This is a genomic window from Kaistia sp. MMO-174 (genome assembly GCF_037147815.1).
GTDB lineage: Bacteria > Pseudomonadota > Alphaproteobacteria > Rhizobiales > Kaistiaceae > Kaistia > Kaistia nematophila.
The window spans coordinates 334,479-392,149 of record NZ_JBBCUO010000004.1 but is presented as its reverse complement, the minus strand read 5'-3'; the positions used below and the strand labels follow the sequence as shown (position 1 = coordinate 392,149).

48 protein-coding genes (2 of these 48 cut by a window edge) are annotated in these 57,671 nt (G+C 67.7%); 17 read left to right on the top strand and 31 right to left on the bottom strand.

From position 1 onward, the window contains the following. Positions 1–50: the start of an ectoine/hydroxyectoine ABC transporter permease subunit EhuC gene (ehuC, locus tag WFK98_RS16855; RefSeq protein WP_336801042.1), read on the bottom strand. 613 nt of this gene lie to the left of the window's left edge; only the first 50 of its 663 coding nucleotides appear in the window; it begins with the start codon at positions 48–50; the stop codon falls past the left edge of the window. A 68-nt stretch (positions 51–118) separates the two neighbouring features. After that, positions 119–985 carry an ectoine/hydroxyectoine ABC transporter substrate-binding protein EhuB gene (gene ehuB / locus WFK98_RS16850; RefSeq protein ID WP_266338927.1) on the bottom strand — a complete coding sequence of 289 codons (867 nt, stop codon included), beginning with the start codon at positions 983–985 and terminating at the stop codon, positions 119–121. A gap of 151 nt (positions 986–1,136) precedes the next feature. Here ehuB and WFK98_RS16845 point away from each other — a divergent pair, with 151 nt between their 5' ends. Both WFK98_RS16845 and WFK98_RS16840 read left to right on the top strand, forming a co-directional pair. Continuing rightward, positions 1,137–1,844, top strand: coding sequence for a GntR family transcriptional regulator (locus WFK98_RS16845; protein ID WP_266338926.1), 708 nt, complete (start codon positions 1,137–1,139; stop codon positions 1,842–1,844). A gap of 108 nt (positions 1,845–1,952) precedes the next feature. Continuing rightward, positions 1,953–3,305, top strand: a complete 1,353-nt coding sequence (locus WFK98_RS16840) for a ferredoxin reductase family protein (RefSeq protein WP_336801041.1) — start codon at positions 1,953–1,955, stop codon at positions 3,303–3,305. 90 nt (positions 3,306–3,395) lie between these two features. Here the strand turns inward: WFK98_RS16840 and WFK98_RS16835 are convergent, their stop codons facing one another. The 3 genes from WFK98_RS16835 to WFK98_RS16825 are packed head-to-tail and all read right to left on the bottom strand — an operon-like array spanning position 3,396 to position 6,785. Then, a complete protein-coding gene (locus WFK98_RS16835) occupies positions 3,396–4,310 on the bottom strand; it encodes an N-carbamoyl-D-amino-acid hydrolase (RefSeq protein ID WP_336801040.1) in 915 nt (304 codons plus the stop codon). A 16-nt stretch (positions 4,311–4,326) separates the two neighbouring features. Next, the gene (locus WFK98_RS16830; protein WP_336801039.1) at positions 4,327–5,571 is read right to left on the bottom strand and encodes a Zn-dependent hydrolase; all 1,245 of its coding nucleotides are present in this window, start codon (positions 5,569–5,571) and stop codon (positions 4,327–4,329) included. After that, on the bottom strand, positions 5,568–6,785 hold the full coding sequence (locus tag WFK98_RS16825; RefSeq protein WP_336801038.1) for a diaminopropionate ammonia-lyase: 1,218 nt from the start codon (positions 6,783–6,785) through the stop codon (positions 5,568–5,570). The genes WFK98_RS16830 and WFK98_RS16825 overlap by 4 nt, the downstream gene beginning before the upstream one ends. A gap of 117 nt (positions 6,786–6,902) precedes the next feature. Between WFK98_RS16825 and WFK98_RS16820 the strand changes: the two genes are divergently transcribed. The 6 genes from WFK98_RS16820 (at position 6,903) to hydA (WFK98_RS16795) (ending at position 13,193) form a co-directional block, all read left to right on the top strand. After that, positions 6,903–7,802, top strand: a complete 900-nt coding sequence (locus WFK98_RS16820; protein ID WP_266338921.1) for a MurR/RpiR family transcriptional regulator — start codon at positions 6,903–6,905, stop codon at positions 7,800–7,802. Positions 7,803–7,906: 104 nt separating this feature from the next. Next, positions 7,907–8,986, top strand: coding sequence for an extracellular solute-binding protein (locus WFK98_RS16815; protein ID WP_266338920.1), 1,080 nt, complete (start codon positions 7,907–7,909; stop codon positions 8,984–8,986). A 26-nt stretch (positions 8,987–9,012) separates the two neighbouring features. After that, positions 9,013–10,107: an ABC transporter ATP-binding protein gene (locus WFK98_RS16810; RefSeq protein WP_336801037.1), complete on the top strand. Its 1,095-nt coding sequence runs from the start codon at positions 9,013–9,015 to the stop codon at positions 10,105–10,107. Between the two features lie 2 nt (positions 10,108–10,109). Then, positions 10,110–10,976 carry an ABC transporter permease gene (locus tag WFK98_RS16805; protein ID WP_266338918.1) on the top strand — a complete coding sequence of 289 codons (867 nt, stop codon included), beginning with the start codon at positions 10,110–10,112 and terminating at the stop codon, positions 10,974–10,976. Positions 10,977–10,978: 2 nt separating this feature from the next. Then, complete coding sequence (locus WFK98_RS16800) at positions 10,979–11,755, top strand: ABC transporter permease (RefSeq protein WP_336801036.1); 777 nt, start codon at positions 10,979–10,981, stop codon at positions 11,753–11,755. Between the two features lie 10 nt (positions 11,756–11,765). Beyond that, positions 11,766–13,193 (top strand): dihydropyrimidinase, encoded by a 1,428-nt coding sequence (gene hydA / locus WFK98_RS16795; RefSeq protein ID WP_336801035.1) that lies wholly within the window; start codon positions 11,766–11,768, stop codon positions 13,191–13,193. A 69-nt stretch (positions 13,194–13,262) separates the two neighbouring features. Here hydA (WFK98_RS16795) and WFK98_RS16790 read toward each other — a convergent pair whose 3' ends face one another. The 9 genes from WFK98_RS16790 to WFK98_RS16750 all read right to left on the bottom strand — a co-directional run bounded on the left by WFK98_RS16790 (position 13,263) and on the right by WFK98_RS16750 (position 24,509). Beyond that, positions 13,263–14,498 (bottom strand): metal-dependent hydrolase family protein, encoded by a 1,236-nt coding sequence (locus tag WFK98_RS16790; RefSeq protein WP_336801034.1) that lies wholly within the window; start codon positions 14,496–14,498, stop codon positions 13,263–13,265. A gap of 10 nt (positions 14,499–14,508) precedes the next feature. After that, a complete protein-coding gene (locus WFK98_RS16785) occupies positions 14,509–16,224 on the bottom strand; it encodes a hydantoinase B/oxoprolinase family protein (RefSeq protein ID WP_336801033.1) in 1,716 nt (571 codons plus the stop codon). Position 16,225: 1 nt separating this feature from the next. Continuing rightward, positions 16,226–18,262, bottom strand: a complete 2,037-nt coding sequence (locus WFK98_RS16780; protein WP_266338913.1) for a hydantoinase/oxoprolinase family protein — start codon at positions 18,260–18,262, stop codon at positions 16,226–16,228. Positions 18,263–18,273: 11 nt separating this feature from the next. After that, the gene (locus tag WFK98_RS16775) at positions 18,274–19,053 is read right to left on the bottom strand and encodes an ABC transporter ATP-binding protein (protein WP_266338912.1); all 780 of its coding nucleotides are present in this window, start codon (positions 19,051–19,053) and stop codon (positions 18,274–18,276) included. 3 nt (positions 19,054–19,056) lie between these two features. Beyond that, positions 19,057–20,028, bottom strand: a complete 972-nt coding sequence (locus tag WFK98_RS16770) for an ABC transporter ATP-binding protein (protein ID WP_266338911.1) — start codon at positions 20,026–20,028, stop codon at positions 19,057–19,059. Between the two features lie 29 nt (positions 20,029–20,057). Then, the gene (locus tag WFK98_RS16765) at positions 20,058–20,894 is read right to left on the bottom strand and encodes an ABC transporter permease (protein WP_266338910.1); all 837 of its coding nucleotides are present in this window, start codon (positions 20,892–20,894) and stop codon (positions 20,058–20,060) included. A 3-nt stretch (positions 20,895–20,897) separates the two neighbouring features. Further along, positions 20,898–21,905: an ABC transporter permease gene (locus tag WFK98_RS16760; RefSeq protein WP_266338909.1), complete on the bottom strand. Its 1,008-nt coding sequence runs from the start codon at positions 21,903–21,905 to the stop codon at positions 20,898–20,900. Positions 21,906–21,992: 87 nt separating this feature from the next. Further along, positions 21,993–23,549 (bottom strand): ABC transporter substrate-binding protein, encoded by a 1,557-nt coding sequence (locus WFK98_RS16755; protein ID WP_266338908.1) that lies wholly within the window; start codon positions 23,547–23,549, stop codon positions 21,993–21,995. A gap of 297 nt (positions 23,550–23,846) precedes the next feature. After that, a complete protein-coding gene (locus tag WFK98_RS16750; protein ID WP_266338907.1) occupies positions 23,847–24,509 on the bottom strand; it encodes a GntR family transcriptional regulator in 663 nt (220 codons plus the stop codon). A gap of 153 nt (positions 24,510–24,662) precedes the next feature. Here WFK98_RS16750 and WFK98_RS16745 point away from each other — a divergent pair, with 153 nt between their 5' ends. The 6 genes from WFK98_RS16745 (at position 24,663) to WFK98_RS16720 (ending at position 33,631) form a co-directional block, all read left to right on the top strand. Then, positions 24,663–25,310, top strand: a complete 648-nt coding sequence (locus WFK98_RS16745; RefSeq protein ID WP_266338906.1) for a GntR family transcriptional regulator — start codon at positions 24,663–24,665, stop codon at positions 25,308–25,310. Positions 25,311–25,474: 164 nt separating this feature from the next. Continuing rightward, complete coding sequence (locus WFK98_RS16740; RefSeq protein WP_266338905.1) at positions 25,475–26,362, top strand: dihydrodipicolinate synthase family protein; 888 nt, start codon at positions 25,475–25,477, stop codon at positions 26,360–26,362. Positions 26,363–26,388: 26 nt separating this feature from the next. Beyond that, positions 26,389–29,292, top strand: a complete 2,904-nt coding sequence (locus tag WFK98_RS16735; protein ID WP_336801032.1) for an FAD-dependent oxidoreductase — start codon at positions 26,389–26,391, stop codon at positions 29,290–29,292. Positions 29,293–29,523: 231 nt separating this feature from the next. After that, on the top strand, positions 29,524–30,537 hold the full coding sequence (locus WFK98_RS16730; RefSeq protein WP_336801031.1) for a hypothetical protein: 1,014 nt from the start codon (positions 29,524–29,526) through the stop codon (positions 30,535–30,537). A 188-nt stretch (positions 30,538–30,725) separates the two neighbouring features. After that, complete coding sequence (locus tag WFK98_RS16725; protein WP_336801030.1) at positions 30,726–32,471, top strand: SulP family inorganic anion transporter; 1,746 nt, start codon at positions 30,726–30,728, stop codon at positions 32,469–32,471. Positions 32,472–32,647: 176 nt separating this feature from the next. After that, complete coding sequence (locus WFK98_RS16720) at positions 32,648–33,631, top strand: zinc-dependent alcohol dehydrogenase family protein (RefSeq protein ID WP_336801029.1); 984 nt, start codon at positions 32,648–32,650, stop codon at positions 33,629–33,631. A 15-nt stretch (positions 33,632–33,646) separates the two neighbouring features. On the opposite strand, the gene WFK98_RS16715 is transcribed toward WFK98_RS16720, so the two are convergent. Then, the gene (locus tag WFK98_RS16715) at positions 33,647–34,684 is read right to left on the bottom strand and encodes an MBL fold metallo-hydrolase (RefSeq protein WP_336801028.1); all 1,038 of its coding nucleotides are present in this window, start codon (positions 34,682–34,684) and stop codon (positions 33,647–33,649) included. 139 nt (positions 34,685–34,823) lie between these two features. Beyond that, a complete protein-coding gene (locus WFK98_RS16710; RefSeq protein ID WP_266338899.1) occupies positions 34,824–35,489 on the bottom strand; it encodes a peroxiredoxin in 666 nt (221 codons plus the stop codon). A gap of 135 nt (positions 35,490–35,624) precedes the next feature. On the opposite strand from WFK98_RS16710, the gene WFK98_RS16705 reads away from it, so the two are divergent. Further along, positions 35,625–37,343 carry a BTAD domain-containing putative transcriptional regulator gene (locus tag WFK98_RS16705; RefSeq protein WP_336801027.1) on the top strand — a complete coding sequence of 573 codons (1,719 nt, stop codon included), beginning with the start codon at positions 35,625–35,627 and terminating at the stop codon, positions 37,341–37,343. 25 nt (positions 37,344–37,368) lie between these two features. On the opposite strand, the gene mgtA is transcribed toward WFK98_RS16705, so the two are convergent. The 14 genes from mgtA to WFK98_RS16635 form a co-directional block, all read right to left on the bottom strand. Continuing rightward, complete coding sequence (gene mgtA, locus WFK98_RS16700; RefSeq protein ID WP_336801026.1) at positions 37,369–39,978, bottom strand: magnesium-translocating P-type ATPase; 2,610 nt, start codon at positions 39,976–39,978, stop codon at positions 37,369–37,371. Continuing rightward, complete coding sequence (locus tag WFK98_RS16695) at positions 39,963–40,175, bottom strand: ChaB family protein (protein WP_266338896.1); 213 nt, start codon at positions 40,173–40,175, stop codon at positions 39,963–39,965. Before WFK98_RS16695 ends, mgtA begins: the two co-directional genes overlap by 16 nt. A gap of 125 nt (positions 40,176–40,300) precedes the next feature. Then, positions 40,301–41,290, bottom strand: coding sequence for a quinone oxidoreductase family protein (locus WFK98_RS16690; RefSeq protein WP_336801025.1), 990 nt, complete (start codon positions 41,288–41,290; stop codon positions 40,301–40,303). Between the two features lie 14 nt (positions 41,291–41,304). Further along, on the bottom strand, positions 41,305–43,098 hold the full coding sequence (locus tag WFK98_RS16685; RefSeq protein WP_336801024.1) for a hydantoinase B/oxoprolinase family protein: 1,794 nt from the start codon (positions 43,096–43,098) through the stop codon (positions 41,305–41,307). Beyond that, on the bottom strand, positions 43,095–45,173 hold the full coding sequence (locus WFK98_RS16680) for a hydantoinase/oxoprolinase family protein (protein ID WP_336801023.1): 2,079 nt from the start codon (positions 45,171–45,173) through the stop codon (positions 43,095–43,097). The genes WFK98_RS16685 and WFK98_RS16680 overlap by 4 nt, the downstream gene beginning before the upstream one ends. A 10-nt stretch (positions 45,174–45,183) precedes the next feature. Further along, complete coding sequence (locus WFK98_RS16675) at positions 45,184–45,921, bottom strand: aspartate/glutamate racemase family protein (protein ID WP_266338892.1); 738 nt, start codon at positions 45,919–45,921, stop codon at positions 45,184–45,186. Between the two features lie 15 nt (positions 45,922–45,936). Continuing rightward, positions 45,937–47,256: a D-amino acid dehydrogenase gene (locus tag WFK98_RS16670; protein WP_336801180.1), complete on the bottom strand. Its 1,320-nt coding sequence runs from the start codon at positions 47,254–47,256 to the stop codon at positions 45,937–45,939. Further along, the gene (locus tag WFK98_RS16665; protein WP_336801022.1) at positions 47,216–48,130 is read right to left on the bottom strand and encodes an N-carbamoyl-D-amino-acid hydrolase; all 915 of its coding nucleotides are present in this window, start codon (positions 48,128–48,130) and stop codon (positions 47,216–47,218) included. The genes WFK98_RS16670 and WFK98_RS16665 overlap by 41 nt, the downstream gene beginning before the upstream one ends. Positions 48,131–48,167: 37 nt before the next feature. Next, entirely contained in the window at positions 48,168–48,881 is a 714-nt protein-coding gene (locus WFK98_RS16660) for an ABC transporter ATP-binding protein (RefSeq protein WP_336801021.1), read from the bottom strand. Positions 48,882–48,898: 17 nt separating this feature from the next. Beyond that, positions 48,899–49,675, bottom strand: a complete 777-nt coding sequence (locus WFK98_RS16655; RefSeq protein WP_336801020.1) for an ABC transporter ATP-binding protein — start codon at positions 49,673–49,675, stop codon at positions 48,899–48,901. After that, positions 49,672–50,652, bottom strand: coding sequence for a branched-chain amino acid ABC transporter permease (locus tag WFK98_RS16650; protein ID WP_266339081.1), 981 nt, complete (start codon positions 50,650–50,652; stop codon positions 49,672–49,674). The genes WFK98_RS16655 and WFK98_RS16650 overlap by 4 nt, the downstream gene beginning before the upstream one ends. Positions 50,653–50,686: 34 nt before the next feature. Beyond that, complete coding sequence (locus WFK98_RS16645) at positions 50,687–51,547, bottom strand: branched-chain amino acid ABC transporter permease (RefSeq protein WP_266338887.1); 861 nt, start codon at positions 51,545–51,547, stop codon at positions 50,687–50,689. Positions 51,548–51,621: 74 nt separating this feature from the next. Beyond that, positions 51,622–52,824, bottom strand: coding sequence for an ABC transporter substrate-binding protein (locus WFK98_RS16640; RefSeq protein WP_266338886.1), 1,203 nt, complete (start codon positions 52,822–52,824; stop codon positions 51,622–51,624). 380 nt (positions 52,825–53,204) lie between these two features. Beyond that, complete coding sequence (locus WFK98_RS16635) at positions 53,205–54,122, bottom strand: IclR family transcriptional regulator (protein WP_336801019.1); 918 nt, start codon at positions 54,120–54,122, stop codon at positions 53,205–53,207. Between the two features lie 288 nt (positions 54,123–54,410). Here WFK98_RS16635 and WFK98_RS16630 point away from each other — a divergent pair, with 288 nt between their 5' ends. Next, positions 54,411–55,655, top strand: coding sequence for a Zn-dependent hydrolase (locus WFK98_RS16630; RefSeq protein WP_336801018.1), 1,245 nt, complete (start codon positions 54,411–54,413; stop codon positions 55,653–55,655). Continuing rightward, positions 55,645–57,087 (top strand): dihydropyrimidinase, encoded by a 1,443-nt coding sequence (gene hydA / locus WFK98_RS16625; protein WP_336801017.1) that lies wholly within the window; start codon positions 55,645–55,647, stop codon positions 57,085–57,087. Before WFK98_RS16630 ends, hydA (WFK98_RS16625) begins: the two co-directional genes overlap by 11 nt. A 91-nt stretch (positions 57,088–57,178) precedes the next feature. Here hydA (WFK98_RS16625) and WFK98_RS16620 read toward each other — a convergent pair whose 3' ends face one another. Continuing rightward, positions 57,179–57,671, bottom strand: the final stretch of a protein-coding gene (locus WFK98_RS16620) for a xylulokinase (RefSeq protein ID WP_336801016.1). It continues 1,016 nt past the right edge of the window; 493 of the gene's 1,509 nt are visible here — the last part of the coding sequence; the start codon falls outside the window, past its right edge — the gene reads right to left on this strand; its stop codon occupies positions 57,179–57,181.

Genomic DNA, 57,671 nt, shown 5'->3' with positions numbered 1-57,671 from the left:
ATCTGCGCTCCCTTGAGGAGCTGGGGGAGCGAGTCGAGGAGTCCCTGCATCGGTCTAGTGGTCTCGCAGCGGCACGGGAGGGAATGCCGGGAGGATGGCTCCTCCCGGCCGGGTGGCGTCAGGCCTTGCAGAGCGTCTCGATCGACGGGGTTTCCGCGTTCGGGCTCAGCGCGGCCGGCAGGCCCCACTTCTGGTTGATCGCGACGATCTCGCCGCTTTGGACGAGCCTGGCGAGGCCGGCATTGTAGGCGGCGAGCAGGGCCGTGTCGGCCTTGCGGAAGCCCATCGCGGCGTAGTCGATCGCCGGCTTGCCGTCGACGACCGGGTCGACGAAGTCGGTGACCAGCTCGAGCGCCGGGTCCTTCATGGTGTCGAGCGTCGCCGCGATGATGACCAGCGAGCTGATCACCGCATCGGCGCGGCCGCCCTTGATGGCGGCGAACAGCGTCGGCACGTCGGGCAGCACGACCCAGCGCGCTTCCGGAATGCCGGCGGCCTTCACATAGGCCTCGTCGACCGAGCCGCGCACGAAACCGATCTTCAGCGCGTCCGACTTGGCGACGTCGTCGAGCGACTTCAGCTTGTGCGGGTTGCCGGCGGCGACGACCAGGCCCTCGCGGCTCAGCGAATCCGGATTGGCGAAGGCGATCGCCTCGCAACGCTGCGGCCGCACGAACAGGCCGGTGCAGATGACGTCGAAGCGGCCGGCGACGAGGCCGGGGATCAGGGCACCGAACTCGGTCAGCGTCGCCTCGATCTTGTCGACGCCGGCGTCGCGCATGGCGGCGCGCAGCACGTCGGGCGACTGGCCGGTCAGGTTGCCGGCGTCATCCAGGAAGGCATAGGGCAGCTGGTTCGACATGCCGACGCGAAGCGTCTTCGGCACGCCGTCGGCGGCGAAGGCGGGCGTGACCGAGGGCAGGAGGGCGGCACCGGCCGCCGCTCCGCCGGCGAGGTGCAGGAAATGTCTGCGCGTGAAATCCACTTGGTTCCCCTTATTTGCTGGAAATTGAGGCGCGACCCAATTTTAAGCAGACACGGGGGCATCGTATCAAGTAGATTTTATACAATCGAAAATCGTGATGTTCCCATTGTGGCGATTCCGGCGCTGCGATAATCAGAAGAGGGGAGGCATCATGGGCACAACCGATCTCGATCTGCCGGGCGTGGGCGTGCGCCCCCGCAAGGGGCTGCAGCACAAGACCATCGCCTCGGCCGTCGCCGGCGAGATGCGCAACCGCATCCTTTCCGGCCGCCTGGCGGCCGGCGCGCAGCTGCGGCAGGATGCGCTGGCGGAGGAGTTCGACGTCAGTCGCATTCCGGTCCGCGAAGCGCTGATGCAGCTCGAAGCCGAGGGGCTGGTGATCATCCAGCCGCACCGCGGCGCCGTGGTGTCCGAGCTGTCGCTTGACGAGATCCGCGAGGTGTTCGAGCTCCGGGCGCAACTGGAGCCGCGGCTGCTGCGCGCCAGCGCGCCGCATCTGAGCGAGGCGGATTTCGATCTGCTCAGGGCGATCGGCCCGCGCTATGCGGCGCTGCAGGCGGCCGGCGACATGGCGGGCTGCGCCGAGCTGAACACCGCCTTCCATCTCGGCCTCTATCGCCATGCCAGAAAGCCGCGCACGCTGAAGATCGTGTCGCAGCTGCTGCAGGACAGCGACCGTCACACCCGGCTGCAGCTATCCTATGATTTCCGCCTCGACCGCTCGGGCGAGGACCATGCCCGGATCATCGCGCTCTGCGTCGAGAAGAAGTTCGGCGAAGCCTGCCTGACGATGCGCCGCCACATCCTGAAGGCGGCCGAGACGCTGCAGGATTCGATCGCGAGCCTGCGCAAGGGCTAGGAGCGGCTTTGTCGCGCTGCCGTTCCGGCGCCGATTTCGATATGCTGGGAGCGCGGGGGATTTGCCGGGGATCCGTTGTCTCCGGACCTCGCATGGGAATGAGATCGGATGCGCAATATCAAGATCGCGTTCTGGTTGATCGCGCTGGTGCCGGCCGCCCTTTATCTCCTGATCGACCCCTCGCTCTGGCAGCCGGCCGGGTTCATCCCCTTCCGCGCCTCGATGATGCAGCTGACCGGCGTCGTCGCCATCGTCTTCATGAGCGTCGCCATGCTGCTGGCGCTGCGGCCGCGCGCGCTGGAGGGCTGGTTCGGCGGTCTCGACAAGATGTACCGGCTGCACAAGTGGCTCGGCATCGGCGCGCTGGTCCTGTCCATCCTGCATTGGATGTGGTCGCAGGCGCCGGGCTGGGCCATCAGCCTCGGCCTGTTCGAGCGCGGCCAGCGCCCGCCGCGCACTGTGATCGAGGAGCCCGTCCGGGCCTTCTTCGCCAGCCAGCGCGGCTTCGCCGAGGGGATCGGCGAATGGGCGTTCTATGCGGCGGTGATCCTGCTCGTCCTGGCGCTGGTGCGATATTTCCCCTATCGCTGGTTTTACAAGACGCACCGGCTGATCGCGATCGCCTATCTCGTGCTGGCGCTGCACGCCGTCGTTCTCTTCAGTTTCGACAATTGGGCGACGCCGCTCGGCTGGCTGGTTGCGCTGCTGCTCGCTGGCGGGACGGTGGCGGCTGTCCTCGCGCTTGCCGATCGCGTCGGCGCGAGCCGGCGTGTGATCGGCCGGCTGGCCGAGCTCCGCTTCTATCCGGGCGTGCGGACGGTGGAGACGCGGATCGAGGTCGGCCAGGGCTGGCCCGGGCACAAGGCCGGGCAGTTCGCCTTCGCCATGTCGGACCCGGCCGAGGGGCCGCACCCCTACACGATCGCCTCGGCCTGGAACGACACGACCCGACATGTCACCTTGATCGCCAAGCAGCTTGGCGACCACACCGGGCGGCTTCGCGAAAAACTCGCCATCGGCCAGCCCATCCGGCTCGAGGGGCCGTATGGCTGCTTCACCTTCGACGACGCCTGTCCGCACCAGATCTGGATCGCCGGCGGCATCGGCATCACGCCGTTCATCGGACGGATGGAGCAACTGGCGCGGGAGGCGGCCGGAACGGACCCGTCCCGCCGGCAGACCGTCGACCTGTTTCACAGCACGTCCGACGTCGACGAGGATGCGCTGGCGAAGCTCGCTGCGGATGCGAGCGCGGCCAATATCCGCCTGCATCTGATGATCGATTCGCGCGACGGCTTCCTGACCGGCGAACGCATCCGCGCCGCCGTGCCGAACTGGCGCGAGGCGAGCCTGTGGTTCTGCGGACCGGCCGGCTTTGGCGACGCGCTGCGGCGCGACTTCGCGGCGCAGGGTTTCCCGGTTGGCCCGCGCTTCCACCAGGAACTGTTCTCGATGCGATAGGGGGCGTGAGCCCAGGCCGTTTCGCGGGCCGTCGTCCCGGGCCGATCCAGTCCGGGGATCGTCTCTGCGTCGGCTTTCGGGATGCTGCCGTCAGCCGGCCGACAGCATCGGGTACATGTCGGGACGCCGGTGCAGCTTGAAATTGAAGATGTTGCGGCGGATCTCGTCGCAGCGGTCGAGATCGCACTCATGCACCACGAGCTCGTCGCCGAGTGTCGAGGCCATGGCGACGATTTCGCCGGTCGGCGCGATGATGCAACTCTGGCCGATCAGGTCGCAGCCTTCTTCCTTGCCGGCCTTGGCGACGCCGACCACCCAGATGCCGTTCGCATAGGCGCCGGCCTGCATGCAGAGATGGTTGTGGAAGCACTGCAGGTGGTCGTGCTCGGGCGCCAGCGGATAGTGAACCGGCGTATTGTAGCCGATCAGCAGCATTTCCGCCCCGCGCAGGCTGGCCTCGCGATAGGTCTCGGGCCAGCGGCGATCGTTGCAGATCGCCTGGGACAGGACGCCGCCGAACGCCTCGCAGGTCGAGAACGGCTCCATGCCCGGTTCGAAATAGCGCTTCTCGAGGTGCTGGAAGGCGCGCCAGGGCTCGTGCTCGCTGTGGCCGGGCAGGTGGATTTTGCGATAGCGGTGGACGATGTTGCCGGCGGCGTCGACGAGGATCGCCGTGTTGTAGTGGTGCGTCTCGCCGCCTTCCTCAACCAGCTCGCCATAGCCGAAGCTGAAGCCGATCTTCAGCGCCCTGGCGCGGTCGAACAGTGGCTGCGTGTCGGCGTTGGGCATCGCCGTCTCGAAGAAGGCGTCGACTTCGGCCTGGTCTTCCATGAACCAGCGCGGGAAGAAGGTCGTCAGCGCCAGTTCCGGGAAGACCACGAGCCCGACGCCGCGCGCGGCGGCCTTTTCAATGAGCGCGATCATGCGCTCGACGACGTCGCGGCGGCTGTCCTGGCGGGCGATCGGGCCGAGCTGGGCGGCGCCGACGGTGAGCATTCTCGTCATTTCGGGGGGACTCCGTTCACAGGATCGCGTCGGCGCTGGCAAGCGCGACCCGAAGCAGGACATTCGCGCCATTGCCGAGATCGTCCGGCCTGGTGAATTCCTGGATGTTGTGGCTGATGCCGCCGACGCTTGGCACGAAGATCATCGCCGCCGGGGCGATGCGGGCGATCATCTGCGCGTCATGGCCAGCGCCGGAATAGAGGCGGCGCGACGAAAGCCCGAGGGCGGCGGCGGCGTCCTCGACCTGGTCGACCAGGATGGGATCGAAGGCGACCGGCTCGAACCTCGCCAGCGCGCGCCGCTCGACCGTCACCTGCTCTTCCGCGCCGATCCGGGCGACGCTTTCGGCGAGGGCCGCCTCGCTCTGCTGCAGGATCGCCTCGTCGGGATTGCGCAGGTCGACCGTCATCACCGCCTTCTGCGCGACGACATTGACCAGGTTGGGCGATAGCGTCAGGGCGCCGACGGTGCCGACCTGGTCGCCGCCGATCGCCCGCACCATGGCGCCGACTTCGGTCGCGATTCGTGCCGCCGCAAGCCCGGCGTCGCGGCGGAGCCGCAGCGGCGTTGTACCGGCATGGGCCGAGCGCCCCTCGATGGTGAGTTCCGTCCAGGAGATGCCCTGAACGCCCTCGACGACACCGATGTCGATCGCCTCGTCCTCGAGGATCGGTCCCTGCTCGATATGCAGTTCGAAATAGGCGCGGATGTCGCGCGGACCCGCGTCGCCGCCGGCATAGCCGATGCGCTGCAGCTCCTGGCCGAGGATGGCGCCGTCGATGGCGCGGGTGGCGAGCGCTTCGTCGAGGTCCAGCCCGCCGACATGTACGAGGCTTCCCAGCATGTCGGGCGCGAAGCGCGCGCCCTCTTCATTGGTGAAGGCGGCGACGGTGATCGGGTATTCGGTCTCGATCCCGGCATCGTCGAGCGTCGCCAGCACTTCGAGCCCGGCCAGCACGCCGAGCGCGCCGTCATAGAGGCCGCCGGTCGCGACGGTGTCGATATGCGAGCCGAGCATGACGACGGGAGCCGTCCGGCGTCCGGCGCGGGTGCCGAAGATGTTGCCGATGGCGTCGACCACGACTTCGAGGCCGGCGTCTCGCATGGCGGCGACGAGGAAGTCGCGGCCGCGTTTCTCGTCGTCGTCGAGCGCCAGCCGGCAGGCGCCACCGCCGGGCAGGGCGCCGATCCGGCCGAGCGCCTCGATCCGCGCCACGAGGCGCGCGGTGTCGATGCGCGGCTGCTGCAGCGTCTCGCTCATGCGTCGGCCTCGACATCCGTAGCCGGGAGGCCGACGATCTCGCGGTAGAGCGCCGGGTCGGTGTCGCCTTCGCTGCCGATCACGAGCACCGACGAATGGGCGTCGAGGCCGATGGCGGCGCGCCATTCGGCGTTGCCGCAAAGCTCGATCAGTCCGGCGAGGCCGGCGACGCCGCTCTCGCCGCCGACCAGCCGCGGGCCTGCCTCGCCCGAGGCGAGCCTGCGCATCGCGGCGCGGACCGTGTCGTCGGGAATGGCCATGAAGGCGGCGGCGCCCGATGCCAGGATCGGCCAGGCGATCACCGACGGCTCGCCGCAGGCGAGGCCCGCCATGATCGTGTCGAGGTCGCCAGTGACGGCGACCGGCCTGCCGGCGCGGTTGCTCTCGAACAGGCAGGCGGCCGTCAGCGGCTCGACGACGACGACGGTCGGCGCTGCGCCATAGCTCTCCCAGAGATGGGCCGTGACGGCAGCGGCGAGCCCGCCGACGCCGCCCTGCAGGAAGACGTGGGTCGGCCGCGTCGGGCCGAGCTCGCGGATCACTTCCTCGGCCATGACGCTGTAGCCCTGCATCACGTTGCGCGGGACGTCGACATAGCCGGGATAGGACGTATCCGAGATGACGGACCAGCCACTTGCCTTGGCGGCGCGGTCCGCTTCGCGGACCGAATCGTCATAATTGCCGGGGGTCCGGATGACCCGCGCACCGAAGCTTGCAATGGCGTCGGCGCGGGCCTGCGACACCGTCTCGTGCACGAAGATGACGCTCTGGCAGCCGAACAGCGACGCGCCCCAGGCGACGGAGCGGCCGTGATTGCCGTCGGTGGCGCAGGTGACGGTGATGTCACGGACGCGCTCGGCATGCCGGCCCTCGATCAGGTCGGCGGCGCTGGGGGCGGCGCCGGTCTCGGCCTCGATGCGGTCGGAGAGCAGGCGGAACACGGCATAGGCGCCGCCAAGCGCCTTGAAGCTGCCGAGGCCGAAGCGGCCTGCTTCCTGCTTGTAGAGCAGCTTCGCGACGCCAAGCCCGTCCGCCAGGCGATCGAGGGAGACGAGTGGCGTCGGCCGGTATCCCTTCCAGGTCGAGATCTGGGAAAAGGCTTCACGGGCCGCCGCTAGGCTCAGCGTCGCCTTGAAGGCGTCTGGATAGGGGCCGCCGGTGCGGGCGGGGTTTGATTGAAAAACCGCCTGCCCCGCCGCAAGATCTGGAGACATCTGCCGATCATTCCGCTTTGTGTGGGTGTGGCTTCAGGATATCCAGCTGGCGAAGTCAGTCAACCTTTGTGAAAAGTTTTTTTCGTATGTACGGTATTGTGAAAAATGGAGCTCGCCATGCATGACGAGGAAGGCGCGGATGCGCGGCCGATCGATGCGCGCATCCTGGCCGTCTATGACGAGCTGACGGCGAGCGAGCGCCGCCTCGCGTCGGTGGTGATGGAGGAGCGCAACAGCCTGTCGAGCTTCACGGCCGGCGAACTGGCGGCGCGGGCCAACATTTCCAACGCGACGGCCGCGCGGTTCTTCCGGCGGCTCGGCTACAACAGCTACAACGACGCCAAGCTGCATGCGCGGCAGGGCCGCGACTGGGGCTCGCCGCTCTACGAGCTGACCGGCATCGGCAAGAAGCGGCTGGCGCCGGGGGATTTCGGCCTGCATATCGCCCAGGACCTGCAGAACCTGACCCAGACCGCCGAGATGCTGAGCGAGGAATCGCTCGAGGCGGCGGCGCGCATCCTGGTCGGGGCAAGGCGGATCTGGGTCGTGGGTTTCCGCAATTCCATGGTGCTGGCGAGCTATGCCCGCGGCCTGCTGATCCACATCAAGGACGATGTCCAGCTGCTGCCGCTGGCGGGCATGTCGATGGGCGAGGAGCTGGCGAGCGTCCGCCCGGACGATGCGCTGCTGGTGTTCGGATTTCGCCGTCGCCCCGTCATCCTGCGCGAGGTGATGGCGGTGGTGCGCGAGATCGGTGCGCCCTCCGTGCTGATCGCCGACATGACGGCGGCACGCACAGCGCAGCTCGCGACCGTCACCCTGCGCTGCCACAATCGCGGCCACAGCCTGTTCGACAGCTACGTCGCGCCGATGAGCGTCATCAACTACCTCTGCTCAATGGTTGGGCAGTCGCTCGGCGAGCCGGCGATCGAGCGTCTCGGCCAGATCGAACGGCTGCACGAGCGGCTGGACCCGCTGGTGGTTCCGGGGCAGGGGAAGCGATCGCCCAAGGAGTAGGCAATTTATCGATTCTGGAACTAATTTTTCATCTTGCGGAGAATGTGAAAAAGATTTTTGAATTGGATGACGACGTGGTCAGGCCTTTTCATCGGGAACCGAGCATGGACTTTCCAATTCACCGCCGCAATTTTCTGAAGACGATCGCTGCCGGCGCGGCGTTCGGAGCCCTCGGTCCCCTCGGCCGCGCCCAGGCGGCAGAGGACCTGGTGTGGATGACATGGGAGAACCTCGCCAAGGACGACTACCTCAAGGCCTTCCTGGCCGACGGCAAGGTCTCGCTCACCAAGAACTTCATCGGCACCGATGACGAGCAGTTCGCCAAGCTCCGCGCCGGCGGCGCCTCGTCGGTCGACCTGATCACGCCCGGCCTCGACAAGGTCGAGTACTACACCGCTTCGGGCCTGCTGCAGCCGATCGACCTTGCCAAGGTGCCGAACGCCGCGCGTCTCTACGAGACGTTCAAGACTACGAAGCTCGGCAAGAAGGACGGCCAGACCTATGGCATCCCCTTCTACTGGGGCATCAATCCGATCGTCTATCGCGCCGACCTGATGGATGCGGAGCCGGACTGGTCCGTCTTCTTCGAAGGTGACAAATATGCCGGCAAGCTGGCGATGCGCGATTATGCGCTGGAGGCGATCATGATCGCCGCGCTCTATCTCGGCATCCCGCGCGACCGCATGTTCCAGATGGACGATGCCGAGCTCGCCGAGGTCAAGAAGGCGCTGATGGCGCAGAAGAAGCTGCTGCGCACCTACTGGAACTCGATCGCCGACCTGACCAACCTGTTCGCCTCGGGCGAGGTGGTCTGCGCCTTCTCCTGGGTGCCGCCCTATTACGACCTGAAGGCGCGCGGTCTCAACATGGGCATGGCGAAGCCGAAGGCCGGCGTCATCGGCTGGTGCGATACGGTCGCGATCCCGGCCGGCGTCACCGGCGAGCGCCTCGACGACACGCTCAGTCTCGTCAATTACCTGCTCGGGCCGGAATATGGCGCCAAGCTCGCCGTCGGCGGCCCCTATGCGCAGAGCACGGACTCCGCCCTCGCCGGCCTTTCCGAGGAACAGCGCAGCAAGATCTTCACCAATGATCTCTCGATCATGAACAGCTTCGTCTGGAAGGAAAACCCGGCCCGCTACAATGACTGGGTCGCGCTCTGGAACGAAGTGAAGGCAAGCTGACGCCGATGGACCGGACCGGACCTGGCATGAAGGAGGGGGCGCCCGCGCGCCCCCTCCTCGAAGCCGTCGCGCTGCACAAGAGCTATGATGCGTTCAGCGCCGTGCGCGGCGTCAATTTCAGCATCGCGCCGAACAGCTATGTGACGCTGCTGGGGCCGTCGGGCTGCGGCAAGACGTCGATCCTGCGCATGATCGGCGGCTTCGAGACCGTGTCGTCGGGTCTTCTGGAGCTGGACGGGACGTCGCTCGCCGAGGTTCCGGCCAATCGCCGGCCGGTCAACACCGTGTTCCAGAGCTATGCGCTGTTCCCGCATCTGACGGTCGAGGACAATGTCGGCTTCGGCCTGGCCTATACGCGGTTCGATCGCGCGACGATCGAGCGGAAGGTCGCCGACGCGCTCGCCATGGTAGAACTGGGGCCGCTCGCCAGGCGGCGGCCGCGCCAGCTTTCCGGCGGACAGCAGCAGCGCGTGGCGCTCGCCCGCGCCATCGTCAACCAGCCGCGCCTGCTCCTGCTCGACGAGCCGCTCTCGGCGCTCGACCGCCGCATGCGCAAGGACATGCAGATCCAGCTGAAGGACCTGCAGCGCCGGCTCGGCATGGCGTTCCTGCATGTCACGCACGACCAGGAAGAGGCCTTCGCCCTTTCCGACGTCATCATCGTGATGAACCATGGCCGCATCGAGCAGCAGGGCAGCCCGAGCGACATCTACAACCGTCCGGCGACTGCCTATGTCGCCGATTTCATCGGCGGCGCCAATCGCGTCGGCGGCCGGATCCTCGAGGTTGCCAATGGCGCCGACGCGGTGACGGCGACGATCGAAACGCCGCTCGGCCGGTTCACCGTGCCGGGGGTCGCCGGCCTGAAGCCGGGCGCGGCGGCGACGCTCTGCGTACGGCCGGAACAACTGGCGCCCGCCGCCCATGGCGCGTTCGACGTCACCGTGACGCATCAGGTGTTTCGAGGCGCCGAATGGCTGATCGAGGCAAGGGCGGCCGGCGATCTGGCGCTTGGCTTCGTGCTGCGCGACGGGACGCTGCCGGCGATTGGCGCGACCGTCCGGCTCGCCTTCGACCCCGCCCATGCCTGGATTGCGGCCGACGCCGCGCCGGAGGCTTGATCGTGGGGCGCTGGAACATCGGTTCCTGGCTGGCCTTTCCGGTCTTCGCGACGGTGACGGCGCTCTGCCTCGCGCCGCTCGCCGTGCTTCTGGCCTACAGCTTCTTCCAGGTCGATTTTGTTGCGATCGTCACCGACCCTACGCTGAAGAACTATGGCCGCCTGGCCGCCAGCGCCACCTATCGCGGCCTGATCCTGAAGGCGTTCCTGTCCGGCCTGCTGGTGGTCGCGATCACCGCCGTCATTGGCCATCCGGTCGCCTATTTCATCGCCAAGCGCGTCACGGTCTACAAGTCGGCGCTGCTTACCCTGCTGCTGGTGCCACTCTACACCGGCGACATGGTGCGCATCTTCGCCTGGCGCGTTCTGCTCGGCAGCGAAGGCGTGCTGAACGGCTTCCTGCTCTGGATCGGCGCGATCGACACGCCCATTCAGGCGCTGCTGTTCAGCCCGGTCGCCACCCATATCGTGCTGACCTACAATTACCTGCCCTTCATGGTGCTGGGCCTCTGGCTCGCCTATGAGGCCCTCGACAGCCGCCTGCTGGAGGCGGCGTCCGATCTCGGCGCCGGCCGCCTCTCGTCCTTCCGGCGGGTCACGCTGCCGATGACCATGCCGGGGCTGATCGCCGGCGGGATGATGGTGTTCGTGATGGTTGTCGGTGATTACCTGACGCCGCAGCTGATCGGCGGCGCGTCCGGCGTGACGATCATCAGCGCCATCAACGATCTCTTCGGAACGGCCTTCGACTGGCCGCTCGGTTCGGCAATCGCCTGGACCATGCTGGCCTTCCTCTGCCTGTTCTTCGCCCTGGCGGGGCTCGCGATCAGCCGCACCACCTGGAGCCGAAGCCTGATGGGGGGAGAATAGCCGTGTCGCGTCCGCTTCGCTGGGTCGATGCCTGGGTCTGGCTCGTCTACGGCTTCATGTATCTGCCGATCGCCGTCATCCTGATCTTCTCGTTCAACGACTCGGAGATGATCGCCTTTCCGCTGCGCGGCTTCACCACGCACTGGTATCAGGCGATCTTCGCCGACACGCGGCTGACCGGCGCGCTGGGGCTGACCTTCCTGGTCTCTCTGCCCGTGGCGCTGGCGTCGACGCTGCTCGGCGCCATGGCGGCGCTGGCGCTGACGCGCTACCGGCTGCGCTTCCGGGTCGCGTTCCTGGTGATGCTGTTCGTGCCGTTCCTGATTCCGAAGGTGATCCTCGCCGTCGCGCAGCTGATCCTGCTGTCGGAACTCGGCATCGAGCGCAGTCTCTGGACGGTGATCGCGGCGCAGACGATCATCATCCTGCCCTTCACCGTTCTGGTGATCGCATCGGTGCTGATACGGATCGATCGCCGTCTCGAAGAGGCCGCCGCCGATCTCGGCGCCTCCGGCGTCAGCATCTTCCGGCGTGTGACGCTGCCCCTGATGAAGAACGGCCTGCTCGCCGCCTATTTCATCGCCTTCGTGCTTTCCTCGTCGGAATATGTGCTGACCTCCTTTGTCAGCGGCCGCAGCCAGCCTCTCTCGATCCTGGTCGCCTCCGACTTCCGCTTCAACATCTCGCCGACCCTCGATGCGCTGGCCCTGCTGATCGTTCTGGCCAACCTGCTGCTGATCGGGCTCGGCGAATTCGCGCGCTTGAAGGCGCGCCGCTAGAGGACCTGCCATGGCTGATTTCGAGCTGATCCTTCGCGGCGGCACCGTCGTGACCGCCGCCGACACGTTTCGCGCCGATGTCGCGATCCGCCACGGCAGGATCGTCTCGGTCGGGAGCGGGCTCGGGTCCGCCGACCGCATCATCGACGCCTCGGGCCTGCTGGTCATGCCGGGCGGCATCGACAGCCATGTCCATCTCGCCCAGCACGCGCCGCCGGGCACCCCGCAGATGGCCGACGGCTTCGAAACCGGCAGCCGCTCGGCGATCGCCGGCGGCACGACGACGGTGATCTCCTTCGCGGTGCAGCCGCGCGGCGCGTCGCTGCGCGAAAGCGTGCGCGACTATCACACCAAGGCGGAAGGCCAGTCCTATTGCGACTACGGCTTCCACCTGATCGTCACCGACCCGACGCCTACCGTTCTCGGTCAGGAGCTGCCGGCGCTGGTGATGGACGGCTACACCTCGTTCAAGGTCTTCATGACCTATGACGACATGGTGCTGAACGACCGCCAGCTGCTGGAAGTGTTCGACTGCGCGCGCGGCTGCGGCGCGCTCGTCATGGTCCATTGCGAGGGCTATGATTCCATCCGCTTCATGACCGAGCGCCTCGAGCGCGCCGGCAAGACCGCCCCCTACTACCATGGCGCCTCGCGGCCCCAGAGCGTCGAGCGCGAGGCGACCCACCGCGCCATCAGCCATGCCGAGCTGGTCGACGTGCCGATCATGGTGGTGCATGTCTCCGGCCGTGAGGCGATGGAGCAGATCCGCTGGGCCCGGCAGAAGGGCCTGCGCATCTATGGCGAGACCTGCCCGCAATATATCGCGCTCACCGCCGATGACATGAAGGGCTTCAACATGGACGAGAGCGGCGGCAAATATGTCTGCTCGCCGCCGCCGCGTGACCACGCCAGCTGGGACGCGATCTGGGAGGGCATCCGCACCGGCGTGTTCCAGACCTTCTCGTCCGATCACTGCCCGTTCTTCTACGAGGGACCGGACGGCAAGCAGAACGCCAAGGGCAAGACGTCCTTCCGCTGGGTGCCGAACGGCATACCGGGTGTCGAGAACCGGATGGCGATCCTGTTCTCCAAGGGCGTCTCGGAAGGCCGCATCAGCGTCAACGAGTTCGTCGCGCTGACCTCGACCAACCACGCCAGGATGTATGGCCTCTATCCGCGGAAGGGCTCGATTGCCGCCGGGTTCGACGCCGACATCGTGCTGTGGGATCCGAACCGCAAGGAAGTCATCCGGCAGGAGCGGATGCATCACGCCGCCGACTACACGCCCTACGAAGGCATGGAAGTCACCGGCTGGCCGGTGATGACGCTGCTGCGCGGCAAGCCGGTCTTCGAGGAGGGACGGATCCTCGGCGAGGTCGGCGACGGCCGCTTCCTGGCCCGCGAACTCTCCCCCTACGCGACAAGCCCGGGTTCCTGACCGTCTCGTCCGCAGCGATCCAGGGCCGGCTCCCGTCCGAGGGGCCGGCCCTTCTTGTCAGGCGACCTGTCAGGCAGCGAACAGCTTGCGGTCGTCGCGCTGGGCGATGCCGTCCTTGACGACGGCAACCACCTTGTTGTCGGCATGGCCGAAGCAGGCGAGGCCATCATAGGGGTTGGCGTCGAGCACGACGAAATCGGCCCAGGCGCCCGGCGCGATCACGCCGGCCTTGCCGTCGAGACGCAGCACCTTGGCATTGTTGACGGTCGCGCAGCGCAGGGCCTCGACGACGCCGAGCGCCGCCTCGTGCATGGCGAGGCCGTCGCCCTGGTAGGTCTTCGGCGACCAGCAGAGATCCGTGCCATAGCCGACGGTGACGCCGCCGGCATGGGCGATCTTCAGCGAATCCTGGCCGAATTCGAGCACCTCGGCATTCTTGACCTGGTTTTCCGGCGCCCAGCCGAAATCCATGCCGAACTTGCCGTCGGCCCAGTAGGTGATCAGCGTCGGCACCAGCACGGCGTCATGCCTGGCCATGATCTCGGCCGTCTCGGGGGTGAGGAAATTGCCGTGCTCGATCGAGCGGACGCCGCATTCGACCGCGCGGCGGATGCCGCGGTCGGCATAGACATGCGCCATGACATAGCGGCCGCAGAGCTCGGCCTCGTCGGTGATGGCGCGGATCTCGTCGAGGGAATATTGCGGATGCTTGAGCTTGTCGCCCGGCGAGCTGACGCCGCCGCCGGCCATGATCTTGATCTGGTCGACGCCCTGGCGGGCGTTCTCGCGCACCGCCTTGCGGACGGCGTCGACGCCGTCGGCGATAACCGAGGTGCCGGTGCCCGAGGCGCTGCTGCAGCTGCAATAGTCGGCGCGGGCGCGGTGGTCGCCATGGCCGCCGGTCTGCGACAGGATCTTGCCGGAGACGAACAGGCGCGGGCCCTTGAACAGGCCTTTGTCGACGGCCGCCTTGTGGCCGGCATCGGCGCCGCCCGCGTCGCGCACGGTGGTGAAGCCGCGATCGATCATCTCCGACAATTGCCGGCCGGCGCGCGCCGTCATCTCGGACGGCAGCATGTCGCCGCCATCGTTGAACTGGCTGATGAAGACGTGGGTATGCGCGTCGAGCAGGCCGGGCGCGACATGGCGGCCGCCCATCGAGACCTTGCGGAGCCCGGCGTCGAGAGATGCCTGCGGCATGATCGCCTGGATCAGGCCGTCCTCGACGACGATGGCCTGGCCTTCGAGGATCTTGCCCGCGACGACGTCGACGATCCGGGCCTCGGTGATTGCATAGCGTGTCATGTTTTCGTCCTCAGTCGCGCGAGCGGGCTTCGTTTTCCATGCCGATGGTGCGGACGCCGTAGTCGTCCAGCTCGGCCAGGGCTTCGATCTTGCCGTCTTCGGTCACATAGCCGTTGCGCAGGTCGTATTCATGCGCCTTGGGGTCCCGCTTGGCCGGGTCGCCCCAGCCACCGCCGCCGGCGGCGTAATTGGCGAACATCTCGCCGGTTCGCAGGGTCTTGCGATACATGCCGACCTTGAGCTGGCGCGCTTCGCCCGGCCACAGGATCATGTGGTTCTTGAGCGGCGAGGGCTCGCCGCCGTTCAGCGCCCAATTGCCGGTCTTGGTCTTTTTCTTCATCGAGAGGATCTCGGTGTCGCCGACCATGCGCACGTCCCGGCGCACGCCGACGCCGCCGCGAAACTGCCCGCGCCCGCCGGAATTCTCGACCAGCTCAAGCCGCTCGTGGAACAGGTTCGACTGCCGCTCCAGCACCTCGATCGGCGTGTTGCGCACGGTCGAGGTCGAGGGGTGCTGCAGCGCGTTGGCGCCGTCATGGGCGAAGGTCGCGCCCCAGCCGATGCCCTCATTGTTCGAGATGACGAAGGTCTTGCCGGTCTGGTGATGTTTGCCGACCGCCATGAAGCCCGGCTCGTCGCCGCCCGATTGGGCCGGGATCCAGGGGATCACCGGGGCCAGCGCCTGGGCGATCATCTCGAAGGCGACCATACGGCCCCAGCCGACATAGCTCGCCGCGGGATAGACCGCGTTGAAGAAGGATCCTTCCGGGGCCACAACCTCCAGCGCGGCGTAGCAGCCGTGGTTCGAGGGCGTGTCGGGCGAGGTCAGGAACTTGAAATAGGTCTTGGCCATCGTCATCGTGGCGCCGAGCGGATTGTTCACCGGGCCCGCGACCTGCGGGCTCGATCCCGCGAAATCGACCAGGAATCGGTCCTCGGTGATCGTCACGGTGCAGAACATCCGGATCGGATCGCCGGTGACGCCATCGTCATCCAGCCATTCCTCGGCGGTCCAGGTGCCCTTCGGCAGCTTGGCCAGGGCCTCGCGGGTCTTTTGCGCCGAATGTTCGATATAGGCGTCGATGGCGGTCAGCACTCTTTCCTTGCCGAACTTGGCGTAGATCTCGCGGATGGCCTTGTCGCCGGTGCGCAGGCACGCGACCTGGGCGTTGAAATCGCCGCGGATCGCGTCGGGCAGGCGCGAGTTGGTTTCCAGGATCGCCCAGATGTCAGGATCCAGCGTGCCTTCCTTGATCACCCGCACGCCGGGCATCAACAGGCCTTCCTGGTGGACGTCGATGGAATCGAGGACGTAGCCCGCATCCTTGGCACCGATATCCAGCCAGTGCGCGCGCACGCAGATGAACATGTCGGCCTTGTCCGACCCGTCCAGGAAGATCGGCGAGACGAGGAGCGCGTCCGAGGTATGGGCCGAGCTCCAATAGGGCGTGTTCAGCATGACCACGTCGCCCGATTTCCAGGTGGCGGCCATCCCGCTTTCGATCAGCTTGCGCAGGCCATAGTCATTCGCCCCGATGAACGAGGTGATGCCCGCCGCCTCGGCCACCATGAGGCCATTGGCGTCGGCGATCGAGATGCCGAAGTCGAGCACTTCATAGATCACCGCATTGAACGCGGTTCGCACCAGCGTGCGGCGCATCTGCTCGGCGGCGGAGAGGAAGAGACCCGAAATGATCTCGATTTCGGCGGCTTTGCTCGTTCTCATCTTACTCTCCGACGCGCTTGACTGAGATCATGCCATGGGGATCGATGCTGGCGACCTGGCCGCTGAACAGCGGCAGGGACGAGCCGGCATCGACGATCAGGATCGGGCCCGGATAGCTCTTGCCGGGCTCAAGGCTGTCGCGCGTCAGCCGCAGGCAGTCGACATAGGCGCCGGTCGCCGGGTCATACATCCGATGGCTGCGGCTGCCCTCGCCCTCGACCCTGGCGGCGAGACCGGCGGAAAGATCGGGCTTCAGCGTCGGGATCACCAGCTTGACCATCATCGCGACGATCTCGCACTGGCTGTCGAAGGTATGGCCGAAGCGGTCCTTATGCATGGCCGAGAAGCGCCCGAACAGGGCGTCGGCGCTATCCTCGAGCGTATAGGGCACGCTCAGCGTATGTTCCTGGCCGACAAAGCGGATCCGGGCCGAGAAATAAGGCTCGGGCGTGACGCTGTCGCCGATATCCTCGATCAGCCGCGCGGTGCGCCGGCTGGCCAGATCGCCGGCGGCCGCGGCCAGGCGCGGCATCATCCCGGGGCCGACGACCTCCATCACCGACATCTGGTCCGAGAAATTGAGATCCGAGGCCATCATTCCCCAGGCCGAGAAGACCGAGGGCAGGGGCGGGATCACCAGCTCGGCCATGTCGAGCTCGTCAAACAGCATCGGCCCGAACAGCGGGCCGCAGCCGCCAAAGCCCAGCATGGCGAAGTCGCGCGGATCGAGACCCTTCTCCAGCATCATCTCCTTGACCGAGGAGGAGGTGCGCGAGATCAGCACGTCGAAGATCGACTGCGCCGCCATTTCGAGGCTGATGCCCAGCGGCTCGGCCACCTTGGCGATGATCGCCTGCGCGGCCGCATCATGGGCCACGCCCATCTTGCCGCCCATGAAATTGGTCGTGTCCATGTAGCCAAGCACGACCGCGGCATCGGTGACGGTCGCATCCGTGCCGCCGCGCCCGTAGGAGGCCGGCCCCGGCACCGCACCCGCCGATTGCGGGCCGACACGCAGAAGCGTGCCGTCGATCCAGGCGATCGAGCCGCCGCCGGCGCCCAGCGTGCGCAGGTCGAAGATCGGCTGCAGGATCGGGAAGACGTCGATATGCGCCTCGAAGACGTCGACCGGATTGTGGTCGACGATCAGGCAGGCGTCGAGGCTGGTGCCGCCGACATCGACGGAGATCACGTTCGGCCGCCCGGTTTCGCGCGACAGGTGCAGCGCGCCCGAGACACCGCCCGCCGGACCGGACAGAACCGTCGCGATCGGCTCGGCGTTGGCGAGGTTGAAGGTCATCGCCCCGCCGGAGGAGTTCATGACATATTTGTTGCCGGCGAAGCCCTTGCCTTCCATGCCGCCCGCGACGCGGCCGAGATAGTTCTTGAGGACCGGCTTGATGTAGGCGTCCATCACCGCGGTGCTGGTGCGCTCATATTCGCGGTACTCGTTCGCGAGCTGTACGCCGGACGATACTTCGCAGCTCGGCAGCGCCGCGCGGATCAGGCGCACGGCCTCTTCCTCATGCGCCGGGTTGGCGTAGGAATGCAGGAAGCTGACGGCGATGGCCCTGCAGCCCTCGACCTCGTGCAGTTCGCGCGCCGCCGCGACCACGGCCTCGGCGTCGAGCGGCACGACCTCGTTGCCGAGATAGTCCATCCGGCCGGCGACGCCGCGGGTATGGCGGCGTTCGACGATCTGCGCCGGGCGGTGATAGTCGAAGCGGTACATGTCCTGGAATTCCAGCGCCCCGCGCGAGATCTCGAACAGGTCGCGAAAGCCGGCATTGGTGATGATGCCGACCTGCGTGCCCTTGCGCTCGAGGATCGCGTTCAGGCCCAGCGTCGTGCCATGGACAAAATCAAAGATCTGGTCGGCCGGGACGCCCAGCGATCCCACCGCCTCGATGACGCCTTCGGCCGGGTCATGCGGCGTCGTCGGCAGCTTGAACGCGCGGACTTCGCGGGTCTCGAAATCGAACAGCACGACGTCGATGAACGTCCCGCCAATGTCGATCGAGAGCTTGTACCTGTCCATTCTTCCCTCTTTCAGTAGACCGCTGCCAGGAGGCGCGCGGTGTATTCGTGCTGAGGCTGCGTCAGGACCTGCGCGGCCTGGCCTTCCTCGACGACCTTGCCCTCGTGCATGACGTAGACGCGGTCGCAGAGCAGCCGCGACACGTTCAGGTCGTGCGAGATGAAGACCATCGTCAGGTTGTGATTGCGGATCAGCGAGACGAAGAGCTCGAGCACCTGCGCCTGGATCGAGACGTCGAGCGACGACAGCGGCTCGTCGCAGACGAGCAGCTCCGGCTCGACCGCGAGGGCGCGCGCGATGGCGATGCGCTGGCGCTGGCCGCCGGAGAATTCGTGCGGGTACTTGTCCGGGTTCTGGTTGGCGAGCCCGACCTCGGCGAACAGCTCGCGCACGCGCTTGTCCATCTGCGCCCGGCTCATGCCGGGCTTGTGCAGGATCAGCGCCTCGCGCACCGAGGCGCCCACCGTGGCGCGCGGGTTGAGGCTGCCATACGGGTCCTGGAAGATGATCTGGACCTTCGACTTGAAGTCGAAGCTCTCGCGCCGGGTGAAGCCGGTGACGTCGCGGCCCTGGAACAGGTACTGGCCGTCGTCGAAGCCGGTCAGCCGCATCATGACATTGGCGACGGTCGATTTGCCGGAGCCGGATTCGCCGAGCACGCCGACGACCTCGCCCGGCATGACGCGGATCGAGACCGGGCCGAGGGCGAAGCTGCGGTTCTGGACGAGGGCGCGGCTGCCGAAGCTCTTGGAAAGATTGTGCAGCTCGACGATCGGTTGCGCGGAGGACATCGGCTACGCTCCCATTCCGAGCAGGCAGGCGCTGAAGCGGTCGCCATGGCCCTGGTTGATCGGCAGGTCCTGGGTGCGGCAGGTCTCGGCGGCGTGGGCGCAGCGCGAGGCGAAGGCGCAGCCGCGCCGTCCGAAGCCGGCGCCGACCGGTTCGCCGGGGATCGAACGGATGTCGGAGAGCGCCTTGTCCCGCGTCGGCATGCAGTCGAACAACGCCTGCGCATAGGGGTGCACCGCGCGCGTGCCGATATCGGCCGTCGGCGTGACGTTCAGCAGCTGGCCGCCATAGAGAACGGCCATGCGGTCGACCGACTGCCGCAGCAGTTCGAGATTGTGGCTGATGAGCAGAACGGCGAGGTCGCGGTTGCGCGAGCGCTCCAGCAGGAGCTCCATCACCCGGCGCTGGGTGAAGGCGTCGAGCGCCGTGGTCGGCTCGTCGGCGATCAGCAGGCGTGGATCCTGCGACAGCGCGATGGCGATGACGATGCGCTGCCGCATGCCGCCGGAGAACTGGTCCGGGAACTGGCGGAAGGCGAGCGCCGGCTCGGCGATGCCGACCTCGGCCAGGAGGCCGATGGCGGCCTCGCGGGCGCGTTCGGATTTCTGCGGATAGCCCTTGGCCAGGTAGAGCGCCTCGGTGATCTGCTCGCCGACGCGCATGGTCGGGTTCAGCGACGCGAACGGATCCTGCGGGATGTAGCCGATGGCATGGCCGAGCCGCCGCTTCATCGCCTTCATGTAGCCGTTGAGAGGCAGCACCTCGCCGTCGAACGTCACCTTGCCGGCCGAGAGATAGGTGTCCTCGTGCAGGGCGAAGATGGTGCGCGTCAAAAGCGTCTTGCCGGAGCCGGATTCGCCGACGATGCCGAAGATCTCGCGCGGCCTGACCGCGAACGACACGCCGGTCACCATCGGGATCTCGAGGTTGCGCAATGTGACGGAGACGTTCTCGAGCTCGATGAGCGGGCGTTCCATGTCAGTCCTCGCTGTATCGTGCATCGGGGTCACTGCCGGCGCCGCGAGGTGGGATCGAGCTCCCGCCGCAGCATGTCGCCGATGACGTTGAAGCTGAGCGCGGTGAGGAAGATCGCGAGGCCGGGGAAGACGACGATCCACCAGCCATTGCTGACGAAGGAGCGGCCGTCGGAGATCATCGCGCCCCATTCGGGGGTCGGGATCTGCGCGCCGACGCCGATGAAGGAGAGGCCGGAAATGCCGAGCATGACGGCCGAGATGTCGAGCGTCACCTGGATGATCAGCACGTCGAAGGCGTTCGGCAGCACATAGCGGAACACCTTGCGCAGAGTCGAGACGCCGAGCGCGCTGGCGCTCGCCATGTATTTCTGCGCGAGGATGTCGCGCGTGATCATCCGGCAGAGCCGGGCATAGTTTGGCCACCAGGAGAAGACGAGCGCCCAGATCGCTGCTTCCAGGCTCGCGCCCATGGCGGCGGCGAAGCCGAGCGCCAGGATCAGCGGCGGAAAGCCGAGCCAGATGTCGGTGAGCCGCATCAGCAGGTTGTCGATGGCGCCGCCGAGAAAGGCGGAGGCGATGCCGATCGTGCAGCCGATCACCAGCGCGGAGAGGATCACCACCATGGTCGAGGTGAGGGTGAGCCGGGCGCCGGCGAGCAGGCGGCTCAGCACGTCGCGGCCGGAGCCGTCGGTGCCGAGCCAGTGCTCGGGGGAGGGCGGCAAAAGCTTGGAGCGGAAATCGATCAGCAGCGGATCGTGCGGGGCGAGCCAGACGCCGACGACGGCGACCAGGATGATCAGGATCGCCAGCGCGACGGACAGGCGCTCGACCGAGCTCTTGGGATAGCGGCGCAGTTCCGACCACATGGCTCAGGCCCCCTGGTGCTTGCGCGGATTGAGGACGTAGAGCAGCAGGTCCACCACGAGATTGGAGATCAGGAAGATGACGCCGATGACGAAGACGACGGCGACGACGCCGTGGATGTCGGACTGCGTCACCGCCTTGACGGCGTAGCGGCCGATGCCGGGCCGGCCGAAGATCTCCTCGACCAGCACGGTGGCGCCCAGCATCCAGCCGAACTGCATGCCGAACACGGTGAGCGCCGGCGTCGCGCCGTTCGGGAAGACGTGGCGCAGCATGATCCGCCGCTCGCCGGCGCCCTTGGCGCGGGCCAGCGTCACGTAGTCCTTGCGGAATTCGCTGATCATCGAGGTGCGGGTGATGCGGACGCCGACGGCGGTGAACAGGAGCGACAGCGCCACGGCGGGCAAAAGCAGATGCGACAGCGCATTGGCGAAGACGTCGGGCCGGCCCTGCAGGAGGCTGTCCAGCAGCACGAAGCCGGTCGGCGACTTGAAGGAGCGGAAGGCGAAATCGAGCCGTCCGGCGACCGGGAACATCTGCAGGTCGACGGCGAATTTCTGCTGCAGCAGGATCGCGGTCCAGAAGATCGGCAGGCCGGCGCCGGCGATCGATACTAGGCGGACGAGGTCGTCGAAGCGGGAGCCGCTGTAGCGCGCCGTCAGCAGGCCGAGGGGCAGCGAGACGGCGAGGTTGATCGCCATGGCGATCGCCACCAGTTCGAGCGACGGCGGCAGTTCGCGCAGGATGTCGTTCAGGATCGGCTGGTGGGTGAACCAGGACGTGCCGAAATCGCCGCGCAGGATGCTGCCGAGATAGATCGCGAACTGCACCAGGAAGGGCCGGTCCAGCCCCATCTGGGCGCGCACCTCGGCGATCTTCTCCACGCCGGCATTCGGTCCCGCCGCCACATAGGCCGGGTCGCCGGGCACCACATGGCTGAGCAGGAAGGTGATGAAGACGAGCACAAGCAGGGAGAGGATCGAGAAGCCGATCCGTTGAAGGATGTAAGACATTGGCGTTCCTGATCGTGCCGTCGGCGTTGTATCGCCCCGCCATGCCGGGCACGCGGGGCGATACGTTCTATTGCGGGCGGAGCCGGCCTATTTCAGGCCAATGTCCATGTAGTTGAAGGTCTGGTGGTGGGCCGGGTTGTAGACATAGCCCTCGACCTTGTCGGAGAGCGCCACCACCGAGCCGGGCAGCGACGCCGTGATGGCGACGTGATCGGCGCCGAGGAGCTTCTGCGCCTCGCGGTAGAGCTCGCCGCGCTCGGCCGGATCGGCGGAGAGGGCGGCGCGGTCGAGCAGGTCGTTGACCTTGGGATTGTCGTATTGCGACCAGTTCAGACCGCCCTTCAGCCCGGTGAACGCGCCGTTGAAGCTGGTGTTCAGGATGGCGTGCGGGTCGGGGAAGGCCGGGAAGCTGTAGGTGACGTTCAGATCCGCCGTCGTCTCCAGCTTGCCCATGGTCGCGGCCTGCGCCGGCCAGGTCATGCCTTCGGCCTTCAGGGTGATGCCGAGCTGGCCGAGGTTCGACTGCAGCTGCTCGACGGCGAGCTGTTCTTCCTGGATGGCCGGCAGGTAGCGCACGGTAAGCGTGGTGCCCTTCCAGCCGTTCTTCTCGACCAGGGCGCGGGCGCCCTCGAGGTCGAAGCCGGTCTCGGACTTCGGCTCGTAGCCCATCCAGGTCGGCGGCAACGGACCGTCGGCGAGCGTGCCGAAGCCGCGCAGGACCTGTTCCAGATGCAGCTTGCGGTCGAAGCTCATCGACAGCATGCGGCGGAATTCCGGATTGCCGGTCGGGCCGGCCGAGGCGGTGTTGATGGTGAAGAACAGCGGCGTCGCCGCCGCGCCGATATCGACGACATAGCCCGGCGTCGTCTTCAGCGTGATCTTGTCGTCGAGCGTGACGTCGGGCGCGATCTGCACTTCGCCTCGTTGCAGCAGCGCGAGCTGGGTCGACGGCTCCGAGACATAGCGGAACACGACGGTGGCGACGTGGTTGCCGTTCCAGCCGCCCCAGTATTCGGGCACGGCGTCGAGCGTGACCGCTTCGGTAGGGGCGTATTCGGAGATGTTGTAGGGGCCGGAGCCGGCCGTATTGACGGCGAGCCACTGGCGGGCATTGTCCTCGCCCATATGCGGCTCGACCATCGCCTTCGAGACGATGTAGATGCGCGACAGCGCCGAGACGAACGGCCCGAACGGCGCGTCGAGCTTTAGCGCCACGGTGTGGTCGTCGATCACCTCGGCCGAGCTGTAGCTGCCGAGATTGTTCATGACGCCGGCGTTCGCCGCCTTCAGCCGGTCGAGCGTGAACTTCACGTCGGCGGCGGTCAGCTTGCTGCCGTCATGGAAGGTGACGTCGTCGCGCAGCGTGAAGGTATAGGTGCGTCCGTCCTCCGAGATGGCCCAGCTCTTGGCCAGCTGCGGCGTCGCCTCGAGCTGGCCCGCCTTGAACTGGACGAGGGCGTCATAGACGCCGAGCAGCAGCTGGTCGACGGTGGAATTGGTCGCGTTGGCCGGATCCAGATTCTCCGGCGTCTCGTTTTCCGCGATCACCAGCACGCCGGTCGGAGCCGCCCAGGAGAGATTCGTCGCCGACAGCACCAGCAGTGCTGCCGCACTCACAGACAGGACGGGAGCCAGGAATTTCATGTTTTCGTTCCCCTTGGATTATTCTGGTATCCCACGCTAGCACCGCCCATTTGATTGTCAAACCTCTTTCCGGTGTCACGCCTGCCTCTTTGGCGGGCAGATTTGCCGGGCGAGGTTCAAGTCATTGGAATGTTTGGCTTTCACGGGGCCCTGAACGCTCACTGGCGCTCGGCGAGCTGGCGGCGCTGCGTCATCGCACGGGCCTGCGGCGCCACCATCCGGCCTTTCGGCGGGCTTGGCGGGGGTGACATTGGGGCGACGGGGGCCGGAGAAAAGGGGAGGGCTGGGCCGGCGGGCTCAGAGATTGCCGCGGGCGAAGGCGATCAGGCTTTCGACATGGGCGGCGACGGCGCGGCGGGTGCGCGCGATGTCTTCGGCGGCGATCGCATCCAGGATCTCCAGATGCTCGGTCGAATCGGGTTTCAGGCGGTCCTTCAGGCGGTCTATCTCGAACAGCCGCGTCGTCACGCGCAGGTCGCTCAGCACCTTGGCCATGACGGCGTTGCCGCAGAAATCCATGATCAGGCCGTGCAGCCGATCGTCGGTGTCCCAGTGATAGTCGGTGTGGGAGGCCGAACTCAGGATCAACTCGTGGACCTCGCGGCGCACGTCGTGCAGCTTGGCGCGGGGGATCATCGGCATGGCGAGAACGGCCGCTTCCGGCTCGATCAGCAGGCGCAGCCGCAGGCTCTGCAAATATTCGCCGATATCGACCTTGCGCACGACATAGTTGCGGCCGTCGCTCTTCCAGACCATCCGCTCGCCTTCGAGGCGCTGCAGCGCCTCGCGCAACGGCGTGCGCGAAATGCCGAGCGCCTCGGCGAGCGGCGCCTCGAGGATCGACTGGCCGCCTTTCAGGCGGCGCTGCCGGATCATGTCGGAAACGGCGCGATAGGCCTGGGCGCTCAGATTGGCTCCCAAGCCCCTCGCCGGCTTGCTGAGTTGGGCCAGTTCGTCCATTGCCTTGCCGCCTGTCCTTGGCCGATTCACCTGTCCAGCCGCAGCGGGCTGGTATTGCGGTCGCGGCGCATCACTTTGAAATCGCGGTCACTTTCAATCCGGCGCGATCCCGTACATCCTATATCGTGTGCATGACGCGGCAAAGGTTGCAAGATGTTCGAAGACGAAACACCCGAGACGGATTCGAACCTTGGCGAGGAGGTCTACGCGGCGCTCCTCAAGGATATTCTTGCGGCGCGGCTGCCGGGCGGCACGCCGATCCAGCAACGGCGTCTTGCGCTTCAGTACGAGGTGTCGCGCTCGCCGATGCGGCATGCGCTCAGCCGGCTGGAAGGAGAGGGCCTGCTGGTGCGCGACGACACGGCCGGCTTGGTCGTCCGCACGATCACCTTGCGCGATTATCTCGACAGTCTGGAGATGCGCATGCTGCTGGAGCCGGCCGCCGCCGCCAAGGCGAGCGGCAATCCCGACCGGCAGCGCCTCGACGTGATCCACCGGCATTTCCTCGCCCTGCAGGAAAATCCGGCCCCGGATCTCGAGGATGTCTGGACCTTCGACGACGAACTGCATGACTACATCGCCCAGCAGAGCGGCAATTCCTTCATGTTTCCCTTTGTCCGCGACCTGCGCCGCTACACCACCATCTTCGAGCGCCAGATGCCGGTGATCCGCATCAAGCCGGGCATGCGTGAGCATGCCGCCGTGCTGGAGGCGCTGCTCGACGGCGAGGCCGAGGTCGCCCGCGCCGCCATGAGCTTTCACCTCGAAATCGTCCGCACCGGCGTGCTGAAGCGCTACTGAGCCGTCGCAGCAGCGGTCGCGTCGATCCGCCCGCGACGGTCCGGCGCGGGTTGCTCCCTTGCGTATTCAGGTGGGATACCGCAATAATCCAGAAAGGGTCGCAGGACGGGCAGCCATGGCCGCGCGACCGGCTAGAGCGGATTGCAATGTCTGGATTGGATCGAATGAAGAAGAATTTCCGCGGCGTCTTCACGGTGATGATCACGCCGACCCGCGTCGATGGCTCCGTCTCCCTCGACGGCATGCGCGACTTTACCGAGTGGCAGATCCGCCAGGGCATCCATGGCCTGATCCCGCTCGGCTCGACCGGTGAGTTCCTGTCGCTTTCGGACGCGGATCGCCGCTCCGTCGCGCGCACGGTGATCGAGACGGCGAAGTGCCGGGTTCCGGTGCTGATCGGCACCGGTCACGAGGATACCCGCGAGGTCATCCGCCGCAGCCGCGAGGCCGAGGAACTCGGCGCCGACGGCGTGATGGTGATCCCGCCCTTCTATTCGACCCCGACCGACGACGAACTGGTGGCGCACTACCGCGCCATCGCCGAGGCGATCTCGATCCCGGTCATGGTCTACAACAATCCCGCCACCACCAATGTCGACATGGGGCCGGAGCTGCTCGCCCGCATCGCCGAGATCGACGGCTGCGACTACGTCAAGGAATCGACCATGGACGTGACGCGCGTGCGCGACATCATCCGCCTGGCCGGTGACCGGATGACGGTGTTCGGCGGCATCATGGGCTTCGAGAGCTTCGTGATGGGAGCCGAGGGCTGGGTCGCTGTCGCTTCCAACGTCGCGCCGGCCGCGATGGTCGAGATCTTCGAGCGCACCGCCGCCGGCGACTATGACGGCGCGCGCGCCGTCTACCGGAAATGGGTGCCGCTGATCCAGGCGGTCGGCGGCCAGGCCTATGTCGGCGGTTCGAAGGCGCTGCTGCGCCATATGGGCTTCGACGCCGGCGCGCCGCTGCCGCCGCGCCTGCCCTTGCCGGCCGGCCGCGATGCGGCGATGAAGGCGCTGGTCGACGAGTTCGGACTGCGCTTCGCGCTCTGATCCTTGGCCGCCGCTCGGAGACGGAGATGACCATAAAGCCCGCTGCGCCGGCCGCTTCCGCCGGTGCCTGCCGCATCACGATCGACGGCGTTTCGCGCGTCGTCGAGCCGGGTCTCTCCGTCGCGGCGGCGCTGGTTGCGACTGGCGAAATCGGCTTTTCTCGGTCGAAATCCGGCGCGCCGCGCGGCGTCTTCTGCGGCATGGGCGCCTGTCACGACTGCCTGGTGACGATCGACGGGCGCACCAGCCAGCGCGCCTGCATGTCGCCAGTCGCCGACGGCATGGTCATCGATCGCCAGAGCGCGCGGCCCGACATCCGGGATCCCGGCCTTCGCGACGTCGGAGTGCCGCCCCGAGCCATTCCGGTCCGTCCGGTCGAAATGCTGGTGATCGGCGCCGGTCCGGCCGGGCTCAGCGCGGCTTCTGTTGCCGCCGAGGCCGGCATCGAGGTCGTCGTCCTCGACGAGCGCAAGAGCGGAGGCGGCCAGTTCTTCAAGCAACCGGAGACCGCGCCGGCGCGCGTCTCGCTGGCCGAGGACGCCCAGGCGGGCGCCGGCGCGGCGCTGATCGCGCGGGCCCGTTCCGCCGGCGCCGTCATCCTCGGCCAGACCCTGGTCTGGGGCGCCGAGCGGCGCGACGGCGAATTGCGGATCGGCTGTCACGGTCCGGAAGGCGCGGTCTACTTCGCGCCGCGTCTGCTGGTGATCGCGACCGGCGCCTATGAGCGGGTGCCGGCGGTGCCGGGCTGGACGCTTCCGGGCGTGATGACGGCCGGCGCGGCGCAGACGCTTTTGCGCGCCTATGGCACCGTGCCGCCCGGCCGGGTGCTCGTCGCCGGCAACGGCCCGCTTGATTTCCAGGTCGCGCTCGAACTGCACAAGGCTGGCGCCACCGTCGTCGGCGTCGTCGAGGCGGCCGCGTCGCCCTATCGCAAGTCGCTCGCGGCCCTTCAGCTTCTCGCCGCCGATCCGGCGCTGGCGCTGGCCGGCACCCGGCAGCTGCGCCGGCTCGCGAGCGCGGGCGTGCCGGTGCACTGGAGCGCGCGCATCACGGCGATCCGGGGGGAGGGGCGCGTCACCGGCGCTTCCGTGACCGCCGCCGCCGGTGTCCACGAGATCGAGGCCGACACGATCCTGCTCGGCGGCGCCTTCGCCTCCGACAACAGCCTGTCGCGGCTGCTCGGCTGCGCGCATGACGTCGTCGACGGCGCGCTGGTGGCGCGCCGTCAGCCGGATGGCGAAAGCTCGCTGCCGGACATCCATATCATCGGCGAGGCGGGTCGCTTCGGCGGCGCGCTGGTGGCGCAGGCCGAGGGCGAGCTGGCGGGCCGCGCGACGGTCCGCAAGCTGCGCGGAGCCGCGTCCGGCGACGTCCGCCTGGCGCTGCGGCGGCGGGCGCGCAGCCTCGCCTTCCAGTCGGCGCTCTGGAACCTGTTCCGCCCGGCGATCGAGCCGCCGTCGCCGACGCCGGACACGGTGATCTGCCGCTGCGAGGAGGTCACGCGCGCCACGCTGGAGCGGGATGCCGCCGCGGCGGCGCCCGATCTCGCGACGCTGAAGCGGCTGTCGCGTTCCGGCATGGGCCGCTGCCAGGGCCGCTATTGCAGTCATCGGCTCGGCGCGATCGCGGGGGCGCGGCAGCCGGCGAGCGAAACGCAGGATTTTGTCGCGCCGCAGATGCCGATCCGGCCGGTGCCGCTTGCTTCGCTCGGCGTCGAGAAGCCGGAATGGGGTGGTCACAAGCGGGCGCTGCTGCCGGATCGGGCACCGCTCGACGGCGCGCCGCGCTTGCCGGAGACACGGGTTGACATCGTCGTCATCGGCGCCGGCGTCGCCGGCGTGTCGACGGCGCTGTTCCTGGCGCGCGGCGGCGCCGACGTCGCCATCCTCGAACACGGCTTCTCGAACGGCGTCGCCTCGGGCGGCAATGCCGGCAGCCTGCACGCCCAGCTTCTCTCCTTCGACTATGGCGCCCGCGCCGAGGCCGGCGGGGGGCCGGCGGCGCGCACGCTGCCGCTGCAGCGCGATTCGATCGCGCTCTGGGGCCGGTTGCAGCAGGAGACCGGCCGCGATTTCGAGATGAAGATCACCGGCGGCCTGATGGTCGCCGAGACCGAGGCGCATCTCCGTTTCCTCGAGGCGAAGACGGCGCTGGAGCGGGCGCAGGGGATCGAGAGCCACGTCATCGACGCGGCGGAACTGGCGCGGCGCGAGCCGGCCCTCAATCCCGAGTTCGTCGGCGCGGCCTGGTGTCCGCAGGAGGGCAAGATCAATCCGCTGGTCGCGACCCGCCATCTGCTGGATGCCGCCGGTGTCGCGGGGGCCATCCTGCACGAGCGCTGCAGCGTGCTTGCCATCTACGCCGAGTCGGGCGGCTTCCGGATCGAGACCTCGCGCGGCCCCGTGCTGGCGCGCCGCATCGTCAACGCGGCCGGCGCCTTCGCAGGCCAGGTCGGCGGGCTGCTCGGCTGCGAAATCCCCGTCTTCGGCGCGCCGTTGCAGATGGTGGTGACCGAGGCGGCGGCTCCGGCGATCACGGCACTCGTCGCCCATGCGGATCGCCATCTGACGCTGAAGCAGGCGGCGAACGGCAATTTCATCATCGGCGGCGGCTGGACGGCGGGCCTCGATCCCGTTCACCACCATCCGCGCCCCCGGCTCGACAGCCTCGAGGGCAATCTCTGGGTGGCGCAGCATGTCGTGCCGGGCCTGCGCAAGCTGCATGTGATCCGCAGCTGGGCCGCCATGAACATCAACATCGATGGCGCCCCCATCCTCGGCGAGGATCCGCGCCAGAAGGGCCTGTTCCACGCCGTCACCTCGAACGGCTACACGCTCGGCCCGATCATGGGCGAGATGACCGCCGCCCTCGTTCTCGGCCGCGATCCCGGCCGTGATCTCGCCGCCTTCTCGCCGGCCCGATTCGGCTGAGGGAGGATCCGACGGTCTATCCGAACGGTCCATTATTGCTTACGCTGGGGCATGGTGGTGATTTGCCACGGGGCCCCCGAAATGGCGCGATTTTCCTCATTTCCGTGCGCAAGACGGCGGACGAATCGTGTTGCGCCCATCGGCGCGGGCCTCATCCTCCTGCTCGCCGGCGCGGCGGCCGCGCATGCCGAAGATCCGAAGCCGATCGAATACAGCTTTCCGGACGGGACGGTGGTGCGCCTGTCCGGCCAGGTGAACATGGGCTATCTCGGCTATGACGATGGCCAGCAGAGCTATGGCAATTTCGTCGACAACGACAATTCGAGCACGCGCGCGCGCATCCAGCTGTTCTCCAGTCCGAATTTCGACTGGAGGTTCGAGGCCATTTTCGAGGTCGAGTACCAGCCGCTCGCCTCCAACGTCGTCAGCCAGCTCGACGACCGGCCCGAATGGAGTTTCGATCAGGGCGACATCCGCAAGGCCGAGGCGGCGATCAGCAACAAGAGCTACGGCAAGCTCTGGCTCGGCCAAGGCAGCATGGCGAGCGACGGGACGGCCGAGGTCGACAAATCCGGCACGACCGTCATCGCCTATGCGAGCGTCTCCGACACGGCTGGCGGCTATTTTTTCCGCGCCCCCGGCGGCGCGCTTTCCGACGTCACGGTCGGCGACGCCTTCAACGATTATGACGGCCTCAGCCGCAAGTTCCGCATCCGTTACGACACGCCGACCTTCGGCGGCTTTGGCGTGCAGGTTTCCTATGGCTATGACTGGCTCGTCAGCGATCCGAAGCCGATGTACGACGTCGCGGCGACCTATGCCGGCACTTTCGGCGACGTCGAGGTCGCGAGCGCGGTCGGGCTGTCGCGCAACGACCAGAACGAATCGACCCGCTTCGACGGTTCGTTCTCGGCGCTGCACAAGCCGAGCGGCATCAGCATCACGGTCGCCGCCGGCGAGCAGGACGCCGCAGGACCCACCGGCTATTACGGCTATGCCAAGCTCGGCTACGAGCACGCCTTCTTCGACGCCGGCAGCACCGCCTTCTCGATCGACTATTACCTCGGCAGCGATATCGCCAATGCCAGCTCGGACAGCAGCTCGATCGGCATCGCGGCGGTGCAGAACGTCGACGCCGCCAATCTCAAGCTCTGGCTGCTGTGGCGGACCTATTCCTATGACGAGGCCAGCCTCTCCTTCGACAGGGGCCAGGCGATCTTCGGCGGCGCGCTGGTAAAATTCTGACACGATTCCGCCGCGGAGGCCTATGCTGCGGAGTGTTGCGCGGCTGACGCCTGCACGGCAGCGGTCTCGCAGATTGGGCATGCGGAGGAGGCGCAGGTGGCGCTTGCAGCTCATTCCCCGAAGACCGTCATTTCCGATCCCCGGCCGGCCAGGGCGTTTTCGAACGAAGCGTTGAAAGGGCCGCGGCCATGAGTGGCGATCGACCCCTCGTTTCGCAGGGCCGGCGCTGGCGGTTGCCGCTTCTCGCCGGCCTCGCCGGCTATCGCCCCGCCTGGCTGAAGGAGGACATCTCCGCCGGCCTCGCCGTTGCCGCGGTCGGGCTGCCCAGCGCCATCGCCTATCCGGCGATTGCCGGATTGCCGCCCGAGACCGGCATCTATGCCAGCATCTGGCCGCTGGTCGCCTATGCGCTTCTGGGCCCGTCGCGGCAACTGATCGTCGGACCGGACGCCGCCACGGTGACGATCCTCGCCGCCGTGCTGTCGAACGTGCTGGCGGGCGGGGCCGCCACGCCGGCCGACCGCGTCGGCGTGGCGGCGGCGCTCGCCCTCGGCGTCGGGCTGCTCTGCCTGCTCGCCCGGATCCTGCGCCTCGGCATGCTGGCGAGCTTTCTTTCCCGCCCGATCCTCACCGGCTTCTTCGCTGGCGTGTCGGTCTCGATCCTGATCGGCCAGATCGACCGCTTCACCGGGCTCGACATCTCTGCCGACGGCCTCGTGGCGCCGATCGTCGAACTGTTCCGCGAGGCGCACGCGATCCATGGGCCGACGCTCGTCCTCGGCTTCGTCATGTTCGCGCTGCTCCTGGTCGCGAAGCGCCTGCGATCGCCGATCCCCGGGCCGGTGCTGGTCATCATCGTCTCGGCGCTGCTCTCCTACCTGTTCGATTTCGCCGGGCACGGCATCGCCGTCGTCGGCGACGTGCCGGCGGCCTTGCCGTCGCTGTCCTTGCCGCGCATATCGATGAGCATGCTGCCGGCGCTCCTGCTCGGATCCGGCGCCATCTTCCTCGTCTGTTTCGGCTCGGGCATCGTGACGGCGCGAAGCTTCGCCGTGCGCGGCGGCTATGCCGTCGATCCCAACCGCGAGCTGACCGGCTTCGGCGCCGCCAACATCGCCGCCGGCCTTTGCGGCGGCTTCGCCGTATCGGCTTCGGATTCGCGCACCGCCGTCAACGCGACCATCGGCGGCCGTACGCAACTGGTCAGCCTGATCGCCGCGTCGACACTTGGCCTCGCGCTGTTGCTATTGACCGGGGCGCTTGCCGTCATCCCGATTCCGGCGCTTGGCGCCATCCTGGCGGCCACCGCGCTCAGCCTCATCGATCTGACGGAACTCCGCAATCTCTGGCGCATCAGCCGGGCCGAGTTCGTCTTCGCCCTGATCGCCATGTGGGGGCCGATCGGCCTCGGCGTGCTCAACGGCGTCGTCATCGCCATCGGCGCTACCTTGGTCTATCTGATGCAGAAGCTCATGTACCCGCGCGACGCGCTGCTGGGGCGCATCCCGGGTCGCGAAGGCTTCTACAAGCTGCATCGCTTCCAGGGCTCCCAGCCCGTTCCGGGCATGACCGTCTGCCTGATCCAGGGCAGCCTGCTGTTCTGCAACAGCGACTATGTGAAGTCCCGGCTGGAGCGGATCGCCCGCGAGCAAGCCGGCGACGGCACATGGCTGGTGGTGGATGCGAGCGCCATCCCGCAGCTCGACAGCTCCGCTGCGGCGATGCTCGACGAGTTGCGTAACGAGCTCGCCGCGACCAACGTCACCCTCGGCCTCGCGGAAATGCATGCCGATGTGCGCGCCCTGCTCGATCGGGCCGGCGTCTCGGCGCGGATCGGCTCCGGCATGATCTTCGCCAGCCTCGAGGATGCCTATCTTGCCCGCACGCATGTGCGCCAGCGTTCCGCGCGGCCGGAACCTCCGGAGCCGGCCTAGCGAGACGTTCGGTTCTGCGTATCCCCGCTGATCGCCTGCCCAGTCGGTGCGCTTGCATCCAGCGGCCAGCCGGCGCTGAATGCTCGTCGGATAGCCCGAAGGATGTCGGTCTTGGTCGATGCAGCAGGAAGGCCCGTCTCCCGCGACGCCCGGTTTGCCGATGCGAGGCGGCTGCCATGAGGGCGATGGTGCTTCGCGCGGTCGGCCGGCCGCTGGTGGAGGAGACGCGGCCGGATCCGGTTCCCGGTCCCGGCGAGATCCGCGTGCGCGTCGAGGCGTGCGGCGTCTGCCGGACCGATCTGCATGTCGTCGACGGCGACCTCACCGATCCGAAGCTGCCGATCATTCCAGGCCATGAGATTGTCGGTATCGTCGACGCATTGGGGCCGGGCGTGACGGCGCCGGCGCTCGGCGCGCGCGTCGGCGTGCCATGGCTGGCGCATACCTGCGGCCACTGTCCCTATTGCCGGGCCGGGCAGGAAAACCTCTGCGACGAGCCGCTCTTTACCGGCTACACGCGCAATGGCGGCTTCGCCACCCATGTGGTGGCGGATGCGCAGTTTGCCTTTCCGCTCGTGGGCTTCGACGATCCGGTCGCGGCGGCGCCGCTGATGTGCGCCGGGCTGATCGGCTGGCGCTCGCTCGTCATTGCCGGCGCGGGCAGGCGGATCGGCCTCTATGGTTTCGGCGCCGCCGCCCACATCCTGGCGCAGGTCTGCCGCTTTCAGGGGCGCGAGGTCTATGCCTTCACCCGCGCCGGCGACGAGGCGGCGCAGCAGATGGCGCGGTCGCTCGGCGCCGTCTGGGCGGGGAGTTCGGAGGAATCGCCGCCGGAGCCGCTCGACGCGGCGATCCTGTTCGCGCCCGTCGGTGCTTTGGTGCCGCTGGCGCTCCGCGCCGTCCGCAAGGGCGGCCGCGTCGTCTGCGGCGGCATCTACATGAGCGACATACCGGGCTTTCCCTATGAATGGCTCTGGGAGGAACGGCAGCTGGTTTCGGTCGCCAATCTCACCCGCCAGGACGCGATCGATTTCCTGGCGGTCGCGCCGCGCGCCGGCGTGCGCACGACGACCACCGTCTATCCGCTGGCGCGGGCGAACGAAGCGCTGGCCGACCTGCGCGCCGGCCGGTTCCAGGGCGCGGCCGTCCTGGTTCCCTGAAGGCGCGTCGATGGATCAGGCCCCGATCGGGCCGCCGGCCTTCTTCCAGGCGTCGAAGCCGCCTTCGATGTGGCGGGCGGTGCCGATGCCGGCATCCTGCGCCGCCTGCACGGCCATGGCCGAGCGCTCGCCGAAGGCGCAGTAGAAGACGATCCGCTTGCCGCCATCGACGGCCAGCGCATGCAGCATGCCGCCGACGCCGAGGTTTTCCTGCAGCGCGGGGTAGGGCGCATGGAGCGTGCCGGGGATGACGCCGTGCCGTTCGCGCTCGGCCTTCTCGCGCAGGTCGACCAGCGTCACGTCGCTGCGGCCGCGCATGTCCATCGCCTGCTTCGCCGAGACCGCCCAGCCCTTGCGGGCGATGTCGTCCTGATGCAGGCCGATGCGGATATTGGCCGGCACCGCGACGTCCATCATTTTCGGATTGGGCAGGTTGAGGCCGTTCATCAGGTCGACATACTCGTCGATCGACTTCACGCGGAGGCGCGGATTGAAGCGCTTTTCCTCGCCGATGGTGGAAACCGTGTCGCCCTTGTAGTCATGCGCGGGGTAGAGCAGCGTTTCGTCCGGCAGGCGCAGCAGCTTGTTGAAGATCGAATCGTATTGGGCGCGCGGATCGCCGTTCTGGAAATCGGTGCGGCCGGTGCCGCGGATCAGCAGCGTGTCGCCGGTGAAGACGCGCCCGCCCATCACATAGGAATAGGAATCGTCGGTGTGGCCCGGCGTGTAGAGCGCGTCGAGGCTCAGGCCCTCGATGGTGATGCGGTCGCCGTCCGAGACCCGCATCGAGACCACGTCGGCCTTGGTCTGCTCGCCCATCACGGTGATGCAGTGCGTATGGTCGCGGAGCGCGCCGAGGCCGGTGATGTGGTCGGCGTGCAGATGCGTATCGACCGCCTTGACCAGCTTCAGGTCGAGTTCGCGCACGAGCTGCAGGTAGCGGTCGACCTTCTCGAGCACGGGATCGATGATCAGCGCCTCGCCGCCCGGGCGGCTCGCGAGAAGATAGGTGTAGGTGCCGGAAACGCTGTCGAAGAGCTGTCGGAAGATCATGGTCCGCTCCATCATTCGCAAAGGGGATTGAGCCGAGCGCAGCGAAACGAAGCGAGCGTAGCACGTCCCGGAACCGGGCGGGCCGTCGTCGCTGTCGGGGCGGGGACGGACCTGCCGTCCCCGCTGCGCCCTTCTGGGATCAGGTCAGCACCGGCTGCGGCACGATGCGGATATAGGGCTTCGGCTCCTTCCAGCCCTGCGGGTAGAGCTGCTTCGCCTCGTCGTTGGACACCGAACCGGCGATGATGACGTCGTCACCCGGCTTCCAGTTCACCGGCGTGGCGAGGCGGTGCTTGGCGGTCAGTTGCAGCGAGTCGATGACGCGCAGCACCTCGTCGAAGTTGCGGCCCGTGGTCATCGGATAGGAGATCACGAGCTTGATCTTCTTGTCCGGCCCGATGACGTAGACGTTGCGCACGGTCTGGTTGTCGGCGGCCGTGCGGCCGTCGGAGCTGTCGCCGGCGGCGGCGGGCAGCATGTCATAGGCCTTGGAGACGGCGAGCGTCGGGTCGCCGATCATCGGGAAGTTCGGAGCGACGCCCTGTGTCTCGCCGATATCCTTGGCCCAGCCGGCATGCTTGTCGACCGGATCGACGCTGAGGCCGATGATCTTGACGCCGCGCTTGTCGAATTCCGGCTTCAGGCGGGCCATGTAGCCGAGCTCGGTGGTGCAGACCGGCGTGTAGTCCTTCGGGTGCGAGAACAGGATGCCCCAGTCCTTGCCGAGCCATTCGTGGAACGAGATCGGACCCTGGGTGGTCTCGGCGGTGAAGTCCGGTGCGAGATCGTTGATGCGGAGCGACATGATGGTTCCCTTTCTGGTTGAATGCGTCGATGGGGGCAGGATACGAATGCGCTGTTCCGCGAGCGTTCCCTGGCGAAAAAATCGCTGCGGCGAAGGCGATCGGACGTCGGAACCGTGGCTGGCAGGGGATGCAGGGTGCAGCTTTTCATTCAATCGCTGGGGCGTTTCGCCGTCCGCGTCGAGGGCGAGGAAGTTCCCTCGGCCGCCTGGAAGCGCGATCGCGCCGCCGCCCTCGTCAAGCTGCTCGCCATCTCGCCGCAGCACAGGCTTCATCGCGAGCAGATCATGGAGGCGTTCTGGCCGGAGCAGGATGTCGAGCTCGCCGGCGCGAGCCTGCGCAAGGCGATCCATTTCGCCCGCCGCGCCATGGGCGCGCATGACCTGATCACCGTCAACAAGGAGATCGTCGCCTTCGCCGACGAGGTCGAGCTCGAGACCGACATCGAGCGTTTCGAGGCGGCGGCGAAGCAGGCGCTGCGCAGCGGCGATCTGGCCGAATGCGAGGCGGCGGCCGATCTCTATGGCGGCGTGCTGTTGCCCGACGACCGCTTCCTGGAATGGCTGGACGGCCCGCGGGAGCGATTGCAGGAGCTCTATGCGTCGGTGCTGCGCACGGGCCGGCTCTGGCGTCGCTTGATCGCCCTCTATCCGACCGACGAGGAGGCGCAGCGCGCGCTGATGCAGGCGGCGCTCGACGCCGGCAATCGCGCCGAGGCGATCCGCCAGTTCGACCAGTTGCGCGAGCGGCTGCATGTCGAGCTCGGCGTCGGCCCGAGCAAGGATTCGATCGAGCTCTACGAGCGGGCGCTGGCGCTTTCCGGCGCTGGGCCGGCGTCGCCGGTCGAGCGCATCCGCGCCTCGATCGCCTGGGCGCTGGTGCATCTGCAAAGCGGCGAGTTCGACAAGGCGGCGGAGCTCGCGCGCGAGACGCGCGCGCAGGCTTTCGATGGCGGGCTTGCCCGCGAGGTTGGCGAGGCGGGCGCGGTTCTCGGCCTGACGGCGCATATGCAGGGACGCTGGCCGCAGCTGTTCCGTAGCGAATTCACCGAATGGGTGCGCAGCCGCGACGATTTCGTTCCATCCGTCTTCGACGGGCATCTCTGCCTCGCCGAATTCTGCCTCTGCGACGCCAAGGGGCACGCTGCGATCGCCGCATCGGCGCAGGAATTGATGTGCGTCGCCGAGGACGCCGACTCGATCGCCGGCCGCGCCCTGGCCGGACTGATCCTCGGCGAGATCGCCCGCTGCGCCGGCGCGCTCGACGAGGCGGAAACATATCTGACCGAGGCCGAGCGGCTGCATGTCGGCGCCAACGCGCTGTCGGGCCGGGTGCTCGTGCTGGAGCGGCTGGCCGAGATCGCGTTGGCGCGCGGCCAGAAATGGCAGGCCGGCCGGCTGATCCAGCGCGCGCTCGCCGACGCTGCGCAATCCTGGCTTTCCAACCATCTGCTGCTGCGCCTGCAGGCGCTGGCGGTCCGGGCGGCGACGACGCCGGAGAAGGTCGAGGAGGCGATCCTGACCGGCGACCGGCTGCTGACGCCGGGCGCCTGCCAGCCCTGCTCGATGGCGCTGCGCATCGCCTCTGCCGTGGCGCTGACCGAGGCGGGCGAGCTGGACCAGGTCGACCGCCGGCTGAACGAGGCCGAGCGCATCGCCGGCATGTGGCAGGGCGGCCCCTGGGCGGCGGCGCTCTGGGAGGCGCGCGGCATCCAGCGCCAGGCGCAGTCCAACAAGGTTCGGGCGCTCGCCGCCTTCGCGGAAGCGGCGGCGCGCTACGAGGAGCTGGGCAGGCCGCTGGATCAGTCCCGCTGCCTCGGCCGCATGGCCGGCGCGATGCCGGCCCCCGGCGCTTGAAAAGCCCGGCCGGCGTGCGATCCCGTCACGGCGCGCGGCGGGTTCTTCCCCTCCGGCGGGCGGGCCCGACCTGTCGCATGGCGATCCGCTTCAGCATTTCGGCAGCAACGAGATAGAGGACGACGATCGCGACGATCGTCGCCAGCAGCGGCGCGGGCAGGGCGACGAAGCCGATGAAATGGCCGAGCGGCGTCAGCGCAAGAAGGAGCGCGACGGCGAGCCCGCCGAGTGACGTCGCCACCAGCACCGGATGGGCGCGGCTGGTCCAGGCGGGTTTCGCCGTGCGGATGATGAAGATGACCAGGATCTGGGTCGCGATCGATTCGACGAACCACGCGGTGCGGAACATCTCGACCTGGGCGCCGAAGCCATAGAGCAGGATCATGAAGGTCGCGATGTCGAACAGCGAGGAGAGCGGCCCCATGATCAGCGTGAAGCGCAGCACTTCGTGCATGTCCCAGCGATGCGGCTGTGACAGCATTTCCGGATCCGCCGTGTCAAAGGGAATGCCGATTTCCGAGACGTCGTAGATCAGGTTGTTCAGCAGCACCTGGAACGGCGCCAGCGGCAGGAAGGGCAGCACCAGCGAGGCGAGCGCCATTGACAGCATGTTGCCGAAATTCGAGCTCGTGCCCATGCGGACATATTTCATGATGTTGGCGTAGGTCCGCCTGCCTTCCTCCACTCCGTCCGCCAGCACGCCCAGGTCGGGCGCGAGCAGGATGATGTCGGCGGCCTCGCGCGCGACGTCCGTGCCGCCATCGACCGAAAGGCCGACATCCGCGGCGTGGATGGCGGGGGCGTCGTTGATGCCGTCACCGATGAAGCCGACCGTATGGCCGCGGAGCCGCAGCGCCCGGACGATGCGCCCTTTCTGGTCGGGCGCGATGCGGACGAAGAGGTCGGTCTCCTCTACCCTTTCCGCGAGCGCCGCGTCGGTCAGGGTGGCGATCGCCTCGCCCGCCAGCAGTCCCCGCGTCGGCAGGCGCAGCGTCTCGACCAGATGCTGCACGACGGGCGCGGCGTCGCCCGAGATGATCTTGACCCGGACGCCGGCCTTGACCAGGCGGGCAACGGCTTCCGTCGCCGACGCTTTTGGCGGGTCCATGAAGGCGGCGCAGCCGACGAAGACGAGCCCGGCCTCGTCCGCTGCGGAAATCGTCCGGCAAGCCGCCGGCATGGCCCGGCGGGCCACGCCAAGCAGGCGCAGGCCCTGGCGGCCCTGCTGGTCCATCCAGCCGGCGATGCGGGCGCGCTCGGCATCGTCGAGCGGCGCCGTCGTGCCATCCGCCTGCTCGACCTCCGTGCAGAGCGCGAGCAGCGCTTCCGGCGCGCCCTTGGTGACGATTTCCGTCATGGCCCCCCGGGACAGCAGGACCGAAGCCCGGCGCCGTTCGAAATCGAAGGGTACGTCGTCGATGCGGCTGCAGGCCTGCGGGACCGCCGGCGCGGGGTCGGCGAGGATGGCATCGTCCAGATTGCTGTGCAGGCCGGAGACGAACCGGCTGTTGAGGCGGATCAGCTCGGTGACGCGGGGGCTGTCGCTGCCGTCCGGGCCGAAGCTGCCGACATGGGCGATCCGCGCCTCGGTGAGGGTGCCGGTCTTGTCGGTGCACAGCACGTCCATGGCGCCGAAATCGTGGATGGCGCTCAGCCGTTTCACCACCACCTTTCGCGCCGCCATGCGGGCGGCGCCGCGCGCCAGCGTCACCGTCATCACCATCGGCAGCAGTTCGGGTGTCAGGCCCACGGCGAGGGCGACCGCGAACAGGAAGCTCTCCAGCGACAGGCCGTGCTGGATCATCTGCGTCAGCAGCACGAACAGCACGAGGAAGCCGGTCAGGCGCAGGATCAGCATGCCGAGCGAATGGACGCCGCGCTCGAACGCGGTCGGTGGCTCCCGTTCCTGCAGCGAGGTGGAAATGGCGCCGAAGCGGCTGTTGCGCCCGGTCTCCGTCACCAGCATGACCGCCTCGCCGCCGACGAGGCTGGTGCCCCCGAAAAGCGCGTTGGACGCGTCCGAGAGCGCCTCCCCGGTTGCCGTTCCCGGCCGTTTCTCGACGGAATAGGGCTCGCCCGTCAGGATCGCCTCGTTGGCGAGCACACCCTGTCCGCTCAGCAGCAGGCCATCGGCGGGAACGAGTTCGCCGGCGTGCAGCTCGATCACGTCGCCCGGGACGATTTCCTCGACCCGCAGTTCCGCGACCCTGCCGTCGCGTCGAACCGACGCCGTCACCGCGACGGAGCGCTTCAGCGCCTCGACCGTCTTCTCGGCCTGCCGTTCCTGGGCGATGTCGAGCCCGATCGAACCGAAGACGATGGCGACGATGATGAGGAAGCTCTGCCAGTCGCCGGTCGCGCCGGAAATGGCGGCGGCGATGAGCAGGATGGCGATCAGCGGCTCTACGATGCGCTTGGCGAGCTTGGCGGGCAGGGAGGAGCGCGTCGTCGTTACGGCGAGATTGGGCCCGAAGCGGCGCAGCCGCTCGTCGGCCTCCGCCGTCGAGAGGCCGTCCGGCCGGGCCTCGAGGGCGTGCAGCAGGGCGTCGGCGGGAAGCGTCCAGAACGCGTCGGGCACGGGTTGGGGAACGGGCGTCGGGGCAGCCTGCCTCGCCGCGGTCAGAGTGCGATCCATCGATCGCCGTCCTTACGGTACTTGTGCTTGACGGCGGCCCAGGCGACCCGGCGGGCGATCTCCTCGCGCTCCCCGTCGCCGCGAGACGCATATTCGTCCCAGGCGTGGTTGAAGGCCGCGCGGAAGATCTCCTGGCCGTGGATCGGCAGGTGGTCGCGCACGGCGGCCGGCAGGTCCTTCAGCTCGGCATAGGGCATGCGTGCTGCCTCGCGATCGCGCCATCCCCGCGAGTTCCGGCCGTCGGCGGTCGTCATCCCTGCGGGAGCGATCGAGACGCTACGTCAGTTTCCCTGCCCGGTCGAGCCCGGCTGCGGGTTCCCGCTCACAGCGCCGGATTGACGGCAAGGACGAGCTTTCCGGCGACCTCGCGGGATTCGAGCCGCCGGTACATCGCCGCCACCTCATCGAGCGGGAAGACGGCCTCGACCGGGACCTTGAGCGAGCCGTCCGCCACGGCGGCGGTCACGGCGTCGATGCCCGCCTTCCAGGCCGGCGCGCCGAAGGGCGCGTGGCCGAGATGGAAGCGCGTGAAGGTGAGCGACTTGCGCACCAGTCGTTCCCAGAGATTGGGCAGGGGCCGTCCTTCCGCCTCGCCGAAGCTGACGACGTGGCCGAGATCGCGCATCAGCGCGAAGCTCGCGTCGAGGATGCCGGCGCCGGTGGAATCGACGATCTTGTCGAGCCCCCTGCCGCCGGTGAAACGCTGGATCTCCGCGACGAAATCGGCCTCGTTGCGGTTCACGACCAGCGCCGCGCCATAGTCGAGCGCCTTCCGCTCCTTGCCGGCGGTGCCGACCGTGCCGACGACGGTGGCGCCCGCCATCACGGCGAGCTGCGTCAGATAGAGGCCGACGCCGCCGCCGATCGCATGCACGAGCACGAGATCGCCCGGCCGTGTCGTCGAGACGGTATGCAGCATGTGCCAGGCGGTCAGCGCCTGGACGGGGAAGGCGGCCGCGACATCGAAGGGAATGGCGTCGGGCAGCGGAATGATCCGTTCCGCCGGCACGACGCAGAACTCCGCGAAGCCGCCGCCATCCTCCAGGAAGGCCGCGACGCGGTCGCCGACCCGGACGTCCGCGACCTCGGCGCCGACGGCGACGACCCGGCCGGCGATCTCCAGCCCGGCCACCATGGGAAAGCCCTTGGGATGCGGATACGTGCCGCGCCAGATCATGGTGTCGGCGAAATTGCAGCCGCCATAGGCGACCTCGACGAGCACTTCGCCGGGGCCCGGCTCCGGCTTCGCCACCTCGACGACGGCGAGCGATTCCGGCGCTCCGTTCGCGGCGGAGAGAAGCATCGCGCGCATGGTGTCCATCTCCCTCACGCCGCCCGCTGCTGGCGGAGCGCCGCCGTCGCCGCGTCGTCGACGGCGCCGTCGCGAATGGCGACGCCATAGAGCGCCGCCGCCTGCGCGACGTCGAGATGGCCGTCGAGCACGTCGTCGAGCACGGCAGCCGGCTCCCGCTTCAGCGGATCGCCATAGCCGCCGCCATTCGGGCCGCGCGCCAGCACGCGGTCGCCATGGCGTGCCTCGTGGTAGGGCACCTTGGAGGGCAGGATCTCTGTGCCGCCATCGGCCCGTTCGAGCGTCAGCTCGCCGGGCCGCCCGGCCTCGCCGCCCTCATGGCCCCAGGGCCGCTGGCTGTGGCCGTCGCCCTCGATCGAGAAGGCGCCGTCGGACAGCAGCGTGAACTCGCGCACCGAGCCGATGCCGCCGCGCCACTGGCCGGCCGCCGGCGCATCGTTCCGCAGCTCGTAGCGGTCGACGCGGATCGGCAGGTGGGATTCGATGTCCTCGATCGGATTGTTGCGCGTGTTGGCATAAAGCGTGTCGACGGCGTCCATGCCGTTGAGGCCGAAGCGGCCGCCATAGCTGCCCTCGAAGATCTCCATGTGCACCCAGTGCCGGCCTTCCTGCAGACCGGAGAAGGAGACGACGCGGAGATTGCCGACGCCGGCGCTGACCTGCTCCGGCACGATCTGGCTCAACGCCCGCATCAGCGTGTCGGCCATGGCGTTGCCGGGCGTGAAGCGGGCGATGGTCGGCGCCGGGAAGATCGGATTGGCCAGGCAGCCCTTCGGCGCGACGATGGTGATCGGGCGCGTCAGGCCGGCATTCTGCGGCACGTCGCCATAGAGCGCGCTGTCGAGCAGGATCGAGCGCAGCGTCAGCCAGATGGCGCAATCGACCGTGCCCTCGAACGGCATGTTGATCGGCCGGTCGGAGACCTGCGGCGCGGTGCCGGTCAGGTCGACGGTGATCTCGTCGCCCGCGACCGTCACGGCGACCTTGATCGGCAGGTCGCGCCGCGCCGGGTTGGGATCGTCGAGGAAGCCGTCGATCCGGGTCTCGGCCGCATAGGTGCCGTCCGGCAGGGCGCGGATCGCGTCGCGCATCAGCCGCTCGGAATAGTCCATCAGATGGTCCGCCGCGGCGGTGATCTGCTCCATGCCGTAGCGCCCGACAAGCGCCAGGAAGCGCTCGGCGCCGATCTCGGCCGCCTTGATCTGCGCCTCCATGTCGCCGACGACGAGCTGCGGCGCGCGGATGTTGTCGCGCAGGATCTGCCAGACGGCGCGGTTGACCCGGCCCTCGTCGGAGACCTTGATCGCCTTGAACTGCAGTCCCTCGGCATAGGCGTCGACCGCATCGACGATGCCGGCGCTGCCCGGCGTCGCCGAGCCGATGTCGAGATGGTGCGCCGTCGTCACCGAGAAGGCGGCGAGCGCCCCGTCGACGAAGATCGGCACGGTGAAGGAGACGTCCGGCCCGTGCGAGGCGCCGCCATAGGGATCGTTGTGCATGATGACGTCGCCGGGGCGGATGGTTTCGCCGCGCGCGGCGAGCGCCCGCTTGATGCCGCGGATATAGCCGGGGATCGGGCCCGACTGCAGCGGCGTGCTCATCTTGCATTCGCAGAGCTGGTTGCCGTCGGCGTCCGTCAGCGCGGCGCCGAAATCCTCGGATTCGCGGATGATGCTCGAATAGCTCATGCGCATGAGCTTGTGGCCCATCTCGATCGCGATGTTTTCGAGCGCGCCCTGGATGACGGCGGCGGTGATCGGATCGATGCGGTCGGCCGTCGACGGCCGGATGGTTGCGGGCGCGTTCATGCGGCACCTCCGAGCGTGATGATGAGGCTGCCCGAGCGATCGACCACGGCGCGGGCGCGGGGCGGAACGACGGTGGTGCTGTCCTTCTGCAGCACGATCGCCGGCCCCTCGAACGCCTCGCCGACCGGCAGCAGCGGCCGGTGGTAGAAGGCGGTCTCGAAGGTCGCGAGCACGCCGTCGACGCGGAAGGCGCAGGGGCCGGTGCGGACCTTCGCCGCCGCCACCGAGGTGCCTTGCGGCTCCGCCAGCTCGCGGAGCTTCTGGATGCGGCCGATGCCGCTCACCTTGATGTTGACGATCTCGATCGGGCTCGCCGCGAAGGCGTGGCCGTATTCGGCCGTATGCGCCCGATGGAAGGCGTCGAAGACGCCGGCGAGCGCCTCCGTGTCGATCGGGCCGGCCGGCAGCGGGATCTTCAGCTCGTAGCCCTGGCCGACATAGCGGAGGTCGCCGATCCGTTTGAATTCCATGTCGGCGGTCTCGATGCGGTCGGCGCGGAACTGCGCCGCGAGATCGGCCTCCATGCCGGCGAGGTCGGCGTTGAGGCGGTCGAGGTCGACGGCGCCCGAGACCTGGAACTGCGTCCGCGTCGCGTCGTATTTGACGTCGGTAGTGAGCAGGCCCATGGCCGAGGTGATGCCCGGAAATGGCGGCACAATTACCTCGCCGATCCCGAGCATCGCCGCCACCTCGGCGCCATGCAGCGGCCCGGCGCCGCCGAAGGCGACGAGGGCGAAGCCGCGCGGGTCGATGCCCTTCTGCACGGTGCGCGAGCGGATCGCGTTCGCCATGTTGCTGTTGATCACGGTGAGCACGCCCTCGGCCGCTTCCTCGGGGCCGAGGCCGAGCGTCGTCGCCAGCTCGCCGATGACGCGGGCGGAGCCGGCCGCATCGAGCTTCATGCCGCCGCCGAGAAAATCCTCGGCGTCGAGCCGGCCGAGCACGAGATTGGCGTCCGTCACGGTCGGTTCGCTGCCGCCGCGGCCATAGGCGGCGGGGCCCGGCACGGCGCCGGCGCTCTTCGGCCCGACGCGGAAGGCGCCGCCGCGATCGAGATGGGCGATCGAGCCGCCGCCGGCGCCGATCGTGTGGATGTCGATCATCGGCGAGAGCAGCGGGAAGCCGGCGATCGAGGTGGAGCGGGCATCCGTCTCGGCATAGACGCCGTCGACGATGATGCCGATATCCGCGCTGGTGCCGCCGATGTCGAAGGTGATCAGGCGCTTGCGCTCGGCCAGTTCGCCGATCCAGGCGCCGCCGAGCACGCCGGCGGCGAGGCCGGAGAGCAGCGTCAGCGTCGGCTTGTCGGAGACCATGCCGGCGGTGGCGACGCCGCCATTCGACGCCATGATGCGCAGCTCGCCTTCGAGGCCGGCGGATTTCAGCGCCGTCTCCAGATGCTCGATATAGGTGCGGACCTTCGGGCCGATGAAGGCGGCCAGCGCCGCGGTGGTGAAGCGCTCGAACTCGCGGAACTGCGGCGACACGAAGGACGAGGTGGTGACGAAGGCGTCCGGCATGATCTCCGCGACGATCTCGCGGGCGCGGTTTTCATGCGCGGGGTTCAGATAGGAGAACAGGAAGCAGATGGCGACGGACTGCACGCCCTCGGCCTTCAGTTCCTCGGCCGCCCGGCGCACCGCTTCCTCGTCGAGCGGCTCCAGCTCGGCGCCGGTTGGCGGCGCCAGACGGCCGCCCACCGTCTTGCGGTGCCGCCGCTTGACCAGCGGCCGGTCCTGCCACGGCAGTTCCTGCCGGATCGAGTAGTGCTGGACGCGCTGATGGCGACCGATATGGATGATGTCGCGAAAACCCTCATTGGTGATCATGCCGGCGACGACACCCTTGTGCTCCAGCACCGCGTTGGTGGCCGTCGTCGTGCCGTGGAACACGTAGTCGATCTCGCCGGTTTCCACGCCGGCGGCGGCGCAGAGCTCGATCACACCCTGAATCACGCCGCGCGACGGATCGTCGGGCGTGGTCGAAACCTTGTGGATCTCGACCCGACCGCTCGCGAGGTCGCAGTAGACGAGGTCGGTGAACGTGCCGCCGACGTCGACGCCGATCGCTTTCATCGCCTTGCCCTCAAGCCACGGGCGCGAAGGGCGCGAACTGGCCCGTATAGGGCTTGGCGATCGGCTTCGCGTATCCCTGCCGCTTCGAGGTGCCGAGGCCGAGCGACACCAGCGCCTCGACCAGCTTGACGCCGGACGAGACGCCGTCGATCGCCGGCGCGCCGATCTCGCGCGTGATCAGCGCCATCAGGTCCGACATGCCGCCGCAGCCGAGCAGCACCGAGTCGGCATGATCCTCCGTCAGCGCGCGGCGGCATTCCTCGATGATGATCGCCTGCGCGTTGGAGCCTTCCTCTTCCAGTTCCAGCACCGGCAAATCGGTCATGCGGATGTTGCGGCATTTGTGGGTCATGCCATAGGCGTGGACGAGATGCTCCATCGTCGCCCGCGACCGCTCCAGCATCGAGACGATGGTGAAACCGTTGCCGATCAGGCTGGCGGCATGCATCGCGGCTTCCGCGATGCCGACAACCGGACCGCGCGCGATCTCGCGCGCCGCGGCTAGGCCCGGATCGCCGAAGCAGGCGATGACATAGCCGTCGCAGCCTTCTGCCTCGCCCTTCCGGACCTCGTCGATGACGCCGATGGCGGCGAATGCTTCGTCGTAAAAACCCTCGATCGAGACCGGGCCCATGCTCGGCGACACCGCGACGATCTCGGTGCCGGGCGCCGCCACGGCCCGCGCCGCCGCGCCGATCTTCTCCGTCATGGTCCAGGTGGTGTTCGGGTTGATGACCTTGATCTTCATGGCGTGCTCCGGATGTCAGGCGGCGATCGGGTTGAAGCGGGAAAGCTCGACCTCCGGCTTCACGCCGGAAACGAGATCGGCCAGCACGCGTCCGGATCCGCAGGACATCGTCCAGCCGAGCGTGCCGTGGCCGCTGTTGAGATAGAGGTTGGAATAGCGCGTCCGGCCGATCAGGGGCGGCCCGTCCGGCGTGACCGGGCGCAGGCCCGACCAGCGCTCGGCGGTCTGGATCGCTCCCTCGGGCACGCGTGGAAAAAGCTGGCGAAGGCTGTGGATCAGCCCGGCATAGCGGCCTTCCGGCCGCGACAGGTCGTAGCCGGCGAGTTCCGCCGTGCCGCCGACGCGGATGCGGTCGCCGAGATTGGTGATGCCGATCTTGTAGGTCTCGTCGCCGACAGTGGAGCGCGGCCCGACCGCGTCGGGATCGGCGGCAATGGTGAGCGAGTAGCCCTTGACCGGATAGATCGGGAGATCGATGCCGAGTGGCCTGAGCAGGCCGCGCGAGGCGACGCCGAGCGCGGTGACGACAGCGTCGGCCTCGATCTCGCCGGCGGCGGTGCGGACGGCACGGACCCTGTCGCCCTCAGTGACGAGCGACTGCACGGCCTCGCCATGGCGGAAGCGCACGCCACGCGCCGCCGCCTCGGCCGCCAGCGCCTGGGTGAAGCGGTAGCAGTCGCCGGTCTCGTCCGTCTCCAGCAGCACGCCGCCGAGGATGCCGGAGCGCGGCGAGAGATTGGGTTCGCGCGCCATCACGTCGGCATGGCCGAGCCGGCGATAGGGCACGCCGAGCTCGTCCAGCACCTTCAGGTCGGTGTCGTAGCCGGCGATCTGGGCCGCGTCGCGGAAGGCGACCAGCAGGCCGCGCTGGCGGCCGGCATAGTCGATGCCGATCTCGCTGCGCAATTCGCGAAAACAGTCGCGGCTGTATTCGGCGATCCGCACCATGTGGCGCTTCGAATTGACATAGTCCGACGCGCCGGAGGCTCGCCACATCCGCCACAGGAAGGTCGCCATGTCGCGGTCGGGCATGCGCCCGAACCGCAGCGGCGGATATTTGGCGAAGGCGAAGCCGATCGCCTTGCGGACGAGCCCCGGAAACGCCCAGGGCGAGGACAGCGCCGGGGAGATCTGGCCGGCATTGCCATAGCTGGTGCCCTGGCCGGCCGCCGGATGCCGCTCGATGACGGTCACCTCGTGGCCGGCCCTCGACAGGTACCAGGCGCTCGTGACGCCGACGACGCCCGCTCCCAGAACGACGACATGCATGATGGATCTCCCGCGCGGCCGCGCCTCAGAGCTCGGTGATGATGCCGTAGTTCTGCGGCTGGCGATGGGCCTTGAAGTTGAAGATCTCCTTGCGGATGTCGCTGCAGGCGTCGAGATCGCAGACGGCGGTGATCACCTCGTCGCCGAGCGTCGAGGTGAGCGCGACGATCTCGCCGGTCGGCGCGACGATGCAGGAATGGCCGAGCAGCATGCTGCCCTCTTCCATGCCGGCCTTGCCGGCGGCGGCGCCCCAGGTGCCGTTCTGGTAGGAGCCGGCCTGCATCGACAGCAGGTGGTGGAAGGAGTTCAGGTGATCGTGCTGCGGCACCGGCGGATTGTGAGTCGGCGTATTGTAGCCGCCGCAGACCAGCTCGACGCCCTTCAGGCCCATCACGCGCCAGGTCTCCGGCCAGCGGCGGTCGTTGCAGATGAACATGCCGATCTTGGCGCCATCGACCTCATAGACCGGGAAGCCGAGATTGCCGGGCTCGAAATAGCGCTTCTCGAGGTGCTGCCAGGGTCGGTAAGCCTCGTATTCCTTGTGGCCCGGCAGGTGCACCTTGCGATACTTGCCGACGATCTCGCCCTTGGTGTTGACGGCGATCGAGGTGTTGAAATGGCGGACCTTGCCGTCCTCGATGATCAGCTCCGCATAGCCGAGGTTGAAGCCGACGCCGAGCGAGGCGGCAAGCTCGAACAGCGGCCGCGTCGCGGCATTCGGCATCTCGGTCTCGAACCACGCGTCGACCTCGGCCTGATCCTCCATGTACCAGCGCGGGAAGAAGGTGGTGAGCGCCGTCTCGGGGAACACGACGAAGGTGGCGCCGCGCGACTTGGCTTCCTTCATCATCTCCATCAGGCGGGCCACCACTTGGCCCCGGGTTTCGGCGCGCGCGATCGGTCCCAGCTGGGCGACGGCGAGGTTCAGTTTTCTGGCCATTTTGCGGTCCTGGTTCGTGAGGGGGCCCGACGGCTCGTCAGCCGCCGAGATAGAGTGTCTTGACGTGGTCGTTGTCGATCAGCTCGGCCGAGGGACCCTCGAGGCCGACGGCGCCCGTCTCCATGACGTAGGCGTACTGGCTGATCCGGAGCGCCATGCGCGAGTTCTGCTCGACGAGGATGACGCTGACCTTCTCGTCGCGGTTGACCTCGAGGATCAGCCGCGCGATGTCGCGCACGACCAGCGGCGCGAGGCCGAGCGAGGGCTCGTCGAGCAGCAGCAGCCTCGGCTTGGTCATCAGCGCGCGGCCGATGACCAGCATTTCCTGCTCGCCGCCCGACAGCGTGCCGGCGTTCTGGCGGATGCGTTCGCGCAGGCGCGGGAAGCGGGTCAGGATGCGTTCGAGATCGCTGCTCACCTGGACCCGGTCGCGCCGCGTATAGGCGCCCATCATCAGGTTGTCGCGGATGCTCATATGCGGGAAGACGCGGCGACCCTCGGGCACCATGGCGATGCCGCGCTGCACGAGTTCGGCCGGCTGCAGGCGGTCGACCCGCTCGCCCTCGAACCAGATCTCGCCGGCGGCCGGGCGCGTCAGGCCGGTCACGGCCTTCAGGATCGTCGACTTGCCGGCGCCGTTGGCGCCGATCAGCGAGACCACCTGTCCCTCGTCGAAGGCGATGGAGACGTCGCGGACGGCCGAGACCTTGTCGTAGTTGACGGTCAGGTTGCGGGCTTCGAAGTAGCGCATGATGTCTCCTGTCCCGCTCAGTGGCCGATCGTTTCGTCGTCCTGGCCCAGATAGGCCTCGATCACCGCCTCGTTGGCGCGGATCTCTTCCGGTGTTCCCTCTGCAATCTTCGAGCCGAAGCTGATGACGACGATGCGATCGGAGATGCGCATGACGGCGCGCATGTCGTGCTCGACGAGCAGCACGGTGATGCCGCGGCGGCGTATGCCCTCGACCATGGTCACGGCACGGTCGGTCTCGTCGACGTTCATGCCGGCGAAAGGCTCGTCGAGGAGGAGCAGCTTTGGTTGCGCCGCCATGGCGATGGCGATGCCGAGCGAGCGCAGATAGCCGTGCGGCAGGTTGCGGGCGAGTTCGTTGCGGACGTGGGAAAGGCCGAGATAGTCGAGGATCTCGTCGGCGCTCTCGCGGAAGCGGGCCTCGTCGGCGCGCGCGGCGCGGGTCGACAGGAAAACGCCGAGCGGGCCGGCATTCTGGCCGAGCTGATGGCCGATGACGACATTGTCGAACGCCGTCATCTCCTTGAAGACCGTCGTTTCCTGGAAGGTGCGGACGATGCCCTTGCGGGCGACGAGATGCGGCTTTAGCCCGCTCACCACCTCGCCCTGGTAGCGGACCTGGCCCGAGGTCGGCGTCAGGAAGGAGGAGATCAGCTTAAAAAGTGTGCTCTTGCCGGCGCCGTTCGGGCCGATCACCGAAAGGACCTGGCCTTCCTCGACGTCGAAGCTGACATTGTTGACCGCTGTCAGGCCGCCGAACTGCTTGGTGAGGCCCTCGACCTTGAGAATGCTCATCTGGCGCCTCCCGCGCGGCGGGAGAGCAGGGCGCGCAAGCTGAGCAGGCCGTTCGGCAGGAACAGCATGACGGCGATCATCAGGATGCCGTAGACGAGCGCCTGGTATTCCTGGATCGAGCGCAGCAGCTCGAAGGCGACGACCAGGGTGAAGGTGCCGACGATCGGCCCGAGGACGAAGTCGAGCCCGCCGAGGAAGCAGTAGAGCATGAAGTTGATCGAATCCGCTACCGTGTAGGTCTGCGGGTAGATGTTCTGCTGCAGGCTGGCGAAACAGCCGCCGGCGATGCCGCCCATGAAGCAGCAGATCGCGAAGGCGAGGACGCGGAAGCGGGCGACGTCGATGCCGATCGATGCGGCGAGTTCCTCGTTCTGGCGCATCGAGCGGAACACCCAGCCGATCCGGCTGATGTTCAGGCGCCAGATCGCGAAGAAGCCGAGGAGCAGCATGGTGGCGGCGAAGAGATAGAAGGCGAGCGGCGAGTTCAGGCCGGGCGGATTGGGGATGTTGAGCACGCCGTGCCCCACGCTGCCGGCATTCACGAAGGCGAGCCGCGCCGCCTCCGTGAGGCTCAGCGTCACCATGGCGAAGTAGATGCCGCGCAGCCGCAGCAGTGGCCAGCCGATCAGGATGCCGATGGTTGCGGCGACGAGGCCGGACAGCGGCAGCGCGATCCAGAAGTTGAAGCCCAGCATCGTCGTCAGAATGCCGGTGGTGTAGCCGCCGATCAGGGCGAAGGCGCCCTGGGCGATGTTGACCCGGCCGATCGAGAAGGTGAGCCAGACGCCGAGGCTGCCGAAGGAGAGCAAGCAGGCATTGGTCAGCACGTTGAGCCAGTAGGGCTGGCCACCGACCAGCAGCGGCAGCACGCCGTAGAGGGCGATCGCCAGCGGTATGGCGGTCATGAGGAACCGCCTCATCTCGGCCGCGCCGCGGTTCGGGGCGGTGTCGGCGGTGGCGTCGAGGACGGCAGCCATCGTCACGTCTCCACTTTCCAGAGATTGAGGAAGATCAGCCCCACGGCTTGCCCATGATTCCCTGCGGCCGGAACAGCAGGAACAGGATCAGGCCGATGAAGATGATCAGGTAGGTGACCGAACCGGGGAAGAAGGCGTAGCCAAGCGCCTCGGCGAAGCCGAGCGTCACGGCGCCGAGCAGCGCGCCCGACATGACGCCGGCGCCGCCGATCATGATCATGATGAAGGCCTTGGTCGAAATCGCCGTGCCGATGCCGGCATTGACGCCGGAGATCGAGATGAGCAGCGCGCCTGCGATGCCGGCGAGCGCCGCGCCAAGGCCGAAGCCGAGCGTCGAGATGCGCGGCACGTCGACGCCCATCAGCAGGGTCGCCGTGCGGTCCTGCGCGAGCGCGCGCATGGCGCGGCCGGTGCGCGAATAGTTGACGAAGAGGAGCACCAGCACGATCAGCGCCAGCGAGATGCCGAGCACGAGCAGGCGGTTCGCCGGCAGGAAGGCGTCGCCGAACCTGTAGACGCCGGAGATGATCGGCGGGATGCCGCGCTGCTTCTCGCCGAACAGCGACAGCGCGACATTCTCGAGCAGCAGGGCGGTTCCGACCGCCAGCAGCATGGTGTTCTCCTCGCGTGAGGAGTTCTTCATCACGCGGCGGAAAAAGACGGATTCGAGCACCATGCCGATCACGCCGACGATCACCAGGGCGCCAAGCAGCCCGAGCGGGAAGGGCAGGCCCCACACCACGACCGCGTAGTAGACGACGAAGCCGCCGATCATGAACATCTGGCCGTGCGCGAAGTTGAGCACGTTCATGATGCTGAAGATCAGCGTGATGCCGAGAGCGATCAGCGCGTAGTTCGCCGACAGAAGCATGCCGTTGACGAGGATCTGGGTCATGGCGTCCGACCTGGATTGAGGAAGGCGGGGCATGGACCCGGCCGGCAGCAGCCGGCCGGCCGGGCGCGGCACGCTTATTCGACGCTGCCGACCGACAGCGTCGTGAGTTCGCCGCCCTTGGTCTCGGTGATCACCATTGGCACGCCGATCTGGCGCTTCTGGCCGAAGTCGGCGGTGCCGACATACTTGACCATCGCGTCTTCCTTCAGGAACGGGTTCTTCATCTCGAATCCGGGGATCGCCGCCTTGAACACCTCGATGTCGTCGATGGCGGCCGGGCCGGCCTTCTGCAGCGTGCCGAGGATCATCTCGAGCGCGTAGGCCTTGGTGCCGGCCTCGTCGTTCCATTCGCCAGCGATCTTGGTGTAGCGATCGATGAACTCCTCCATGTAGGGGGAGCGGATTTCCGGCGTCGACGCGCCGCCGATCGAGATCAGGCCGCTGCCCATCTCGCCGGCGACCTCGTTGATGATCTTCATGTCCTGCGCGGATTCGGCGCCGAACAAGCCGGTGTAGCCCATCTCGCGGGCGGCGCGCATGATCTGCGGCGCATGGGCCGGGGCGACCGACGACATGACGATCAGGTCGGGGTTCTTGGCGACGACATTGCCGACGATCGGGAAGAAGTCGGTGATGCTGGCCTCGTAGGTGTCGTCCTTGGAGACGATGTCGAGACCGAGGGCCTCGGCGACCTTGACGCCTTCGTCGCGCTGCAGCAGTCCGTCGGAGTCGTTGCGGGCGATGAAGGCGACCTTCTTCACGCCGCGCTCTTCCTTGAGGATCTTGTACATGACCGGCGCGACCTGGTAGCTCGCGACCATGCCAAGCACGGCGTTCTCGGCCGGCGCCGTGTAGAGCGAGCGGGCGAACGCATAGGGGAAGTACATCGCCTTGTTCTTCTCGGCGATCGGCCGAACCGACGTCGCCGTCGTGTCCATGTTCGGGCCGATGATGTACTTGATGCCTTCACCGGTCAGGCGCTCGGCGCCGGAGACGGTCAGCTTCGGATCGTTGCGGTCGTCGACCGAGACGATTTCGATCTTGTACTTGTCGCCACCGATCTCGATGCCGCCCTTCTCGTTCCACATCTCGGCCGTGGCGAGCGCCGAGAACTTGTTGACGAGGCCCCAGGAGGCTTCCGGGCCGCTCATGACGCCGAGCTGGCCGATCTTCAGGACCTTCTCCGCCGCTAGCGCGCCGGAGGGGGCAGCCATGACGGCTGCGAGAACCAGGGCACCGGTGCTCATCAGCATGGTGCGGCGGGATAGTTGGATCATCGACAGTCTCCCAGGAAGGCTGCGGCGCCCTCGGCGCCGGCGGGGTTGTGTTCCGGAGTAATTCGTCGGTCGCATACGTTCTTTATAGAGAACGTCATGCCTCATACGGCACGGACACTACAGATCAGACGGATGGGAGCTGTCAACGCGGTCGGCGCGCAATTTTTGTGCTCGCTCAACATTCGTGCAAATGCCCGCGACCGGGCCGGCGCAATGCTGCGACTCTGGGCAACCGGAAATCGAAAAGCGCCGGGATTGCTACCCACGAGCCCGGCGGCGCGGGTGGTGGCGGGGTTCGCGGGCGGGGCGGGGAGACAGGGAGGGGCGGGCGCGGCCGTGCAGACCGCGCCGGACGGGCGAAGCCGTCGCCGGCGGCCGGATCAGCCGATCGCCAGCGGCACCTGGATCATCGGGAAGTCGGGCGGCATGCGGCCGAGCACCGCCTGGTTTGCGGCGACCGCGGCGCGGACCATCTCGCGGGCAAGCTGTTCCTCGCGCGGCGCCATCGCCGAGAGCAGGCCCGAGCAGGTGAAGACATAGGCGACTTCGCCGAAGCGGTTGAAGATCGGCATGCCGAGCGCCATCAGTCCGTCGGTGAATTCGCCGACGCTGCGGGCATAGCCGCGCTTGCGGGTGGCGGCGATCTCGGCGCGCACGGCCTCCGGCGAAGTCAGCGTCGCCGCGGTGTAGCGGACCGGCTGCCAGCTCTCCATCCAGCGGTCGATCTTCTCTTGCGGCTGCCAGGCGAGATAGGCGCGGCTGTTGGCGACCGAATCCCGCGGCATGTGGTGGCCGATCGGGAACGAGACCTCCATCTGCTGCGGGCCGTTGAACTTGTCGACGACGACGAAGCTGTCGTCCGGCTGCGGCTGGGTCAGGACCGCCGGGATCTCGATCCGGCGGACCAACTGCGTCAGCTCGGCGCGGATGCGGTCGAGCTGTGGCGAACCCATCAGCGACGACGCCGCGGCGATGATGCCGGCATGCAGCTCATAGGTCTTGGCGCGGGTGTCGAACGACAGCCATCCGAAATGCGTCAGCGTCTTCAGGATGTTGTGGCAATGGCTCTTGGAGATTCCGAGATTAGTGGAAATCTCGGCGAGCGAGGCGATGTGGGGCGGCGTGCGGTTGATGTAGTCGATCACCGCGATGGCGTTCTCCAGCGCCGGCACCAGGCCGGGCGCCTGCGTCTTCGGCAGTTCGAGGTCCTGCGCGGTCAGGTACCAGCGCGCGCCCTCCTGCTGGAGCTGCGACTTGTAGAGCCCCACGCCCGAAGCCGGCTTGCCTTCCTCTGACATTCACGATCCTTCCTGCAGCCGGGCCAGGTGCCGTCCGGCCGATGCCTCAAGGGCATGCCAGCGCGACACGGCCGGCGTCAACCCAATCCCGAGGGCGAGACCGTTCCGCCGGCGTCGGCCATGCCTGCCCGTTCGGCAGTTGACCAAACCTTCGGCGTCCATCGCCGCCTCTTTGAGCTTGACCCATCCTAGCTGATCCAAACAATCTATAGAAGAAATGATATCCTATTAGCAGAACGATCGCTAGCACATCGCAATTTGCCCCCGTCGAGCATCGGAGATAGGCCCGTGGCGCAGGACGTCCAGATCCACATCGACCCCGAACTGGTGGAACGCTACATCATGGAGATGGGCCGGTTCGGCGCCTATGCCGGCACCGGCGTCTGGCGCACCGTCTATTCGCCCGAATGGGTGCAGGCGACCGACCAGTACGCGGCCTGGTGCGAGGAGGCCGGCCTCGCCGTCACGCGCGACGCGGTCGGCAATGTCTGGGGCCGGCTGCAGGGCTCCGGGCCGGGCGGCTCGATCGTCTCCGGCTCGCATATCGACACGCAGCGTCCCGGCGGCCGCTATGACGGCACGCTCGGCGCGCTCGCCGGCCTGATCGCGCTCAAGGTGCTGAAGGCGCAGTTCGGCCAACCGAAGCGCACGCTCGAGGCGCTCTCGCTCTGCGAGGAGGAGGGCAGCCGCTTCCCCTCGACCAATTTCTGGGGCTCGCGCGCCATCACCGGCCGCATCGAGCCGGGCGCGGCCGAGGCGATGCAGGGCTATGACGACGAGACCATGGCCGACGCCATGCGCGCCGTCGGGCTCGATCCCGCCCGCATTCCCGAGGCGAAGCGCGACGACATCGACAGCTTCGTCGAGCTGCATATCGAGCAGGGGCCGATCCTCGAGCATGCCGGCCTGCCGGTCGCCGTGGTCGACGCCATCACCGGCATCCGCCACTACAACGTCACCATCACCGGCGAGCAGAACCACGCCGGCGCCTTCCCGATGGACCTGCGCCGCGATCCGATGGCCGGCTTCGCCGAGATCGCGTCCGGAGTCATCAACACCGCCCACCGCATGGGCCGTCCCGCCGTCACCACGGTCGGCCGCGCCGTGGTGGAACCGAACTATCCCGCCGTCGTGCCGCACAGCGTCAACTTCACCGTCGACGCGCGGCATCCCGATCCCGGGCAGCGCGCCGTCCTCTATGCCCGCCACGAGGCGCTGATGCAGGAAGTCGCCGAGCGGCGCGGGCTGGAGATTTCGTGGAACCATTACGTGAACCACGAGCCCTGCCTGTCCGATCCAGGCCTCGTAGCCACCTTCCAGAAGGCGGCTGCGGCGCAGGGCATTCCCTTCATGACCATGCCGAGCGGCGCCGGCCACGACAGCCAGCAGATGGAGCACATTGCCAAGGTGGTGATGATCTTCGTGCGCTCGAAGGACGGCCGCAGCCATACGCCGGAGGAATTCTCCTCGATCCCCGACATCGTCGACGGCATCCGCGTGCTCGCGGCCGGCCTCCACGCCCTTGCCTACTGATCCCCCCAGCTTTTCCCGCCCAAGCGTTCAAGGAACCGACAGAATGGACGTCATCGTCAAGAACGGAACGGTCGTCACCGCCAGCGGAGTCTCGCAGGCCGATATCGGCATCAAGGACGGCAAGATCGTGCAGATCGGCGGCACGCTGGAGAGCGCCGATCGCATCGTCGACGCCAGCGGCTGCTACGTCATGCCGGGCGGCGTCGACGTGCACACCCATCTCGATTCCGGCGATTTCGGCACCAAGTCGGCCGATGATTTCGGCTCCGGCACCATCGCGGCCGCCTGCGGCGGCACGACGACGGTGGTCGACTTCTGCTCGCAGGACCGCGGCCAGAGCCTCGGCGACGCCATCGCCTATTGGGATTCCAAGGCCGAGGGCAAGGTCGCCGTCGACTATGGCTACCACATGATCGTCACCGACATGAACGACGGCGTCTTTGCCGAGCTGGCGACGCTGCCGGACCGCGGCATCACCTCGTTCAAGCTGTTCATGGCCTATCGCGGCATGAACATGATCGACGACGTCACCATGCTGAAATCGCTCGAACAGGCGAAGAAGTATGGCGCGCTCGTCATGGTCCACGCCGAGAACGGCGATGCCGCCGACTATCTGCGCGACAAGTTCGTCGCCGAGGGCAAGACCGAGCCCTATTATCACGCGCTGAGCCGGCCGCCGCGCATCGAGGCGGAGGCGACCGCCCGCGCCATTGCGCTCGCCGAGATCGTCGACACCTCGATCTATATCGTGCACCTCACCTGTGGCGAGGCGCTTGACGAACTGCTGCGCGCGAAGCGCCGCGGCGTCGACGCGCTGGCCGAAACCTGCACGCAATATCTCTACCTGACCAAGGAAGACCTCGCCCGGCCGAATTTCGAGGGCGCGAAGTTCGTCTTCACCCCGCCGGCGCGCTCCGTGGAGGATCAGGAGATCCTCTGGAAGGCGTTGCAGGACCGCGTGCTCGAAACGGTCTCGTCCGACCATTGCTCCTGGCTGTTCAAGGGCCACAAGGACAAGGGCCGCGACGACTTCCGCAAGATCCCGAACGGCGCGCCCGGCGTCGAGGAGCGGCTGATGATGGTCTATCAGGGCGTCAATCAGGGCCGGCTGAGCCTGCCGGAATTCGTCGATCTCGTCGCCACCCGTCCGGCGCAGGTGTTCGGAATGTTCCCGCAGAAGGGCACGATCGCGGTCGGCTCCGACGCCGACATCGTGATCTGGGATCCGGAGGCGACGACGGTGATCACCCAGTCCGAGATGCACAACAACATGGACTACTCGTCCTATGAGGGCCATGCGGTGAAGGGCATGCCGAAGACGGTGCTGCTGCGCGGCAAGGTCATCGTCGAGGACCGCGACTATGTCGGCACGCCGGGCGAGGGCCAGTTCCTGAAGCGCGCCAAATATGTGCGGCCCGGCAAGCCGGCCTGATCCGGCGCGTCCGAACCGCAGACGAATTGGCCCGAAGCCGCGACAGGCGGCTTCGGGCTGACAACCTGTTTTCCGCCGCGCGACGCGCCCTTCAGGCGCGAAGATTGGCGAGCAACGGCGCCAGCGTCCGCTGCGCCTCGGCCGCGGCGCGGTAGGCGGCCAGCATCCGTGCGGCGCGATCCGCCGTTTCGGGATCCGGCTCGTGCCGCTGCTCGATCCGGTGCAGCCCGAGCAGCGGCTGCATGTCGGCCCAGTTTCCGGTCGCGACCATGGCGAGCGCCGCCGCGCCGAGCGAAGCCGATTGCTGGTCGATCGAGGTCTTGACGATCGCGCAGTCGAGAAGGTCGGCCATCGCCTGCCGCATCAGCGCGCTGCGGGCGCCACCGCCGACGATGGTCATGGCAGGATTGATATCGGTTAGCCGGCGCAGTTCGTCGAGCGCGACGCGGAGGCCGAGCGCGATGCCCTCGATCGTCGCCCGCAGCATGTCGGCCTTGCCGTGGCGGAGGTCGAGGCCGACAAAGGCGCCGCGCACCTCCGGCCCGCCCTCCAGGCTGGTGCCGCCGCCGAGCGTCGGCACGAAG

What these genes read in the sequence shown, in the direction of transcription:
- WFK98_RS16845 (WP_266338926.1), top strand. Translation starts at nt 1,137, where the DNA reads ATGGGCACAACCGATCTCGATCTGCCGGGCGTGGGCGTGCGCCCCCGC.
- WFK98_RS16840 (WP_336801041.1), top strand. Translation starts at nt 1,953, where the DNA reads ATGCGCAATATCAAGATCGCGTTCTGGTTGATCGCGCTGGTGCCGGCC.
- WFK98_RS16835 (WP_336801040.1), bottom strand. Translation starts at nt 4,310, where the DNA reads ATGACGAGAATGCTCACCGTCGGCGCCGCCCAGCTCGGCCCGATCGCC.
- WFK98_RS16830 (WP_336801039.1), bottom strand. Translation starts at nt 5,571, where the DNA reads ATGAGCGAGACGCTGCAGCAGCCGCGCATCGACACCGCGCGCCTCGTG.
- WFK98_RS16825 (WP_336801038.1), bottom strand. Translation starts at nt 6,785, where the DNA reads ATGTCTCCAGATCTTGCGGCGGGGCAGGCGGTTTTTCAATCAAACCCC.
- WFK98_RS16820 (WP_266338921.1), top strand. Translation starts at nt 6,903, where the DNA reads ATGCATGACGAGGAAGGCGCGGATGCGCGGCCGATCGATGCGCGCATC.
- WFK98_RS16815 (WP_266338920.1), top strand. Translation starts at nt 7,907, where the DNA reads ATGGACTTTCCAATTCACCGCCGCAATTTTCTGAAGACGATCGCTGCC.
- WFK98_RS16810 (WP_336801037.1), top strand. Translation starts at nt 9,013, where the DNA reads ATGAAGGAGGGGGCGCCCGCGCGCCCCCTCCTCGAAGCCGTCGCGCTG.
- hydA (WP_336801035.1), top strand. Translation starts at nt 11,766, where the DNA reads ATGGCTGATTTCGAGCTGATCCTTCGCGGCGGCACCGTCGTGACCGCC.
- WFK98_RS16790 (WP_336801034.1), bottom strand. Translation starts at nt 14,498, where the DNA reads ATGACACGCTATGCAATCACCGAGGCCCGGATCGTCGACGTCGTCGCG.
- WFK98_RS16785 (WP_336801033.1), bottom strand. Translation starts at nt 16,224, where the DNA reads ATGAGAACGAGCAAAGCCGCCGAAATCGAGATCATTTCGGGTCTCTTC.
- WFK98_RS16780 (WP_266338913.1), bottom strand. Translation starts at nt 18,262, where the DNA reads ATGGACAGGTACAAGCTCTCGATCGACATTGGCGGGACGTTCATCGAC.
- WFK98_RS16775 (WP_266338912.1), bottom strand. Translation starts at nt 19,053, where the DNA reads ATGTCCTCCGCGCAACCGATCGTCGAGCTGCACAATCTTTCCAAGAGC.
- WFK98_RS16770 (WP_266338911.1), bottom strand. Translation starts at nt 20,028, where the DNA reads ATGGAACGCCCGCTCATCGAGCTCGAGAACGTCTCCGTCACATTGCGC.
- WFK98_RS16765 (WP_266338910.1), bottom strand. Translation starts at nt 20,894, where the DNA reads ATGTGGTCGGAACTGCGCCGCTATCCCAAGAGCTCGGTCGAGCGCCTG.
- WFK98_RS16760 (WP_266338909.1), bottom strand. Translation starts at nt 21,905, where the DNA reads ATGTCTTACATCCTTCAACGGATCGGCTTCTCGATCCTCTCCCTGCTT.
- WFK98_RS16755 (WP_266338908.1), bottom strand. Translation starts at nt 23,549, where the DNA reads ATGAAATTCCTGGCTCCCGTCCTGTCTGTGAGTGCGGCAGCACTGCTG.
- WFK98_RS16750 (WP_266338907.1), bottom strand. Translation starts at nt 24,509, where the DNA reads ATGGACGAACTGGCCCAACTCAGCAAGCCGGCGAGGGGCTTGGGAGCC.
- WFK98_RS16745 (WP_266338906.1), top strand. Translation starts at nt 24,663, where the DNA reads ATGTTCGAAGACGAAACACCCGAGACGGATTCGAACCTTGGCGAGGAG.
- WFK98_RS16740 (WP_266338905.1), top strand. Translation starts at nt 25,475, where the DNA reads ATGAAGAAGAATTTCCGCGGCGTCTTCACGGTGATGATCACGCCGACC.
- WFK98_RS16735 (WP_336801032.1), top strand. Translation starts at nt 26,389, where the DNA reads ATGACCATAAAGCCCGCTGCGCCGGCCGCTTCCGCCGGTGCCTGCCGC.
- WFK98_RS16725 (WP_336801030.1), top strand. Translation starts at nt 30,726, where the DNA reads ATGAGTGGCGATCGACCCCTCGTTTCGCAGGGCCGGCGCTGGCGGTTG.
- WFK98_RS16720 (WP_336801029.1), top strand. Translation starts at nt 32,648, where the DNA reads ATGAGGGCGATGGTGCTTCGCGCGGTCGGCCGGCCGCTGGTGGAGGAG.
- WFK98_RS16715 (WP_336801028.1), bottom strand. Translation starts at nt 34,684, where the DNA reads ATGATCTTCCGACAGCTCTTCGACAGCGTTTCCGGCACCTACACCTAT.
- WFK98_RS16710 (WP_266338899.1), bottom strand. Translation starts at nt 35,489, where the DNA reads ATGTCGCTCCGCATCAACGATCTCGCACCGGACTTCACCGCCGAGACC.
- mgtA (WP_336801026.1), bottom strand. Translation starts at nt 39,978, where the DNA reads ATGGATCGCACTCTGACCGCGGCGAGGCAGGCTGCCCCGACGCCCGTT.
- WFK98_RS16695 (WP_266338896.1), bottom strand. Translation starts at nt 40,175, where the DNA reads ATGCCCTATGCCGAGCTGAAGGACCTGCCGGCCGCCGTGCGCGACCAC.
- WFK98_RS16690 (WP_336801025.1), bottom strand. Translation starts at nt 41,290, where the DNA reads ATGCGCGCGATGCTTCTCTCCGCCGCGAACGGAGCGCCGGAATCGCTC.
- WFK98_RS16685 (WP_336801024.1), bottom strand. Translation starts at nt 43,098, where the DNA reads ATGAACGCGCCCGCAACCATCCGGCCGTCGACGGCCGACCGCATCGAT.
- WFK98_RS16680 (WP_336801023.1), bottom strand. Translation starts at nt 45,173, where the DNA reads ATGAAAGCGATCGGCGTCGACGTCGGCGGCACGTTCACCGACCTCGTC.
- WFK98_RS16675 (WP_266338892.1), bottom strand. Translation starts at nt 45,921, where the DNA reads ATGAAGATCAAGGTCATCAACCCGAACACCACCTGGACCATGACGGAG.
- WFK98_RS16665 (WP_336801022.1), bottom strand. Translation starts at nt 48,130, where the DNA reads ATGGCCAGAAAACTGAACCTCGCCGTCGCCCAGCTGGGACCGATCGCG.
- WFK98_RS16660 (WP_336801021.1), bottom strand. Translation starts at nt 48,881, where the DNA reads ATGCGCTACTTCGAAGCCCGCAACCTGACCGTCAACTACGACAAGGTC.
- WFK98_RS16655 (WP_336801020.1), bottom strand. Translation starts at nt 49,675, where the DNA reads ATGAGCATTCTCAAGGTCGAGGGCCTCACCAAGCAGTTCGGCGGCCTG.
- WFK98_RS16650 (WP_266339081.1), bottom strand. Translation starts at nt 50,652, where the DNA reads ATGGCTGCCGTCCTCGACGCCACCGCCGACACCGCCCCGAACCGCGGC.
- WFK98_RS16645 (WP_266338887.1), bottom strand. Translation starts at nt 51,547, where the DNA reads ATGACCCAGATCCTCGTCAACGGCATGCTTCTGTCGGCGAACTACGCG.
- WFK98_RS16640 (WP_266338886.1), bottom strand. Translation starts at nt 52,824, where the DNA reads ATGATCCAACTATCCCGCCGCACCATGCTGATGAGCACCGGTGCCCTG.
- WFK98_RS16635 (WP_336801019.1), bottom strand. Translation starts at nt 54,122, where the DNA reads ATGTCAGAGGAAGGCAAGCCGGCTTCGGGCGTGGGGCTCTACAAGTCG.